We start from the raw sequence: 57,671 nt of genomic DNA, 5'->3' as shown, positions 1-57,671 counted from the left end.
GACAGCCGTCAGCGCCCCACCGTCCGCACCAGTCGCCTCCGCTGCGCATGGCTCAACAGTTTCGAGACACCCTTCGACAGCCTCGATCCGATCCTCAAGCGTTTCGAGTTGTGTCAGTACGTCCGCAAGCATCGGCTCAAGGGCCGTCGCTGTGGGTGACGCGGACTGATCGTCGGAGTCGCCCTCTGTGACGTCTGTCTCGAGAACAGTTTCAGTAAATGCCACGCGATCGCTCCATTCGAACCCCTTAATATCGTTAACACGGTTGTTGACCGTTGCGCTCGATACGCCGAGCTCGTCACCAATTTCACGCTGTGTCGCAGTCGGCTTGTCGGCGATAACCCTGAGCACGTCAATCTCTTTCGCCGAGAGGTCGTCCCGGCTTGGTTTGTCGTCTCCATTGCCGTCCGCTGACTCCTCCGTAGTGGTCGCTTCACTTTCGGGAGCGTCGGTTGTGGCTGCCTCAGTCTCTGTACTCGTTTCAGACTGTGAGGCTGTGGCTGTCGAGCCATCAGTCATCGCTGTGCCGGTGACAGCTGTCTCAGCCGTTGTGCGCTCGTCTGGTGTGTCGGCTGGCGAAGACTCGTCAGCGCCTGTCTCGTCGGCAGTCGCTTGGTCGTTTTCGGCCGCTGGGTCGCCGTACTCGTCGAGAGTCCGTTCAACGAGTTCGGTCGTCGCACTCGGCACCATCGAAGCAAGTTCGTCCATGGAGGCGTCTGGATTCTCTGCGGCGACATCGAGGACCTGTTTGTGGCGCATCGACCGTGGATGTTGGTCGTCTTCCCCCGAACTCATTATACTACTATGTTGATATAGCCTACAACTTCACCATTACGATATAATTTTAGTCAATATAATATTGTTATGATGTATGATAATATGCTTGTTCAAAATCACTCTGAGAAGGCAACTGGATGTCAATTGGTCGAAGAGGCGATCAAATCGGCCCGGAACTGTTCAATTGTTTGATAGCGTTGTGCGGGCGCTCTGGTGATCGCTTTCTCTACTACACGGTCAAGCTCTGCTGAGACTCCCGAAATTGTCTCTGGGGACTGAATGTCGCCCTCCCGAAGTGCTTGCTCGGGTGCAGTTGCATCGACTGGGGGCTGTTCACAGAGCAGCCAGTACGCGACGGCGCCGAGTTGGTAGACACAGGTCGTAGCGGTTAGTGTTCCGCGAAGCTGCTCAGGCGCAGTAAACGGCGACGTGTATCCTTGGCCAACTGCGGTGGTGGTCCTCCATTTAATCCCCCAGTTTGCCATCAACGCCCGCCATCCTCCATCCTGTGTCTGGAGACCGATATTTGCAGGCAGAATCCCACACACTTGGTCGTGTTCGGCTGTCACTGTCATTGCCCCGCGCAACAATTGATCAAGAAGTTCGAATCTGGTATCAAGAGGCAAATCTAGCCCGACATCTGCGAGTGTCTGTTTCCCGGATCGATAAGCGACCCACGGTGTTGGCTCACTTCCCGAGTCGTATATCGGAGCGACATATGCTGACTGGTCGCTCTGTTCCCACGCATTGACAGCGGTGTTGAACCTGTTCTGAACCGCTCCATTGGAAGCATGTTTCTGTGAGATCAGCAGTACCTCTGCGTGTGTCCCGTCACCCCATGGTGTTCGATAGCGGAGAACTACGTCACTTGTGTTGATGAGTTCAACTTTCGTGATGTCTGGTATCGAAAGATCAAGTTGCGTTAGACTTGCTGGCTCAGTGTATGAGAGGCTCGGTTCGGTGCCAGTGTCTGTGTCTGCAGTGGCAGCGTTCGTTGAGTCGGACGATTTTGTCGCTGCTCTATCGAACCGGACGCCGGATTGTGTAATATCGTATCGCAGAAAGCGATGGTCGCGTGTCTCCTTGCTCGTTCCTTCACGGGTAAACGCGCACAGTTCTTTGAAATTGTAGTCGCGCTGGATCCGTTTGGCTTGCTTGTATGCCTCTTTTTTTGATTGATTGACTGCGATCGCACACGGTGTCTTCGCGGGCACAATCGCCCATGTATCAGCAAGTTCATCATATTTAACATGTAGACACTCAAACAGTGGGTTCCAGAACACATTTCGGACACTGTTTGGTGTCCCCCAATGGAGAAGGCAGGGATGATTCTCTTCGTCCATCTTCGATTTCGCTGCGCGGACGGCCTCCATCTGGCTATCGTGTGTTGAATACGTGTTGCCGGTACGTCGATATTCTTCTATCACCCAAAGTTGGCCCTGATTAACGACTTCTATTGGAGGACGTTTAGGCACCGCTGGGAGCATTGAAACTTTGCGTATAAATTATTAGCTTCTCTCAACTATTTAATTGTTCGCTCATCCAGACATTTTGACATCCTCCACACGGCTTCAGCCCTGTCTCTTACCCACAAGTCCTAATCGAAGAGCTGATGAACCAAGACAGGTAGATGGGACGCCGCTTACGGAGTTGGAAGCCAGAACTCGATGAGGATGGACAGCTGTGTGACATGGATGTTTCCGGGTGGATTCGAACGGAGTTTCGGTCAGCTGAGTTTGGCGACAAGCGCCTGACTGACCGATTGGTTCAACTTGGGGATGAACTCGGCAGTTCAAGGTCGCAAAACAATCGAGATTCAACAGGGAGGTGGGCGCGAAGCGAGAACAGCGGAGTTGTCGATAGCCACTGGAACGTGTGAGTTGCGCGCGCCAAGGAATAATCCTGATCAAGACGGTTCAATTGAGGTGAATGTCGTGAGAGTCGACGAGGTCTATGAAAATGACGACCCGATTCAGTGGGTGTTGCTCACCACTGAATCGGTCGAAGAGTTGGAGGAGACGCTGACACTCATTGACTATTACGGCCTCTGCTAGCGAATTGAAGACTGGGATAAAGCACTCAAGAGTGGCTGTAACATCGAAGAACGGCAACTGCAGACTTGGGAGTGGATGGAAGTTTTGTTGAGCATGTATTCAGTGATCGCGTGGAAAGTTCTGGAGCTACGAGAACTTGCTCGTGGTGATAGTTCAGTATCTCCGGCGGTCCTGCTGAGTGAGGCAGAGCGCACAATTCTGGAAACGAAATTTCCAGAATTGAGCGACCAAGATGGGAAATCATACGCAGTGAGCGTCGCTAAACTCGGCGGTTATCTTGATCGTGGTTCAGATCCGCCACCAGGTTGGGAGACGATGTGGAAAGGGCTCCAAAAGCTACGCATGTGGGCTGAAGGATACGAACTCGGTGCTGAATGAGCGCGCTTCGCGGCTCATTCAGCAGAACCGGCCGAAATAACGAGTTCAACGGAGCTTTTCAAGCGACTTCATCGAGACTTCTCTAATCTTGGGCAGATACTGATGGAGATTTGATTGGTTCTTCTTCTCATACCTGATTTGGTTGAATTTACAGCGGTAGCGAGGCGAAAGCCCATCGGCTTTAGCCGTGGGATGAAGCCGACAACTGGGAATCTCTCCACGCTCGTAGCCACGGCTGGGGTTGGATGCTTACGTAACATCTTTAGGTGAGTAATATCTATATACTGACGATGCCTCGTGGGTTTGACAGGGAACGTACCAGCGTCCACAAACTCCAGTACCACTTCATCTGGTGTCCGAAATACCGTAAATCGGTACTTGAGGGCGAGGTACGCACCCGTCTCGAAGAACTCATCGAGGTGAAAGCCGACGAACTTGACCTCGAAATCTTGGAGTTGGCGATTCGCCCCGACCACGTACACCTGTTCATCACGGGCGACCCGACGCTCGCCCCGAACAAGATAATGCAACAGGTCAAAGGCTACTCCTCGCGCCACCTCCGCGACGAGTTTGACTTCGGTTTGCCGTCGCTGTGGACGCGCTCGTACTTCGTCTCAAGTGCGGGCGACGTATCCAGCGGAGTAATCGAGGAGTACATCGACGCCCAAGCAGGTGAGTAGTCATGCAACGGAACGTCTCAACCACGGTGCGGGTCAAACTCCACTCGCTGACCAACAGGAAAGCCGACCTGCTCGCCCGTGAGTACGAGGCGTTCCAGACTGAGGTACACGGTGGAGACGCTGACCTGTACTCTGCAACCGACCAGCAGGCGTCGAAAGTACAACGGCAGAAAGACCCAAATCCCGGTACGGAACAACCTGTCGTCCTTCGCAACGACGTGTTCGACGTGGCCTACGACGAAGACACCGTTCTCTCGTCGTGGTGGGTGAAAGTCCCCGTCTATGACCCTGACAAAGGACAAGGCAACTCCATCTGGTGTCCCGCCCACGTCCCACGAAAGGACGAACAGCTCGTCCATGAGGGGAATCTTCGAGACAGCGAACTGGTGCGCCGTGACGGTGACTGGTACGTGCATCTCGTCGTCAAGCGGTCTGTGACCGTCCAAGACGAGTACGACGACGTGCTGGCTATCGACATGGGCGCACGCTGGGTCGCTACCTGCGCGTTCCTCTCTGACCGCAAAACCACGTTCTACGGCGAGGAAGTGCGTCATATCCGCGAACACTACAAGCAACTCCGCAAGTCCATCGGGAAAGCGAAACCCCGACAAGGACAGCAGGTGGTCGAGCGTATCGGTGACGCGGAAGCGCGGAAGGTGGACGACCGCCTCCACAAAATTGCTCGGCAAATCGTGGAGGATGCCGAAGAACGGAACGCAATCATCGTCGTGGGCGACCTCGGCGGGATTCGCAAGGACAACGATAAAGGGCGGTACGTCAACGACAAGACCCACAAGATGCCGTTCGCTCGCCTGCTCAACTACATCGAGTACAAAGCCCACGACGCGGGTATCGACGTGCAACTGGTCGAAGAATACGACACGTCGCAGACGTGCAACCGCTGTGCCTGCGAAGGTGTCCGAGCAACGCAGGGACGTTTCGAGTGTCCCGAATGTGGGCTTGATGACAACGCAGACAAGAACGGTGCGCTGAATATCGGCAAACGAGCCTTGGGCAAGTTCTCGAAACCGCTGTCCGAGGCGGGGGCTGTACTGGCACAGCCCGAAACGCAGGTCATCGTCCAACGCGACGACGAACCTGCGAACCTCCCGCTACTCGTGGATTCAACCCCCAGTGGGGGAACCCCACGGCTTTAGCCGTGTGGAGGATGTCAGACCCGCACACCGGGCGGTGAACGACGGATTCCACATCGGGAACTCCGCCGACTCGCTGGCGATACTCGGCCAACAGACCGTGTTGTACTCTACGCTCGCGTCTCAAGCCACGGCCAGAAAGACAACGGCGACCTCGACCGCCAACTTGACCGACTCACAGAGTACGCCCACGACCACGGCTGGAGCGTCGAAAATACGCACACCGACGTTGGTAGTGGTCTCAACGAAGACCGTCGTGGACTCGACTCGCTCCTTGATGACGTACAAGAAGCCGACTATGGACGCATTCTCGTGACCTACGAAGATCGACTCACTCGCTTTGGCTTCTCATATCTTGAACGGTATTTCGACTGCTACGGTGTCACCATTACCGTCATCGAAGACGAGACGGACAAATCAGCACAGGAAGAACTCGTTGATGACCTCATCAAACTCGTCGCCAGCTTCAGCGGCAAACTCTACGGTATGCGCTCCTCGAAAAAACAACAGGTCGTCAACACCGTTGAATCAGAGGTGAAACCCGATGAGTGACCACCTTTCGCTCCCAATTTGTCTCCCAGATGAAGACGACCAACGATTCGAGCGACTGGCAACACTCTCCCGTCGTGTCGCCAACCATGTCCTCAAAGACTATTGGACGCCAGTCCATCTAGACGGCGTTGACGACACATCCCATCAGGCGTGGAAATACTTCGATGAACACGACCCGTTCGAAGAACTCGACCTGTACCTTCCCTCGCGGTTTCGACGGTGCATCTTGCAGAAAGTCGGTGAAACGCTTCGGAGTCACGCCGACCGCCGAGACGCCTTCCAGTCTATCCAGAGCGTGTTGCCCGACCACAAAATCCGACGCATCCACCGCCGACAAATCAAAGAACAGCTCTGGGACGACGGCGACTACCTCTCGTCAGGCTACGTTGACATCCTCATCGACCAACTCAACAGCTACTACGACCGTCACGGGGCGTATCCAGCCACGTATTTCGAAATGCAGGACTGTCCAGAGTACGATAGCGGCGTCTTGCCGTTCTCTGCAGACGACGGCCCAACCAGCGGCCAAGCCGTCAAATACCAGTACGACGCCGACAGTGGGATGTTGATCATCCGGCTCAAGACGCCAGACACGCCGTCGCCGGAGACACGGGGAGACTGGTCGTGGACGGAGTACGAGCGCGGCGGCTACGAAGCGTTTCACGACCTACTGTCCTACGGTGATCTCTCGGCTCCTGAGTTCCAACCTTCCCGGCGAAAGACCGGTGACGCCTATTACGAACTGTCCTTTCCCGTCGAAGTCGATCAGACAGAGATGAACGACGATGTTGATTGCGTGCTGGCCCTCGATGCTGGGATGCGGAAAGATATGACTGCCGTGGTGGTCACTGACGACGGCGAACAACTGTCTACGCCACATTTCATCCAGTTCACTGACCGTGACGGGATGCGACGACTCCACCGGGAACGAACTCGACTGAACGACCGCCTTGCCGCGTTGTGCCGTGATGGTCGCTCGCATACTGACGAGTTCGCGCACATCCAGAGCGAATACGAGCGGGTAAACAGCAAGATTCGGCACAAGCGCGAGCAACTGACACACGACGTAGCCAACCAGGTTCTCGCACTTGCGCTCACCTACGACGTGGACGCGATTGTCCACGAAGATTTGCGGTCGCTCTCCCCACCGAGTGACGAAGGCACGTTGTCGTGGGAATTGTCGTCGTGGGCGCGGCGTGAGATCATCGAGAACATCGAATACCGAGCAGACTGCGCTGGAGTAGCTGTTGAACGAGTCTATCCACAGGGGACGAGCCGGTCGTGTCCCCGGTGTGGCTCAACCGGCCACACCTGCAAATCGCCCGACCACCAGCAAGAACACTGGTGGGGCGGGCATTTCCGGTGTGACAACGCCCGGTGTGGGTTCGAGAGCGACCGGGATTACATCGGGGCGCTGAACGTCGCCCGTGTGTTCTTCAGCGGCACGGACGAGCTAGACCACGGTTTTACCTCCTCCTACACGGGGGACTGTGAAACCGTGCTAGCTGGCCGTTCCGCTGGCACGCGGCTCACATTCGGGTCTGGCATCGTCGCCTACGAACCCGGCCAAGCAGCGGCGACCGCTGGTGGTGGGTCGGCTGTCATAGCACCCGCTGTCGCCGTGCCCGAGTCGAATGCGGATGGTAGTGATGGACGTGGCCCAGTCGTCCAACAGTGTACCCGTTTTATACGGTGTACAACTGAAAGGTACTGAAAATTGGAACGGTAGCTGACGGATACTTTCCAAGTCTTCGAGCTTGATGACTTGGATTGGTGAATTGACTGGCGTACTCGACAAGTCGTTTTGAGAGGGTATGATGGAGATATGAGTGCATACCCTCGCCCTCTCGATCGGCCCGCGGTCCAGACGACAAGTGTCAGAACACTCGCCTTCGCGGAAGGGCGAGGACACTCACAAGTGCGCAAGCTATTTGATGTTGATTAGATAAGTCCGCATATGGGTGCTGCCGCCGACAGGTCAGAACGGTCTCTCGTCACGTGCGACGATATCACAAGAATGTATCAACAGAATGAATCTCGGTTTTCGCGTGGTGGCGGAAACACGGTTACAGCCATTGAAGATATTTCACTTTCTATTGATACAGCAGAGGTGGTTGGAATTGCGGGTCCGAGTGGCAGTGGAAAATCAACGCTCATGCACATATTGGCAGCTCTGGATACGCCGACATCTGGAACAATCGAGTTTGGCGGGACTGATATCGCAGCACTGTCTGATCGAGAGCGGACTAAATTTCGAATGGAGACTGTCGGATTAGTGTTTCAGCGGTTTTATCTGCTTCAGTCCCTCTCAGCACGAGGAAACGTCGCCCTGCCGCTCGTTGAACGTGGTGTTAGCCGGCGTGAGCGGCGCCAACGCGCTGAGACAATGCTTGAACGAGTGGGTCTCGATGACCGTGTGGATCACCGACCGCGTTCACTCAGCGGTGGAGAACAACAGCGTGTTGCGGTTGCAAGAGCACTGGTTACAGATCCAGCACTCATCGTTGCAGACGAACCGACTGGTGAATTAGATACCGAGACAGGCAAGCGAGTTCTCGATGCGCTCATCGAGACAACTGAGGATCGGGCTGTTGTGATCGCATCACATGACCGTCGTGCTCTTGACCGAACTGATCGCGTTATCGAACTGCTTGATGGTGGCCGAAGAGAATGACTCGCCGCTCAGTTGCTGGGCTTATCGGGCTTGGCATCAGACGCGTATTCGCTCGGTTACGAGGCCCCGCACCCGGTCGAATGGTCGTCTCACTTTGTGGGATTGCGGCTGCTATCGCCGTCCTGGTTGTTGTAACAGCGCTTGCACTCGGTTTGTCAAGCACAGCGACTGTTGAGGGAGATAACGTCGATTACTGGATTGTCCCTGAGACTGGTGATGTTGCGTCGACACCGCTGCCCTCAGAAGGGCCGCGTCTTGGCTCGACCCACGATATCGCGTTCGAACTACAGCGTAACGACCGTATCGCGTATATAACGCCCGTTGCAATCGAGCCAATCCAACTCACATCGGCGACTAGTGGGAATGAAACGTATGTGCTGGCTCTTGGTGTGCTTCCAGCCGACCAACAGCAATCTGTTGTCGGTGCTGATGTCAGCCAGCTCAACGCGACATATCCACATTATGCAAACGGAAGCTACAATGGCGTATGGACGGGGGAGTTACTCGCCTCACCGGCCGCAGCAGCCCAGCTTGATGTCGATGCTGGCGAGACCCTCAGGACTGGCCAGGCGAATCAGTCATTCACCGTGCAAGACGTTACTGATAGCGAGGTTACAGTCGGTGTGAGTCAGGTACCAGTTGTGATTACACATCTTGCGGAGTTACAAACACTGGCTGGGCTCGCTGATGGCGATTTAGCCGACCAGATTCTGGTTGCAACCAATGATGACACGGTGCGGGAGACACTGACAGGCGTTTATCCGAACACTGAGGTTGTCACACGGGCTGGACTCGGTCAGATTGATCCGACGCCGACGAGTCTCCCATTTGCGATGGCCTTAACGGCTGGCATAACGTCACTTGGCATCGGTGCGCTGTTCGTTGCGACGATGATGGGGCTGGAACTGAACGCGTCGCGACAGCGCCTTGCAGTCCTTTCAGCAATCGGATTTAGCCGTTTGTCGATCAGTCTCGTCCTTGTCGCCGAGACCGTGACAGTAGCAGTGCTTGGTGGTGTAATTGGAACTGGGCTCGGATTGGGCTGTGTGGTCGGACTCAATGCTGGGCTCGCTGAGATGATTGGCCTCCCGGCAGTCGCTGTGCTTGATTCGGTACTGGTGGTGTATGGAATTGTAACCGCAGCTGTGGTTGGCCTGCTTGCAACAGGCTATCCGCTCTATATCGCTCGTCGAACCACTGTCTTGGAGGAACTAACACAATGAGCAGACGTGCGCGCGTTACCGGTCTCGTCGGTGTCGGTGTGCGACAGCTGGTTGGAGACCCTGCGCGGCTGGCATTTGCCGTGACTGGCGTCGCTGCTGCCGTCCTCGCAATCACGCTTCTGTTTGGGGTTGGTGCTGGCGTTGTCGAGACTGGCGCCGATCTGACAGAGCAAAGTGAGTTTGATCTCTGGATGACCGGTGGACCAGTTGAGCTCAGTCCGACGTCGATCGGTGGATTCCGAAACCCGGTCACTGACGCCCATGAGATGGCGGCAGCAATTGAATCACAACAGGGGGTTGATGTCGCGGTGCCAATGGCGTTTCAGGCAATCTACGTCAGCACTGACGGTCAGGATTTCGAGACGGTAATGGGGACTGGCGTAGGGGGGAGCGGCCCGCTTATTGAATTACAGGCAGGGACCGGCTTTACTGCTGCTGACACACATTATGCTGACGGGGAGTACGATGGTGAACTGACTAGCGAGGCTATCATCGACCCGGGGACAGCAGCGAAGTATAACCTATCAGTTGGCGATACGCTGCATGTTGGCGGGACGATCAGCCTTGCACGAGAGACGACATTCCAGGTGATTGGTATCTCACCGACATTTCGGCGCTTTCATGGGACAAACACAGTTGCCCTTCTATTAAGCGAGTTACAGACGCTCACCGGCTCGGCAGCCAATGACCGCGCGACACTGATCTCCGTTCGTCTTGCTGATGATGCTGACCAGAGCGCCGTCAAACAGCGTCTCACGACCACGTTTCCTGAGTTCGACGTCCGGACAAATCAGGAACAAATTACAGCGATTCTTGAACGGCAAGCACTGGTTATCGCTGGCGGCCTCGGGCTTGTCGCCTTTGCTGTCCTTGCTGGTATGGCTCTGTCGTTGAATCTCTTTCTGTCTCTTATTTATCAACAGCGCTTGGAGATGGCGACATACCGGGCAATTGGTGGGTCTCGGGAGTCCGTATTGGTCCTGGCACTTGTCCAAGCACTAACGATCGCCACAGTGGGATGTCTTCTCGGGTTGGTCATTACCCCGCCACTTGCTTGGGCTTTAGACCGGGCCGCGACAGCGGTTACTGGTTTCGAGGGGCTCGTACAGGTACCACCGTTTGCGTACGCGATTGGCGCCGGCATTGCACTGGTGTTCGGGGTCGTCGGTACCGTCCTTGCTACGTGGCAGGTCACACGTCACAGTTCGGTGACGGCTCTTACAAATTGACCACTCTGTAGCCCTGTCAACGGCCTCGGGGTCAAGCCCCGAGGTATCCGCCTTGATCTTGGTAGACAACGCTCCACGAGTCAAATTCTGGCTAACTCGTTTTCTCGCCCTTCTTCAATTTCTCTTGGGTGGCGGTACGTCCGTCGTGGCCTACAGTCGTCACGGCAGACGGACGACAGTCAACTCGCCCTGAAGTCAGGAACAGTGACGCCGAATTGGGGATTCGTCCCATCCGACCGATTGACTGACAAGCCCCGCGCCACCGTGCGCGGGGTGGTTGACAACCGTTCAGCAGTTTCGAGGCGGAGCCCCCGGCCTCAAGTCGTGCGGGACCGAAGGTCCCGCTGACCATCCGAACGGGCCCGCGGCCCGTGAGGAGAGAGCGAGGGCTTCCGACTGGTCGGAAGCACGACGCGAGTAGGCCGGGGAGGAAGCCGACACAGAGTGACGCATACCACAAGACAGTAGCCGACCGACTCCCAATAATTAAGTACCGTCGAAAACACACCTGGAACATAGAGGTCAGACGTACCGCGCCGGTCAAACTCGTCGTTCCCGACGAGTATCACGACGACCTCCACGAAACCGCCGACCAATTCTTGTACTGTGCGAACGAGGCCAGTGACTACTGCTGGGACAACACTGACTACGAAGGCTGCGTCACCTCGAACGTGAAAGCTAGAGATGCGCTGTACGATCGTCTCCGCGAGGAAACTGACCTCACGGCAAACCTCGTCCAAGAATCCATCCGGCGTGCCGTCCACGCCGTCGATAGCGGTGTTGACCGCTGGAAGAAAGGCAAACGGACGAACAAACCAGAGTTCACCTCCTGGAGCATGGTCTACGACAAGCGGAGCGCGACGTTCTACCGGAACAAAATCTCACTTTCGACGGTGAACGGACGAATCGAGTGTGAATTCGAGTTGCCAGCAGATAGTCCAACACCATACGAGGAATACGTTCTCTCGGAAGAGTACGAGTTTCGGACGAGTACACTCCAGTACGACCAAGCGACTGACGAGTTCTACTTCCACGTCAAAACGCGGAAAGTGGACGACGAAGGCGAGGCTGTTGAAGTTGAGGGTTCGGACGATACCGGGCACCAGACCGTCCTCGGAATCGACCTCGGCGTGAACAGTCTTGCCGTCGCGTCAACCGGCACGTTCTGGAGTGGTGACGAGTACGACCACTGGATACAGGAGTTTGAAAAACGCCGAGCAGAGATGCAACAGCGTGGGACACAAGCCGCTCACAACGCCTTGTTGCGGCTTGGAAAGCGAGAGCGAGCATGGCGCAAACAGTATATCCACACAGTCGCCAACGAGATTGTTGCGGAAGCGGTTGACCACGAGTGCGACGTGATCGTGTTCGAGGACTTGACTGATATCCGTGAGCGACTGCCTCACGCTGACTGGCATCACATCTGGGCGTTCCGTCGTCTTGTCGAGTACGTTGAGTACAAAGCGCCAGACTGCGGTGTCGCGGTTGAACAGGTCGAGCCAGATCACACGAGCCAGCGGTGTTCACACACTGACTGTGGCTTCACTCACGAGGATAACCGCGACGGCGAGCAGTTCCAGTGTCTCAAATGCGGGTACGAGATCAACGCTGACTACAACGGCGCGAAAAACGTCGGCCTGCGGTATATGCGGGAGCGACAACACAGACTGCGTTCCTCGCCCACGTCGGGGAGCGCAGACGCACCAGTAGACGTGCGTCTGAATGGTGGGATGTTGAACGGCGACGGCTATCGGCCAACCGCCGACAGTTGATCGCCGGGAGTCCACATCAAAGCTCCACCCTCAACGAGCGAACCGCCTATGCGGTGAGCGAAGTAGGGTGGGGTAGTTTACCGGTAACGGCGAGCATACGCGAGAGATAATACAATACCAAGCACCGAACCAGAAAGTAGCGAACTGACACCAAAGCCCGGACCATTGCCATCCGAATTTACCCCTGTCCGTGTCCTAGTACCATTTGGCTCAATCACCGAGTCATCAGGTGTGGTACCGTCTCTATTGCTCTCTGTCTGCGTCCTACGTTGCGGTGTTCCCGTTCCATCTCCGCTTTCGGTTGGTGTTCTATTATCAGTCGGTGTCTCAGTAGCGCTGTTGTTTTGGTTACCAGCTCCCTCTGTCACGGTGACTGCGGTATCGCTGTCGATAGCAAGCGCATTGGGAAATCCTTCAACCTGCTCGTCACTGATCGCTGCGACGTATACTTGGAAATTACCTGGACTGGCGTCACGAAGGCTGAAATCCGCCCTGTAGGTCGTCGCGGCTGTCTGCTCTGCTGTTGCATTGAATACTGTGTCACCGTTCCAGACAGCAATCTCTACGGCTTCTGGCGGTGATGTACGGTTTCGATAATCAAGTTCTGTTGTAACAACGAACTGCTCATCAGTCGCAACTGTGCTTGGTGCCGTTACATTGAGGTCGTATCCAGAGACGACAACTGGGACAGCCTCCTCATACGCACCATTAATCTCAAGCGCGACTGCATATGTCCCCGGCTCGAGATACTCTGTAGAGAACGTTACATGCCGTGTCCCATCGTTTGACAACCGGACCACATCCTCAAGCTGCCGATCCTTGTTCCGTAACTGCACAAGTGCATCCTCAGGCCCGCTTACAGTGACACTGATTGTCTCTCCACGGTTATAACGGCTAATTGCGTCAATCGTCACCTTATCCCCACCAATCGTAACGGTCCGTTCAGGTACGTCGTGTGAATTCTCAACCTGAAGACTCGGTGAGTCGAGCGCAATCACACCACTTCCTAACAACACCGGCACACAACCCAGCAGTACTATCCACCGTATGGGTACGTTCATATACTGAAGCAATTATATGTACTGCCGTCTGGCACCGTATAGTTAGTTTCGATACGTAAGGTAATTTCTCGACTCGTCCAAATCAGCAACTACTGTAAAGCCGATGGGCTTTCGCCTCGCTACCGCTGTAACCAGGAACAGACCACTTCAGCCCCCTGGGAGGAGCTGTCTGCGGCTCGTCGTCTTTAGCTTCGACGACGAGCTATCAGAGCAACACCAATCACAGCGAGCAGAGCGATAACGGGACTGAAGCCTGGCGCAAACCCATCATCGCTGTCGCCGTCATCGGGCGTGTCCGTGGCTGTCGGTGTCGGTTCAGACGTGGCCGTCGGCTCAGGCGTCGCCGTCGGTGTCTGAGCACTGATTTCCACGTCTGTTACGCCAGTTGCACTATCTTCGCCAACACTGACGGTGTGCTCATAAGAACCGCCTTCTTCTGGTGCTGTTGCGGTGAACGTAAGTGTCGTTGAGTCGGACCCGTCCAACTGGACAGTCTGTTCGTCTTCGACAGCATCACCGAACTCGTAGGTTACAGTCGTCTCACCAGCACCACCGGTGTTCGATATTTCAACGGTAACCTCAAGTGTGTCGCCGCTCATCGCCTCGGCCGGAACATCAAGGTTGGAAACCTCAAATGCCGCCGGGCGCTCAGTGATCGTGACCGTTTCGGTCACGCTGCGCGTGTTGCCACCTTCGTTTTCGACGGTCAGGGTGACATCAATGCTGCCGGCTGTGTCAAACGAGGTCGTGATGACTTCACCGGTTTGTGTTTCACCATCAATTGACCACTCGTAGGAGACAATCTCTCCAACGCTGGCTTCGGAGCTACTTGCGTCAAGTGTGACGTCCTCTCCAACAGTTGGCTCACTAGGCATAACCTCGAATGTGGGGTCATCAAGCGCACTCACTGCGAAGAACGAGAACCCGGGCGTTTCTGCGACTAAGCGAACGCCGTTCTCGATTTCTTCGGCCTCCGTTGGCAAACTCTGCCATTCGCCCTCTGCAAAGCGGAAGACCTGCAGGTCCTCAGCAGTGGCGTCCATCTCGCTAAGCCGCTGGTCTGAGACCCGTTTTGTTATAGTTCCTGCCGAATCCACAGCATTATCAGGAACCTCTATTTGTGTCACAGAGACGACTTGTCCGGGCGTGTCGCCCGTTTCGGCTGGCTCATTCTCATACTCCACAACAGTGACGGACCCCTCAGTTTGGGATTCTATCTCGACTTGTTCAACGGTCGACTCTTCGGTGAACGTTGCACGACTCGTTCCTGACTCCTCATCAACTTGTGTCTGTGTTCGCTCAGCGCGCGTAGGGGTCGAACCTTCCGGGATCTGAATGTCACCGTCAAGTTCTTCAGCAATTTCGTCTCCTTCGAATATCTCAACGTTGGGCGAGTCCTCATCTTGTTGATTATCGTCGTCGCCATCATCGCCATCATCGCCATCATCGCCGTCATCGCCGTCACCATCACCGCCGCCGCCGACGCCGCCACCACTACTATCGTCACCATCGTCGCTCGCTTCAATCGTCAAATCGAACGTGTCGGTCTTGGTGACGCCATTTTCTGTGTACGTTGCCTCAATAGTCACTGTTCCTTCACTCTGAGCAGTGATTGTTGATCCACTCACGGTTGCGACACTGGAATCACGACTTGTGATTATCGCTTCGTTTGTGACTTCCTCACTTGATAGCTGATTGAAATTTGCATTGACTGTTGCGGTTGTTGTATCTCCACTGTTAATTGTCGAATCAGACAGTGTGACCTCAACTGAGTTGAGAGTACGTAGCGTCAGATCAACTCGTTCTGAGGATGTCTTAGTAAGGTCACCATCGGCCATTGCCATATGGACTGCGACATAGTCACCTGCGTCGAAATTACCAGTGGTGTCGACTGACACGGTCGTTGTACTACCGTCTGAGACTTGCAGTGACGTAGCAGAGGCGTAGACTGTGGTACTGCCTGTCTTTTGTGTGGTTGGTTCCTCGAAATTGCCATTGTTGGCGAGGAACGAGACAATATTCGCAAGTTCGAATACTCCTGACGCCTTGTTTTCGGTGAGCGTTCTGCCGAATGCCGTAACGCCGTCTTCCATGTCTGCAACACCCTCAACAGTCTGAATCGAGTGCTCGATTGTGAAATCACTGAGGGTCGTATCCCTGTCAATCTCGTCAGAATTTGGAGCCAGAATCTCCATCGTTTCCTGACTTACCGCAGATTCGTTCCACAGTGCGACGACGTGTTCAACCTGGCTACTGGACGTTGATACGCCGGGGTTAACATCGAATTCAATTGTGTCGCCAGGTTTGTGTGTACCGTCAACCGACACGCTAGAATCGGACTGTTGGACGTGTGCGGCGTCTGTTCCAAGAATCTCGATATGTCCGTCTATTCGGGTGAGGTTATCGTTGTTAATCACAGGGCCCTGCCCACTTGTCGTGTTAACGGCAATGAACGTGTAGGCGCCTGGTCCTCGATCGCTGTCAGACGTATCAAAGCTAAATGACACTGTTTGCCCGGAAACCTGTTTCGTGTCCACAGATTCAAATATAAGGTTTGGACTGTCGTTCTCTTCTTCAAAGAATGTTCGTAATTCGTCAATATCTAGCGTTCGAGGTACTTCCGGCCCATCAGAAGATATCGCTTTGACTGCGAGTAACTCTAAGTTAGTCCCGTCAAACTCCAGCCCTGCTCTTGTTCTGTCCGTGTCGAATGTCAGATCAATTGTTTCGCCATTTTGATATGTGACGAGGTCATTAATTCCGAGGTCAGTCGTTCCTTGGTTGGGCGTGCCTGCTAGTGTAATCAGATTTTTTACGGACGTCGCAACGCCACTTGACCGATCCACCCGGAGGGGCAAAGCGGCCTCATCCCAAACATCAACGTTATCATTTACACTAAGGAATGTACCAGGAACGCTGCTTTGTGCGGCGGTTATAGTTGTTGTGTTGCTCTGTAACTGATCGGCTACATCCTGTGGAGTGCCGGCTGTTGCTGCACCTGCCAGCGGTGCAAACACCATCAGGCTAGTTAGCAGGACGGCCAACGTTCTTTGATTAAACATCTATACTCTCCGTTTTCATACCGAATCATCTTATTTTTTATTACTAAGGCTGGCAGCCTGTCATAGAAGTCTTCACACGATACAGTCACCCTCATCATCTTTTTAGTGCTCTGTTGAATAGCGGTGTTTTCGGGATCAGTCAGAATTTGAGTCGGCTTGTTGGGAGTTGACTCCCGTAGTCTCAGAACCGAGGTGACTTCACCTTGGCTCAGAGACCGCTATTCAACACAGCACTTTTTAGAAATACAGGAGAAAACCAATCCCTTGGGTTAGATGAATCCGTACGCTATTGAGTCAATCTACCGGCAAACGCTCACCCTATTCTCCAACACTTCTGAACCCACACCGTTACAGAGTGTGTCATACAAAGCGTCCCATGGTTTAGTCACTCTCTCTAGCATTTCAAGACGTAACGCGTCAAAACTCTGTGCACTCGGTGCACGATTGTTAGAGCCAGCCAGAGAGAAGCATTTCAGTAAATCGAGTTGGTATTTTACCACCGAACTCAACCGGGCACGCTGTCAGACCAGCCACCTGCAGGCTGCTACAGACCACTACGAGACTGCGAGGTGGCGAGAGACAAAAACCGCTCGGAAGCCGAGAGTGCCTGGGAGGATGCAGAAGACGAACTCGGCCAGGCAGAGGAGTGCTGAGGGCTCTGGGAGTTCTCTCCTGTGGGGCGGTCAGGATTCGGTCACGTTTATCCAGAGATGGACGCTCCGATGGGCATTCTCCCGGGTCGGCTCGGCCGGTGGCGGTTCGGTGTAGAGGAGATACTGGACGCGCAGGCGTTCGCCCGTCCGCGTCGGCACGATATTGTGGGTCGTCTGCCAGGTTTCGTTGTCGACGATTGGAGGTGAGCTGAGCCGGTCGAGCTCCGTTCGCTCCCGAACAATGGTTTCGTTACCGCTCGTCTCGACGGACTGCAACTGGACCACCACAGTGTAGCTGAGCTGCTCGTTCTCGTGATTTCCAACCCCGACGACGACGGGCTGTGCCTCACCGCGGACGAATTCGGTCGGATACTCGGCAGCGACCAGCTCGTTTTCGTCGTCCTCGGTGAGCAGATAGAGCTCTGTAAACTGCTCGCCCGCCGGTGGTACGACCACGGCGTACCCGACGGCACCGACGGCGAGCAGGATGCTAGCCACGAGCAACACGTTGAGCGCGCCGTCGAGCCGTGTCTCGGGGTCGAACAACTCCTCCTGTCCCGCCGCCAACCACTGTCTGTACGGAACCCGAAACCGCTCGTCGGCGGGCAGTGATCGACGGCGCAGCGTCGCGATAGCTGTCGCGATGAGGGTAAAACCGGCCACACTCAGCAAGACCGGAATGAGCCGAATCCCCCACGGTGTGAAGTTCAATATGAGCCCGATAAGTGGGACGATAGCGATGCTCAAGCCAAACGAGAGTGCAACTCGTTCGATCCCGTCGATACCCCGGTCGTCCCCAGTCGTGGACCCTGTCATCTCCTCGGCTGTGTCTCTCTCATCGTCGTCACCTGACTCCGTTGCAGTTGGGGGCATTCCGGACTCGGGAAAGAGTGCGGCGATAAACGCGTACCCCGGCAAGAACAGCACGAACGCCAGTCCCAGCGGCGCCCGGAGTGGTGTCTCGTTGAGCACTGGAACCAGCACGCTCAGGCAGGTCGCGACGACCAGAATAAGCACCGCCGCGAGGTCAGCAGGCAACTGCCGTAGTTGCGCTGGCACAAGCAGCCACAGCTCACTCGACTGTCGCCCGTCGGACACGTCCGGGCATTTCATTGCTGCAGTGTTAACTTTTTTCTTCGCCGCGTTGTCCAGAGCTGTGCTGGATTCTCTCTTTGCCAGCGCCTAATTATATATAATTAGATTTTATACGGGCGCGGGCACACAGCGTAGATATGAGCGAGTATACGACGATTTCGTTACGCAAGGAGTTCGTGGCGGACGTCGAGGCCTATCTCGAGGACGAGCCCTTCGATTCCGTCAAAGAGTTCATGAAACATCTGGTCATCCGGGAGATAGAGTCAGACGAGGAGATCTCGACGGCCGAGGCACGCCAGATTGCACAGAAACTCCGAGATCTGGGGTATATGGAGTAAGCCAATGAGTACCGACAATTCACTGGGTGTGCTGTCTTCGCTCTCGCGGGCAGATTACATTCTCCTCTCGCTGCCGGTGTTGTTTTTCGGGATCTACGGGACGATTCGGGCCTTCGTCGAGACGGGTACACACGCGCTGGCGGTCGCAGCAGTGATCTGTTGTCTCATCGTTGCCGATGGGCTGTTCGTCCATCCACCCGCCGAGTGAGGTCGACCGTTTCCGACTCGTAAGCTAGTTAACGTCGGGCCACAGACCGTCAGTTCGAATGAACTGGGTGGACCTGGTAATCGCGATTCTCGCTGGCGTCGTCCAGGGTGTCGTCGAGTGGCTCCCCATCTCGAGCCAGGGTAACCTCGCGCTCTTTCTGACTACCGTCGGCACTGACCCCGATATCGCGTTACAGCTGGCGCTGTTCCTCCAGGTCGGGACCACGCTCTCTGCGGCCACCTACTTCCGGTCGGACATCGCCGACGTGGTCCAGACGCTTCGGGGGTGGCGGGACGACTCGGACGAGACGGCGCAGTCTGCACTCATTATTTACCTTGTCACCGCGTGCGCGATGACAGGCATCGTCGGAATCCCGTTGTACATCTTCGCCGTGGACGTAGCGAGCGAACTCGCCGGCGGCGCGTTCGTCGCCGTCATCGGCGTGTTGCTCGTCGCCACCGGAGTCTTTCAACTACGCGCGGAGTCGACAGACGGGGTATCCCGGGAAGAACCGACAGTGCGGGATTCGGTGCTGGTCGGTGCAGCCCAGGGGCTGGCTATCCTGCCGGGCATTTCACGGTCCGGGATGACCAGTAGCGTGTTACTGTTCCGGCACTACGACCCGCCCGAGGCGTTCCGGCTCTCCTTTCTGCTGTCGATTCCCGCGGCGTTGGGTGCCGCTGTCCTGACCGTTGCCGGTGCCGGCGGGCTCCCCGGTATCAGTCCGACCGCCGCAGCGGCCGCGCTGGTCGTGAGCGGCTTCGTCGGCTATCTGGCTATCGACGCCATCATGCGCGTCGTTGACCGGGTCCCGTTCTGGACGGTCTGTTTCGGGCTCGGCGGAGTCGCTATCCTCGGTGGCGTGCTCGCACTTGCCGCGTGAACCGCCTCGGGGTCAGCCCCGAGGCACTCGGCCTGTTCCGCCTGTAGATTGCTGGTGCGCGCGAGCCGACCCGCCTCTGTTGCACCACAAAGCTTATTATATAGTGTCAACCTCCCGGAAGTCACGCGTCAGACAATTGATGCGAGTCTCTATTTCTCTCCGTAGCGGACGTGAGGATGCCGAATTTGGCCATGTGTATGTATATCATCCTGCGTACCGGACCACAAAACATTTATAACAGCCGATGTTGCATTCCGTTGTACCCCTGCCCATGGTGAGTGCAGCGAGTAACCCGGCGTTGGAACCTGGCACGCAGGTCGGTGACGACGATTCCCGGTCGAAAACTGGACTCGCCGGATGCAAACAACACAACAAAACATGACAGACACAACAGAGAAATTACGCGCAGTATTCCTCGCTGCGATCATGGTGCTGTCCGTAGTCGCCATGACCGCTTCCTTTAGCGGGGCAGTCGCTGCGCAGAATTCGAGTATCGATCAAGGTGTCAGTGACATCTCGATCGACGACGGGGATCGTACGATAATTGATGAGAACGTCGATGGCGTTCTCCAGAGCGACAACATCGCACCTGTTACCCAGACGGTGGATGTAGAGCTTACTGCCGAGAACGGCGTCTTCGACGAGAGTAATGACTTCACCATCAACATTCAGGACTCGCTCGAAAGCGGTGTGAGCGTCAGTTACGTTTCCGGAAGTGACTCAGGTACTGGGTTCGCGTCCGGCGTTAACAGCGTCTCCGTCACCGAATCGGACGGCGATGCTGTCCTGAACGTTGACTGGGCTGGCTCCGTCAGCGACGCTGACAACGGCACCACGGCGACCGTCACGTTCGACGTGACGCTCGACACGGGCGTTACCGCGTCTAACTGGGCCACCATCGACGAGGATGTCGACTTCGACGGAACGTCGAGCATCGACCACGTTGCCTCCGACGAGTTCGACAACTCTGAGTCAACCAGCTACCGCGCTGTCGAGGTTGGCACGTCGGCTGCCTCTCAGTCGTCCACCACTGCCGACCGAGACACGTCAACCATTGTCGATAGCTTCAACCCAAGCTCGGGTGACGAGTACCTCCGCGTCTACGAAGGCGAGACGCTGACGGTTGACGCAAACAACGACCGCGAGGTCATCAAACTTCGCGAATTCACTCAGGGCGAAGCGAGCAGTGACCCGATTAGTCTCGGCGACACTGTCTCGAGTACTGGTACCACGCCCGGTCAGGCTGCGAACCTCGACACCAGCGGTGTCGACTCCGGTCTGCACGTCATCCAGTACGGTGACGACAGCAGTTCGCTCACCGTCGTGGACATTCAGCCACTCGGTCTCAGCACCGAGTTCGCCGACAGCGAAATCAACCTCAACCAGGACGCCACCGTGAACGTCGACACTGACGACCTCACGGGTAGCAGCGTCACGGCGTTCCTCTTCGAGGACGCTGTCGACTTCACGAACGACAGTCCGATTGCGACTGCGACCGCGAACCTGAACGGTTCCGGCCAGGCTGCAATCGACTTCGCGTCGGGCGATGGCGAAGCCATCCCCGACGACGGTGACTACCAGGTCGCCATCAGACACGACCCGTCCGCAGTGTTCGCCGTGACCGGCACGCTGCAGGTCGGTGACGCACTCGACACGGGCGCGACGATCAACACGCCGACGACGGCTGACGAGTACGTCCGTGGCGACATTGTCCCGATCGAAATCGACCTTACGGGCGGCGCTGACACGGCGACGCTGACCTTCGGTGACAGCGGCACCGGTCAGAACGTCGAAGTCAACGCCACCGTTGTCGACGAAGACGGTGACGGAACCGCAACGGTCTACCTGAACACGTTCCAGATTGGAACGCCGGAGCGCGATCACGGGATCGTTACCGGTGAGAACACTGGACTACAGGGTGCCGTCACGAACACCACCGACGCAGCGCTCGGCGGTGCCACTGACGCAAGCGACAGCAGCACCTCGGGTGGTGCTGTCATCGCAGCCGGTAGCTACGACCTGACGGTCGTTACCGGTGACCAGACGTACGAACAGGCAAACAGACTGGACGCACGTACGAAGGTGCGTCTCAACGAACGGAACACGGAGTCCTTCCAGCAGTGGACGGCTCCCGGCTCTGTCGCAGATGATCTCGAAACCGTCGACGACATTTCCGAAGCAGTCGAGGACAACCTTGTCACGCCTGCTGACGGCACTGTCGCCGACGGCGACCTCTTCGTTCTCGAGATGGAATCGTCCGGTCTTGAAGGTCTGCTCCACGAGGCTCTCGTTACGGATGGCGAGGGCTCCTTCGGCAATGCCGACCAGGGCGACTTCTTCAGCGCAGCCGAGACGCTCCTGTTCGACCGGGAAGATGACCACGATGTCTCGACTGCATTCGATGCGGCATCTCAGGTCGCTGCCCGCCAGAACGCACCGGAGCACCCATCGCTCGTTAACACCGGCATCACGCCGCTTCTCGTCCAGCTCTTCGTGGCTGGCGACTCGGATGTGAACACTGCCGGGTCCGGAGCCGTCCTCGAGACGAGTCCGGACACCGTCCTCGCCGGTACTGATGAGGACGGCAACCTCGATACGTTCTACCTCGTAATGGACGACACTGGCAGCAACTTCGAAACTGAGACCGAGTACACCGCTCTCTACCAGGTCCAGACGATGACCGAAGAGACGTCGCTCGGTACGAACACCGACTTCATCGCCGGTGAGTACGAGTACATCGTCGATGACAACGGTGACAACACGCAAGTGTTCGATCCTACTGAGGGAACAACCTCTGGATTCACCTTCCAGGAAGCAGCAGCAACTATCGACTTCGAGGGTGACGAAGTGTCTGTTCCGCAGGAGAACAACGTCGAAATCAGCGGGACGACGACGCTCGCTGCTGGAACGGAACTGGGCCTCGACCTCGTCACGGCCTCCGGTGAAGACGACGCCTTCGTCAAGACTCCGACCACGACCGTCGAGTACGTCGAAGGTGGCGACAACACTTGGTCCGTGACACTCGACTTCAGTAACGAGACGGCTGGAACTGAATTCGACATCAGCGTTACGCGGACAGACAGCAGCACCATCCTGACGGCTAACGAGGAGACGGTGCCTGGTGTCGTCACCGCACCGCCTGCTGTCGATGAGTTCACCTTCGAAGATCAGGACTCGCCCGGCGCTTCCGTGGTCGTTGACACGTTCAACACCACGCAGGGTGGCTTCATCGCCATCGAGAACGCTGACGGCGAGCGCCTCGGTACCAGCAGCATGCTCGGTACCGGCGAACAGACCCGCATCGCAGTCTCCCTCGACGAAGACCTCGAGGAGAACCAGGAACTGACCGCAGTTGCCTACCGCGCTGAAGGCGCGCCGTACACCGACGATAACGGCGATGCCATCACGCGCACCGCGATGGTGACGGTCGAGGATACCGAGCCCGCTGACTTCGTTGTCAGCGACCTCGCGCCCCAGAACGCTGAACTCGATGAGCCCGGTGCAGTCATCGAGGTTAGCGCGACCATCACCAACGAGGGTGGCGAAGAGGCAACTCAGGACGTCGAACTCCGCATCGACGGTCAGACGCTCGACACGCAGTCCGTCACCCTGGCGGGCGGCGATTCGACGACGGTGACCTTCGAGGCCGACACCAGCGCACTCGAGTTCGGCACGACGTACATCCACAGCATCGCGAGCGAGGATGGCGACGCTGCCAGCAAGCTGACGATCGGTCCGGAGCCGACGCCTGAGCCGACGCCGACGGCCACGCCTGAGCCGACGCCGACGGCCACGCCTGAGCCGACGCCGACGGAAACGGCCACGGACACGCCCGACGAGACGGCGACGTCCACGCCTGAAGACAGCGACGGTGACGGTGCTGGCTTCGGTGTCGTCGTGGCACTGCTGGCGTTCCTCGGTGCTGCGCTTCTGGCAGTCCGCCGCCAGACGCGCGAATAACTAACTAACCACCGGATTTCATCCGGTCTGTCGACACACTCCTTTTTTTGATGCTGCCTGGCGAGTGACAACGCTCTCGCTGATGCTCGCCGTGGGCACAAACTGACAAAGCCTATAGGTCCCGGTCGGATACACTGGGATATGCTTGGCCAGGTCGAAGCCATATTCACCGCCCTTGGTGGCGTTGCCCGTCCCATTGGTTGGGTTGCGCTCGCCGTGTTCCTGGTCGCAGTTGCGCTTGACACGCGCGACCGCGAGACCGCCAGGCCGGTGTTTGCCGTCGCGTGGGTGTGTTTCGGAGCGTTCTGGTTCGCGCTCATCTACCCGTTTTTCGTCACAGACCAGAGCATCATCCGCGGTGTCGGGGCAGTCGTCGCCACACCGTTGTCGGTCGCCGTCGCCAGAGTCATCTATTCGGGCCAGGACCGGCTGTTCACGCTTTCGCGGGCGATTCCGCTGATGGGGCTGTTCTACGTGCCGTTCCTCGCCTCGGAAACGCTCACAGAGGAGCTTGTAATTCTCGTGACCAACCACACGGAGTGGGCGATGAATCTTATCGGCTACCATCCGCCGGTCGTAACAGAGCTTCCCGAAGCCGCGTCAGCCGCACCATCGTGGTTCGATACGGCACGGCTCAACCGGGAAATCGGTGGGAAGGAACTCGCCTTCGAGAACACGTTCGTCTTCTTCACCGACGCAGGCGGCACAGTCACCTACACGATTATCCTCGCGTGTACGGGCATCGGCAGCATGGCCGTTATCGGCGGGCTCGTGTTGGCGGTCCGTGCCCCTGCCCGGCGGAAACTCCGCGCCCTCGGACTCGCGTTGCCGATTATCTACGTTCTGAATATCGTTCGGAACGTCTTCATCGGCATCAGCTTCGGTCACCAGTACGCGCACTTTTTCCCCGATGTGACGGTGACACTGTTCGCACTGGAAACGCCGCTCCGGGTGTCGTACATCTGGGCAGACCGCATCATGGCACAGTCTGCGTCGGTCATCGCGATGGTCGCCATCTTCTGGCTGGTCGTCCGCGTGGTACCAGAGGTGTTAGAACCCGTCGAAGAGGTGCTTTACCTGCTGCTCGGCGAGGAACTCGACCTTGCAGAAGCGCTCAACGTCGACCGCGAACCGCCAGGGTAACTCACTTGAAGGCTGTGGCGGGTGCATCGCCGAGTGTCTTGAGACTCTCCTCTTCTAGCGGATGGCACGTCGCTGGCATCACGAGCAAGTGCAGTGGCGACCCAAATGACTCCTCGGCAAGTACAGAGAGCCTGTCCGCCCGAACCGCTGGGTCGTCGCTGCCGGCCTGTGTCACGACGACGCCCAGTGGGTCATCGAGCTCCTCGGCGAGCAGCGACGCTGCGGTGTCGCCGGTCATGAACCGCTCGTTCGCGGCGTCGATGTCCAGGTAGACCAGCGTGTGCAGGTCTCGCTCGCGGTTGGCGCGAATCGTCTCGATAACGCTGTCGGGGACACCGCCGTGGGTCTCCTCGAAGGGGAGTGTCGTCGCCTTGCCAAAGCGGTAGTTCTGGAGGCCAGTGAGCGAACTGGCGGCTGTCTGTGCGGTCGTCCCGTGGATTACCTGCGTCTCGATGCCTCGGTCCCGAGCGCGATTTCTGAGGTCGACGTGTGTCGTCGAAATCATCGTATCGCCGGCTGTGAGCATCGCTGCGTGGCCTCCGTTGGCGGCCGTCAGAATCGGCTCGGGGTCTCGCTCGATACCCGCACGGTCTCGGACCTCGATATCGATTCCGTGGGTCGATTCAACCTGGTCGACGGTCGTGCCGACGAGCTGGCTGGTATAAAACTCAGCGAACGCCGTGTCTGCATCCGCGAGCACGTCGCGTCCACGGAGCGTTATCGAGCGTTCGTCATAGAGGCCAAGGCCAATAAACGAGAGCATATCTGCCGTTCGGGCCGGCCGGTGTAAATGCTACCCGAATTTGCCGGTGATGTAGTCCTCGACGCGCTGGTGTTCGGGGTTCTCGAAAATCTTCTCCGTATCACCGAACTCGACCAACTTGCCGCCGGTGAGAAATACCGCCGTCTTGTCAGAGATGCGGGCGGCCTGTTGCATGTTGTGGGTGACAATCGCGACCGTGTATTCCGATGCCAGGTCCTCGATGAGGTCTTCGATTTTCGAGGTTGCCACCGGGTCGAGCGCCGAGGCCGGCTCGTCCATCAAAATCACGTCTGGGTCGGGCGCGATTGCCCGCGCGATACAGAGCCGCTGTTGTTGCCCGCCAGAGAGGTCGAGACCAGAGGAGTCGAGCTGGTCGTTAACCTCTTCCCACAGCGCGGCGCGCCGGAGGGCGTCCTCGACTTTCTCGTCGAGGTTGTCGTCTTTCCCCTGAACGCGCAGTCCGTAGGCTACGTTGTCGTAGATGGTCTTGGGGAAGGGATTGGGTTCCTGAAACACCATCCCGACTGACCGCCGGAGTGCGACAGGGTCGACGTCGTCGTCGTAGACGTTCTTGCCGCGCAGGCGAATCTCGCCCTCGATGCGGGCACTCTCGATGAGGTCGTTCATCCGGTTGATACAGCGCAGAAATGTCGACTTCCCACAGCCCGAGGGGCCGATAAGCGCTGTCACTTGCTGCTCGGGAATCTCCATCGTGATGTCGTCGAGCGCCTGGGTGTCGCTGTACCAGACATCAACGTTCTCGGTCTCGATGACGCTCTCACCGGTTCCTCCGGTGCTCTCGCTCGTCACGCTGGCGGTGTCGATTGTCGATTCCATCTCGCTCGCCTGTGTGTCTTCGAGGCTCATGGTATTCAGTTGTGACCGTTCCCCCGTCACGTCGCCTGCAGTACTCACCACGCTTCCCGGTGGGGAGCAGACTCGTCTGTCATTTCCCTGTTTTGTGCTCCCCTATAAATACTATACTATTGATGCTATGTACCCCAATCGAGTCAACTATAGGGATATATAGATGCTGTCCAGTCAGCCACGCGTTCGGGGAGACCCGGTGCTCCTTCCCGTTGCCAGACCCACACGGCGAGTGCAAACAGGACAAACTCGCTCACGAAGTAAGGCTCAGCCGCTGCCGAGCTTAACAGCTCGAAGAGACCTGGCGGCGCCCCCTCGTAGGGGTCGACCGAGGTGACCGGCCACAGCAGAAACGACGCGGGGCCAGACTGCCACAGGCTCGGAAGGGCATCGACAAGGGGATGAGAGACGGCCCCGGCCGCGACGGTAATCCCGAGTTCGCCACGGCCACGCCGCCGTGCAATCAGATAGGCCAGCAGACAACACGGCCCGAGGACGAGCAGCGAATGAGCGAGCGACCGCCCGGTCGGGAGGACGCCGGCCTGCCACGAGAGGGGCTTGTCGATTAGGTCCGGAACTAGGCCGGCAACACAGGCCGCAACGACGACTCCCACCTGTGGGGGCTGTGCCGAGCGAATTCGACGTGTCCCGGCGGAGACCAGATACGCGACAGCGACGTGTCCTATCGGCCACATTACCCGCCTGTTGTTCGCGGGGGTACAATCAGTTTTCGTCCCGCGGCCGACAGCTTAAGTCCGATAGCTCCCAACTGTTGTCTAATGAAACGCGAGGGTGCAGTGGTGGTCGACGCGCGAACCTTCCTTGTGGTTATCGGCTTGGCCGTGTTACTCGTGACTGCGGGGTGTTCCAGCCTCGGCGGCGATGGCGAGACGGACTCTCCAACAGCCGGGGCGGCGACGCCGACCACCACAGGAGAGCAGACACCGGACACGCCCCAAGCGGTGCGCACGGTGACCGACGACCTTGATGCCGAGACCGCCGCGACCTTCGAGCGACTCGTCACCGACGAAGACGGCGAACTCACCGACGAGGGAGAACGTCTGCTCGACAGGCTCGACGCTACCGCCGAACTGGGGGCCACACAGCGCGATGCCGTTGTCAAGTCTGTTGTCGACAGAGAAGATATCGGCAGCGTCGTCGAGACACTCGATACGCTCCTTGCCACACCGGACGCGTTCGCGGCCGAAGCACTCGCCGCTGGTCTGGACGACAGCAACGGCGACGGCATTCTCGACGGCGAGGCGACAGCGCTCGGGCTGGACTCGGCCGACGTTGACAACCGCACGGTCGACATCGCGCGCCGGGCACGCGAGGACGGGTACGGGGAGCGCGAGATTACTGCAATCCAGCGCCTCGCAGACTTCGACGCGTTTGCCTGGAGACAGGCCGAGGCGTTTGGCCTCGTCAACAACGTCGCTGATGGCGACGTGACCGCAAACGACCTCGACCTGCTCAACGACACGTCCGGCGACGGGTTGCTAGACGGGACCGTCGCCGAACTCGGCCTCGACCCGGCACCGAGCCGAGAGCGCCTTGCAACGGCCACCGAGACACTCGGACAGGAGGCGTTCTCGCTGCTTGGGATTCGGTACCTCGAACAGTACGCGACCGTTCTCGACGACGACGCGGCCCGCCAGCAGGCAGCAGCCCTCGACCGTCTCGAACCAGTCGAGCCGGCGACACTCTCACAGGACGACGTGGCCGCGCTCGCTGACGACGACGGCGACGGCCTGATTAACGCGATGGAGGCCGAACTCGGTCTCGACGCCGCGAAAGCAGACCCTGCCATCGCTCGGGTCGTCACTCGTCTCGTCGACGGCGACTACGGCGAGACAGAGCGCCAGTACGTCGAACGCGTCGTCGACCTCCGCGAATACCGGGGCAACGACTACGAACGGTGGTCGCAGGCGACGGCGCTCGGTCTGCTCGGCGAGGAACTCGCCAACGGTACCGTTACCGACAGCCAGCTCCAGGCGCTTGGCAACAACGACACCGACAAGCTGTTGAACGGGATAGAAACCGAGTTCGGCACTGACCCAAACGTCGCTGATACCAGCGGCGACGGATTCCTTGACCACCTCCTCTGGGGCCCGATGCAGGACCTCGGGCTCGACGTGTCGCCGGACTCGCCGAACGTCTTCGTCGAGGTCGACACCGCCGAGGGCGTCGCTGCGCCGAGTGAAGAGCAAAAGCAGGCCGTACAGAGTCTCTTCGAGAGCGCTCCTGACAACATCGGGGAGATAAACGTCCAGTTCCGCGTCTGTCACACGGAGCAGGCAGACATTGCAGAGCCTGAGGACATGATTGGGGACACACTCGAAGACCGCAACATCACGGGCCTTGGATTCCATTATCTCCTGCTGGCCGACGGCCTCGTCGCGGGAGCGACTCAGGGCGCGACCCTCACTCTGCCAGTCGACGACGCGCAGTACGACGACCTCACGAGCTGGATGGTCGTCGACGGGACGCTCTGGCGGACCAACAGCGAGGTGTATCAGGCGGGCACGATTGCTCACGAACTCGGACACTCACTCGGTATCGGCGGCGACGCGTATCTGGGGGTCGACTCCTTCGAAGTCTCGGCCGAGCGATACCAGAGCATCATGAACTACAACTACCCGCTCGAAGACCTCACGTTCTCGACCGGTGAGCCGTTTAACGACTACGAACAGATGGCAAACCAGACCTTCGGCAGTCGCTTCCAGGACCGGAGCACACTCGAAACGATGTGGGACGACGGCGACGCAGACGAGGAGGCTCTCTGTTGACGCTCGCCCCCACGTTTTGGCTCTCAGGTGGCCGAGTGTCGTGACGGCTCCAGTCCGTTTCTCTCGTGTGTGAGGCCACCGGTCGTGTGCTTCGGGACAGACACATGTGGCTCCCAGCCATAGTGTCGATTGATGCTGTCGAAGCTGTTGAACTACCTCCGTGGTCGCTGGCGAACCCACAAGAGTAACGCCGAGATGAACCCAACGGAGGTACCGCAGTACGGCGAATCAGTGAACTTCATGCCCTGCCCCGAGTGTGGCGAGGGAACGATGCAGTACGACGACGAAGCGGGTGCTCCGAAATGCAGCGCCTGCGGTACGGTCGACGAACGCCGAGCGTAAGCTGGCCGGTTGCTGTCTCGAAAAAAGAGCCGGTGGAGGGATTTGAACCCTCGGCCTATTCCTTACGAAGGAATCGCTCTAGCCAGTCTGAGCTACACCGGCACGCACCTCAATGTAGTGTCGATGCATCCAATAAGCGTTGCGAATCCGCCCGAGGACTGACACTCACTCTCGCAGGAGCCGCACGTCGAGTACCACGTTGTCCTCGTGTGGCGCGTACGACCTGACGACGTGTTCGGTCTCGACCTCGACGGCGTATTCGGGCTCCATCGCCTCTTGTATCGCTCGAATCCCCGGCCCGAAGGGGTCGTCCTCGTGCTGGATGTCGTAGTAGTGAAGCACACACTCGTCGCTCGCGAGTCGCCGTGCGGTGTCGAGAAACTCGTCGGCCGAGTGAGGGAGATTCATCACGAGCCGGTCGGCCCAACCCTCGTACTGGTCCGCAGCGACCGCGCGCACGTCGCCGTGGATTGCAGTCACGCGGTCGGCGACGCCGTTGCGCTGGGCGTTCGCTCGAAGGTACTCGATTGCGGTCTCGTTGATATCTGTTCCGACGACAGTTGCGCCCCGTTTCGCGAAGGGGACGGCGAAGGGCCCGACACCGGCGAACATGTCGACGGCCTGCTCGTCGGCGGCCACCCGCCCGGTGACGCGGTGACGCTCGGTCGCCAGGCGCGGCGAGAAATACACTGCCGCGAGGTCGAGCGCGAACGCACAGCCGTACTCGCGGTGGACGGCCTCGGTGTCCTCGCCCGCCAGTACCTCCCAGTCGCGGACTCGCTGTTCGCCGCGAATCTTCGAGGCGCGGTTCAGTACTGTCTTCGTCGGAATATCCGACTCGACGATAGCGTCGGCCAACGCCCGCGCCCGGTCGGGGTCGTCCTCGTCGATTAAGACGACTTCGCCGAGCCGCTCGTAGGAGGCGTCGAACGCGACTAGGTCGTCGGGCATCGTCTGGGTCTCGCGTTCCGGGACCGAGCGCTCGACGACGGTGTCCTCGTCGGAGACGGCCGTCGGGTCGGTCACTGGGATGTAGAGCCAGCCGTTTTCGCCGACGATTTCGCGTCCCTGGTCCACGAGGTCTGACTCGGCGAGGCGTTGTCTCGTCTCCTCGCCGGACTCGCGGTCGACACGCACGCACGGCACTGTCATATCTCCCGTTCGGTGGGTAGCGAGGGTAAGTCTGACGACCCGCTACAGCTCGAAGGTTTCCTCGCACTCCAGACAACAGACCGTCGTGTCGTCGAGCCGTTCGTACCGGCCGGCAGTGGCGCCCGTCACCGTCCGTGCCTCCCACAGCGCGTCGCAGTGGGCTCCCGGACAGCGGTCGGGAACTGTCTCCTCGTTCTCGGCTTCCTCGACGACCGTTTCGAGCGTTCGTAGTTCTGTCTCCTCGCCGTCGAGTTCCGCCCTGAGGTGGTCGAGGTGGTCGCTCAACTCGGCCGCTGGCGGTTTGGTTTCGATGTCGAACGAGCGGTCTCTGGCACCACCCTGGCCGCCTAGCACTCGCTCCGAGGGGTCTGTCGAATCGCGCTCTGTGCCGTCTCGTTTCTCCCCCCAGTGGTTGCCAGCCGGTTGTCGCCGTGGCTGGCTGTCACCGTCGTCGGCCGAACGAATTCGCAGCCAGCCAACGAGGAGCCCGACTGTCGCGAGCGGGAGCCAGAACACCAGTCCCGACTCGCCCGAGAGCACGGCCGCCGCGCCCGGCATCGCAACGAGCGGCCGGAGCAGTACCGCACCGAGAAAGCAGACGAAGAGGAGGCCGACGACGGCGTTTCGGGACGTTCGCATTACTCGTATATCGGTCGGCAGGATAAAAGGAGCCACGGTCACTCCCGCTGTGGCGGCGTCAGTGTGTCAACAGCAACACGGTCTCGTCGGTGCGTGCGATACAGAACGGCGACCCCGGGTTACCGAACGTGTTGGTCGGCTTTTCGGTGACAAACAGCCGCTCGAAAGGCTCGTCACAGGCCGGGCAGGTAAACTCCTCCCGGTTTTCGAGGTGCATCGTTTGACGGTCCTCGCTCAGCAGCTTCAGGCCATGGCGGTACTCGTGAACGTCGAACCCGTCGGCGATGTCCAGTTGCTCCATAGCTAGCTCTCGGTCTGTCTCGGTTTTACCTTGGCGGCCAGTCCCGGCCGCTTTTGAGAGTTGCCGTCCTCGATGGAGACGTATGACGCATCCGTTCCACATCGTCGACGTCTTCGCACGGGAGAAATACGCCGGCAACCAGCTCGCTGTCGTCACCGATGCCGGAGACCTCTCTGGTGAGGAGATGCAGGCAATCGCCGCCGAGATGGATTACTCCGAGACGACGTTTGTCACCGGCGAACCGACCGAACGCGGGTGGCCTGTCCGCATCTTCACACCCGAGGAAGAGGTCCCTTTCGCCGGCCATCCCACGCTCGGCACCGCATCGGTCATCCGACAGAAACTCGCCGACGACACGCCCGAGTCGGTCACCCTCGACCTGAAGGTGGGGTCGGTTCCGGTCACGGTGGGACGCGACGGCGACGAGTCCTTCCTCTGGATGAGCCAGCAGCCCCCGGAGTTCGGCGACGAACTCGACCACGGGGAGCTGGCGGCGGTCCTCGGCCTCGAGGCCACACAGGTCGACGACGCCTGGCCGGTCCGGGTCGTCTCGACCGGGCTCCCGACTATCGTTGTCCCACTGGAAGACCGGGCGGCACTGGAGGACATCGACCTCGACCGGCAGGCATACGACGAACTAGTCGCTGACCGCGACGCGAAGCTCGTCCACGCCGTCTGTCCGGAGCCGCGAGACGACGACAACGACCTCGCGGTCCGAATGTTCTCGCCGTACTACGGCGTCCCCGAGGACCCGGCCACGGGGTCGGCAAACGGCTGTCTCGCCGCCTACCTCTCGGACGTGGAGTACTTCGGTTCGCCGTCGGTCGACGCCCGCGTCGAGCAGGGGTACGAGATGGGGCGGCCGTCGCTGCTGTTGCTACACAGCGAGCCCGACGGCGAGGAAATCGCGGTCCGGGTCGGCGGCCGTGTCGTTCCCGTCGCCCGCGGAGACCTGCTCTAGCTCAGCGAGAAATCTCGGGCCTGTTCCCACCGCGTCTCGAAGGTGGACTCGACGTCGGCGGCGAACTCGGCGTCTTTGAGGTTGATGAGTGCGAAGGCCTCTTTCCGGTTCAGCGGATGTGGCACCTCGATACAGATTTCCACGTGGTCGATGATAGCGAAGGTACTCCCGATATCCTCGACCACTCGGACCTCGAAGTGGTCGTAGTCCTGGAGGTGTTCGCGGTATCGCTCGCCTACCTCCGTCGGGAGCGTCTCGACGACTGCGGGATGTTCGAGCAGCGAGACGGGGATACCACGCTCCAGTACACGCTCGAGTTCGTCGGTGATGCGTTCGCCGACGGCGTCTACGTCGAACCGTGAGGTGGGGGTGGCTGCGACGAAGATGATGCGCTCGTCGGCGGCGGCGAGGCGTTCAACGAGCAGGTCAATCGTCTCTTCTGCGCCCAGCGCCGCCGTCCAGAACTGCTCGTCAACCGGGTCACTCGCTTCGAGCTGTGTCTCTAGCTCGCTCGCGATGCTCTCGAACTGTGAGAGTTGCTCTTCGAGTTCCTGTTCTTTGTCTTCGAGCAGTCGGTCGAGCGCCGCTTCGGGCTCGACGGCGACGTACTTTTTCGGCCGGCTTGCGGCCTGGCTCCGGGCCAGATTCTGTGTCTCCAGGCTGTTCAACACGTCGTATATCCGTCCCATCGGCACGTCGCTGGTGCGCGACAACTCTTTTGCCGTTGTCGGCCCCGTGTCGAGTAACGACCGGTAGGCTCGGGATTCGTACTCCGATAACCCGAGGTCCCTGAGGCTTGCCATTACATCTGTCTTCGTGCCGACAGACATAAACTCACTGTCTGTTTCCAGTTGTTGCCCATACCGAGAGACTTGTCCGCGCGGGCGGTCAGTCGAAGGTGCCCTGTAACTGGAGTACAAGCAGGGTAATCGACCCGAGGACGATAGGCGTCCAGAAGACGAGGCCACGGCTGAGGATGACCGCAGGGATGACGGCCTCTCTGGAGACGCCCACGGTGGCAATCAACATGAGCACTTGAACGCCTTCGACGCCGCCGCTTCCACCCGGCAAGGGAAGCCCGGAAGCAAGCAGCGAGGCCTGAACGGTGAAAATGGCGAAGACGACAGAGACTTCGACACCCACCGCAGCGAGCGTCAGCCACAGAAGTGTTCCCTGTGCGACAAACGACGACGTTGCAAAGAGGCTTGCGAGCGCGAGGGTCCGTCTGTTGCCGGCGATCTGTGCGATAGAGTCGAGGAAGTTCGTGATGCGGCTGTCGACCTCCTCGGGCGAGAGACTCGGCACGAACGGGAGTCGGCTGGCGAGTCGGTTAGTACCCGCGACAAGTCGGCGAATGACTGCACGCATATACTCCGGGTACCGGTAGACCGCGAGCGCCACGGCACAGAGGAGAAAGACGAACCCGGCGAAGGCGGCCACGAGTGGCCGAATCCGGTCTGGAATTGACTGCTCGTAGAGCGCGAGATAGCCACCGCCAAAGATGAACACGACGATCGCGGGAGCGAAGCTGACGATGTCTTTCATCGACAGCGCGGCGAGTGACTCCTCGTAGTTGCCCTCGAATCGCTTCGAGAGGATTGCCGCGCCGATTGGGACGCCACTTGCCTGCCCGAAGGGGGTGAGGTTGTGTGCGAGACTCACACTCGTGTTGAGAAAGATGGTCTCGATGAGCGAGCCACCGAGGCCGAGATTGCGGGCGATAACGTAGAGACACGACCCCATCGCGACGACACCGACGGTGACTGCCACGAGCATGACCGCGAACTCGGGCGCTGTAATCCCGCTGAGGCGGTCGACGAAGTCGCCGACGCCAGCGAGTGTCGCAAAGGCGACGGCCACCAGCGCCCAGAGGATAATTCCGGTCAGCGCCTGCTTTTTGTCTAGCATAGATTTATTACTCGCAGTTCTCGTCGGCCGTTCGAGCACCGGCGGTTTGAGGGTATCGAAATCCGCCGACCGACGGAGACAAATCCTTGCCGTGGTCTATCATCTTACGATGGCCGGTCCACCCCAGCGAGTCGAACGCATCGTCGAGAGGGCGCTGTCGTGTTCTGTCCGGGACTGTGAGCAACCGACCGGCGGTCGAGTCGCGGAGACGTATCTGCTCGACCTCGACGGTGACCCCGGCCGGGCAGTCTGCAAGCTCGGCGGTCCGAGCGTCCGGACCGGCGACGTTATCGAACCGCTGGTACTCGAGTTAGTGACCGAGACAACCACGGTCCCCGCGCCCTCTGTCCTGGCGTCCGGTCACATCCAGACCGAGCCGACCACCCGGTGGGCGCTGTACGAGTTCCGGGACGGCTCGCTGCCGACGCCGTTTCCGGCCTTCGGGGAGGGTCGCTTCACAATTGTTCGCCAGATTGGCGCGATGCTCGGCGAAGTTCACGCGACCCACCAGTTCGACCAGACAGGCGGCCTCGTCCGTGACGGCGACGAGCTGGCCGTCGAGCGGCCGGACGGCCTCTGGATTCCAGAACAGGGCCGACGACTCGCCGACCGCACCGGCTGTGACCCCGGCGACTGGCAGCCGGTTCTCACACACGGGGACCTCTTTCCGGGGAATCTACTCGCCACGGACGGCGACGTGACGGCGTTTCTGGACTGGGGGAACGCCCACGTCACCACGGCAGGGTACGCGCTCGCTCGCGCCGAGATGCGCTTTGTCGACTGGTTCTGGCGGGCGTTCTCGGGAGCGACACGAGAGCAACTCCGCCGGGAACTCCACGAGGGCTACCGACAGTATCGGTCTCTCCCACCGGATTACGAGACGCTCGCGACGGCCTACAAGCTCCTCTGGCTCGGGCAGTCAGTCGAGCGCCTGGGCCGGCACACGCTGTCGAGTCGTGGACGGGCACAGCTTCGTCGCCACCTCCGAGGTCTTCTGTGACAGTCACTCTGTGGGCTGCCCGGTGACATTCGGCACCCGGACGAACCTGATACAGCCAGCCAGAAGACACAGGAAGCCAACGAGTGGAATCGAGACGTAGGTCAAGACGGCTCGTGACCCGGCGACGGCGGCGTCACCGACGACCCCCAGCGGGAGGGCGTCGACAATCAGCTCGATGTGCTGAGGATACAGCGGTAGATTGACCAACACCAGCCCGGCGAGAAACAGCCGCTTTGCGGTTGGGTCCTCGGTCATGTACACCAGCCCGAGCAGCGGGAAATAGAGGTAGACGACGTAGTTGAGCGTCGAGGGGACGATGGTGATGAGCATCGCGACCATCGTCGCGAAAAACGCGACGGTCCGGTCGAGTTCCGAGTCGGCGTCCCGGTAGACGAGATAGACGAAGGGGGCGACGAGCGTCGTCGTGACGGCAAACAGCTGATTGCCCGACAGGGAGACAAACTGTGAGAACGGTCGCCGGAGCGTAATCCACTGAATTTCCGGGTCGAGGCCGCCCTGGAAGTAGCCTTCTCGGCTTCGCTCGTTGACGATGAACTCGACGAAATCGATGTGCGCGTCGACACCAAAGAGGGCAACCCCGAGCACAATGAGGCCCAGTCCGGTGACGATAGCCGCCCCGATGGCCCGGTAAGCGCGACGGTAGAGGAGCCAGACGCCGAGGAAGGCCGGAAAGAGTTTGAAGTGTGCGGTCGCCGCCCAGAGGGTGCCGCCTTTCCACTCCTCGCCGCGCTCGATTGCGAGCAGGCCAACGCCGAGTGCCAGAAGCACAATCGGGTCGACGTTTCCCCGGTAGATGCCGAGGATGCTGTGGCCCGAGAACAGACAAAAGCCGAGAATCAGGAGTCGGTCGACGCGTTCGAGTTCGACCCCGTGGCGGTCGAGAAACTGCAACACGAGTTTGCCGATGAGATAGAAGACACCCAACAAGAGCAAGACGTTGAGCACGTACCCGAACTGCCATTTCGGGAACGCCCCGTAGACCGAGAAGACAGGCGCCGTCACCGGCGTATAGACGTAGGCTTTCTCGGTGAGAAAGGAGCCGTCAGTGATAGCCCAGCCGACGAAAGGCTCGCCTTCGATGACCGCCCGCCCGGCAAAATAGTAGGCCTGATAGTCGATTTCTTGACCCTCGATGAACTCGATTGCGGCGAGGACAACACCGAGGGCACCAGTGAACAACCCAAAGACGAGCGTGACTCGCTCGGGCCGCTGGGCCGACAGCAACGAGCGGACTCTCTCGACGCTCCCCATCTTGTCCGTGCCTTCCGCGGGTCGGCAATCAACGTTTCGACTGCCGATTTTGTGCTGTGTGGCCTGCCTCGCGTACCAACCAACAGCATTATACAAGCTCCACGAAAACCACGGAATACGATGGAAGACCAGCAGTTTCTGGAGTCTGAGTGGGATTACTGTCTGGTTCTCGACGCGTGTCGCTACGACGTGTTCAGTGATGTCTACGACGAGTATCTCGACGGGACGCTGGAAAAGCGCCGGAGCCTGGGCTCTTCGACCCCGGAATGGGCCTACCGGACGCTCACGGAGGACCACGATATCGCCTACTTCTCGGGCAATCCGTTCATCAACAGCCTCGGTATCCCGCTGAACGAACTCAAGTGGGGCGCCAGCTGTGACTACGAGTGGACGGCGACCGAACACCTCGCCGAGGTTATCGACGTTTGGAAACACGGCTGGGACGACGACCTAGCGACGGTTCCCCCCGAGAACCTCGCCGAGTCGCTGTGGGACCACCAAGACGCCGTCGAGCAGGCCGACCGGACAGTCCTGCACTACATGCAGCCCCACGCGCCGTATCTCTCGCGTGGCAAAGGCCGCAAGCTCAAGCAGATTCAGAAGGGCATCCGGAGCCAGGAAGACGCCGAAGAGGTCGCCGACGGCGGCGCACTTTCCTCGCTGAGTGACGCTATCCGTCCCAAAGTCGAGGACAAACTCGACGGGAGCGCACTCGCTCAGAAAGCCGGCCTCTGGCTCGAACTCGACCCGACAGACGTGGTCAAAAACGGCACCCGTGGCGCGGCGATGGCGCTATACGAGGAGAACCTGCGCATCGCGCTCGAAGCGATTGCCGAGCTGATACCGAAACTCGACGGCGATGTCGTCGTCACCGCCGACCACGGTGAGGCCTTCGGCGAGGAAGGCGTCTGGGAGCACCACATCGAGACGTACATTCCCCCGCTGATGGAGGTACCGTGGCTCGAAATCGAGTAACGATACCGGACACGACGGAGATGATACGATGAAAATCGGTTTTTTCACCGATAGCTACTTCCCCGAAATTGACGGCGTCACCTACACGATAAAGCTCTGGCGCGAAGAGCTCGAACGCCGCGGCCACGAGGTGTACGTGGTCTACCCGGACGGCGACTACGACCCGCGGGACCGCGAACTTCCGGTATCCTCACTTCCGAACCCCTTCTATCAGGGGTACCGGATTCCGCTGTTCAGGCGGCCGTCGACGCTTCCGGCGCTCGATGTGGTCCACTGTCACGGCCCCGGGCCGGTCGGCCTACTCGGCCGCTACTACGCCCGGAGAGACGACCTGCCAACGGTGTACACTCATCACACGCCAGTCGAGGAGTACTTCGACCAGGGCGTGAAATTCGAGTCCGTCGCCGACGCACTCGCCCGGCTGTATCTCCCGATGGAGGAGACGTATCTGGGGAGTTTCGACGCCGTGACGGCCTCGACCGAGCGCATCGACCGCAACGTCGACCACGTCCAGCTCCCGGTCGGTATCGACCTGGAGTTCTTCGAGCCGACACAGGAGCGGTGGTACGAGAACCGCACCGTCATCGGATACAGCGGCCGGCTCAGCAAGGAGAAAAACGTCGACGAGATTCTCCGGGTCGCCCGCCACCTCCCCGAATACGACTTCGTTATCGTCGGCGAAGGGCCCCACGCCGACGTTCTCAAGCGCGACCCGCCCGCGAACGTCCAGTTCAGTGAGTTCCTCCCCCGTGAAGAACTCCCTATCTTCTACTCGTCTATCGATACGTTCGTCACGGCCTCGACAGCCGATACGCTCGGACTCTCGACGCTCGAAGCAAACGCCTGCGGGACGCCAGTCGCGGCGACTGACGCTGCTCCCTTCGACGAGACGATCCAGCCCGAAAACGGCGAGCGGTTCGCCTACGGCGATATCGAGGCGATGGTCACAGCAATCGAGCACTGTCTCGACGGCAACCGCGACACCAGAGGTGCCGTCGCGCAGTACGACATCGACAACGCCATCGACGAACTTCTCTCACTGTACAGCGACGCCGGTGTGGCCAGCGAGTCACCGCTGGCTGACGAACTGACACAGGCGCCGACGAACTGACCGGCTACGTCGTCAGCAGGTCTTCGAGTGCCTCGGGCGTGGCCGCTGTCCCCTGTTTTTCGCCGTCGACGACGAGCCGTGCCTCGTTTTCCGGCAGCGTCCGGCTCCCCGTGGCTGTCGGGGCCACGACCGCCTCGTGGTCGGCCAGGCGCAACGCGGCCCGGTGGAGGTCGCTCCCCGCGTCTGTCCCGACCGCGATGACCTGCAGGTCGCCCAGCCGCGAGGCGACTGTCGCGTAGTGTGCGACTTCGACGCCCATCCGTTCACCCGCTCCGGCGAATGCCGCGACGGCGTCGTGTGCCGCCTCACTGTACCGCCTGTCGCCGGTGAGGCCTGCGAGGTCGAGCAACGAGTCGGCGAGTTCGACCGTCGTATCCAGCGGATACAGCGGCTCCGAGAGCAGTCCGGCACCGCCGGTCGGGGCGTCCCGGAACGAGCCGTCGTCGTCTCTGAGATGCGACAGCGTCCACTCCGCAACGTCGACGGCCGGGCCTGGCTCGCCGAGCACCGACCACGAGGTCGTGAGTCCGCGCAGCGTCCGTGCCTGGTCGACGAGCAGTCCTCGCGGGGCATCTGCGTCGGCGTATCGCTGGACGCGGCCGTCGTCGACGAGGGTTTCAGTCAGCGTCTCTCGGGCCTGCCGGGCGTACTGGCTCGCCGTCTCGTCGTCTGTGTAGGCGTGATACCGGAGCAAGGCGTCGATGGCGAGGCCGTTGTGACCGGCAAAGACCGTCTCGTCGACGGCAGGTGCCTCGGCGTCTGCGCGCTCGCTCGGTTCGAGTCGGAAGTACTCCTCGTCGCCGCCCTGACTGGCACCGAAGGCGTCGCCGGTCCACAGCGTCGTCGTCAGGAACTCGACGCCGCGTTCTGCTGACTCGCGGTAGCTCTGTTCGCCCGTGTAGCGGTAGCCGTGTGCGAGCGCTCGCACGACGGCGGCGTTCTCGTCGGTGAGCTTCTCACAGCGGGCCGCCCCCCAGTTTCGATTGCGGCTAAAGCGATAGAAGCCGCCGTCGTAAGTGTCGAGCAGGTGTGTCTGAATCGCATCGAGGGTGCGCGTCGCCTGGTCGCGCGCCCGGACGAGGGCGAACTCGACGGTCCGGGGGAGTGGGAACTTCACGTCGGTCCCCCAGCCGCCGAACTCGTCGTCGAACGTCGCCAGCAGTTGCTCGACCATGTGTTCCTCGATTCGCGCGGTCACCTCGCCGGCCGGCGGGTCCTCCTGGAGCGCCCGGGGCAACGAGCCCGCGTCCTCGCCGCGCTGGTCCCAGGTGTGTCTGACGCTGTCGAGAATCTCGCGAAAGCCGTCGATACCCAGCACGGTCGCGCCGGTGAGAATCGTCCCCTCGGGCGTACAGAAGACAGTCGAGGGGAATCCGCCCATGTTGTACCGCTCGCGGATGTGTGGGTTGCGGTCGGCGTCGACCCGAATCGGGACGAACCCGTCGTTGATGTTTGCCGCGATGCGCGGCTCGGCGTAGGTCGCCCGGTCCATGTTGTGACATTCCTCCGACCACTCGGTCACGAGCGCGAGCAACACGGGCTTGCCCGCGTCCCCGGCTGCCTCGAAGGCGTCTTCGCCCCACTCGCGCCACTCGACGTGTGTCTCGTCCGCGCTGTCGTCCATACCGAACCTTGGCCTCACTGGCTTTAAGAAGACCGTTCGAACTGTTCGCGCTGCTCGACGAAGCTATGAGCCGTTCGCGCACATCTCACCCGCACATGCCGGTTGCCCTCCGTCGGCTGTCCGCGGCCTGGCGGTTCGCCGTCGTCGGCGCACTCGTGTCTGTGCCCGTCGGTATCGTCCTCGAACTGTTACCGTATTCGGCAACAACACTCGCCGGGAGTGTCATGATATTCGGCGCGGCCGTCGCCGGTGCGCTCGCCGCCCGGTACTCGACAGACCCGGACGCCGCCGGCGCGCGGGCCGGCGCTCTCGGCGGCGTGGTTGGCGTCATCACTTCGCTCGTGACGGCAGTCACCGCGCCGACAGGCACACAGTCAAGCGTCGTCTCACTGTTGTTTGCGGGCGTGGTCGTCGTCTGTCTCGCCCCGCTGTTCGGACTGGCGTGTGGTCGTCTCGGCGCGTGGGTCGACGACGCCGTTACCGGTAGAGGTCGAGCCGGCTGAAGACCGAGCTCAGGAGGACCGCCACCGGGATGATTTCCAGTCGCCCGACCCACATGTTGAGAATCAACATCGCCTTCGAGAGGGCCGGCATCGTCGGGCCGGTGATGCCCGAGTCGAGGCCGACGTTGCTCTGTGCGCTCATCACCTCGAAGACGACGTATTCGAGCGGGTGCTCCGGCGAGAGCACCTGCAGGAGGACCGCTACGCCGACCGCGAGAAACGCGAGCCACAGCACCAACACGACCGTCGCCTCGGTGTACTCGCGCTGGAACTGGTCTTCGCTGAGGCGGCGCTCGCCAATCCGGAGATAGCGCACCGCCGAGTCGGGGACGAAGACGCCGCGTATCTGCCAGACGGTTCCCTTGACGAGCGTGATGACACGGATGAGCTTGAGGCCGCTGACGGTCGACCCCGCCGCGGCTCCCGTGAGCATCCCGAGACAGGCCAGTAACACCGGACTCGCGTTCCAGACCTGTTCGGTCCCGTCGCCGATTGTCGCCGTCCCGAAGCCGGCGTTCGAGGTGGCCGAGACGAACTGGAAGAGGCCGATTCTGAAGTTCTCTTCGAGGGTCTCGTACTGGCCCGCACGCACCAACAGCCCGGTCAACAGCAGGGAGCCAGCGCCAAACCAGATGAACACCCAGCGTGTCTGCAGGTCGCGGTAGACGTTCTCCAGTTCGCCTTTGACGATGAGATAATGAACCGGGAAGGCGATACTGCCCGCGAGCATCACCGGGACGACGGCGTACTCGATAATTGGCTCGCCGTAGTGGCCGATGGAGTCGGCGTGAACGGAGAATCCGCCGGTCGCGATGCCAGTCATCGCGTGGTTGATGGCGTCCCACAGCGGCATCCCGACGACAAGAAAGAGGCAAATCGACGCGCCCGTGAGGCCGGCGTATATCTTCCAGATTTCCTGGACCGTCGAGACGACGCTCGGGTGAATCTTCTCCGAGCGGGCTTCGCTCTCGTAGAGGGTGAGCGAGCCACTGCCGGGCCTGGCGAGAATCGCGACTGTCAGGACGATGACACCGACGCCGCCGACCCACTCGATGAACGACCGCCACCAGTGCAGCGAGCGGGGCAGGTCTTCCTCGATCGTGGCCATCGTCAGCCCCGTCCCAGTGAACCCACTCATGCTCTCGAAGACTGAATCGAGCGGCCGCTTGAAGACCGCGACCGTCTCGGTCATCGCCGGTGTGTTGGTCCAGCCCGGATACGGGTCGACGTGAATCGTCCACGCGATGAGGAGAAAGGGGAGCGCGCCGAGCAGGCCGGTGGCCGCCCACGACAGGGCCGCGGTGACCATCGCTTCGAGCTTGCCCGGCGGGTCGGCGTCGCGGTACCAGCGGGCGAGTGCGGTCCCGACGCCGGCAATCACCAGCGCCGTAACGGCAAATGCGGGAATCGCGAAGAACTCGCCGTTCAGGGCCGCGACCACCATCGACGCTACGGGCATGAGCGCGACCACACGCAGGATTCGGCCAACGTCGCGTCCGACAGTTCGGCTCGTGACTCTCATTGCGGGTCGTCTTCGAAGTGGCCGAACAGGTCCGTTAGCTCGGGGTCGGCGCCGAACCCGGAGTACACCGTCAGCAGGTCGCCGGGCTTGATTTCGACGTTTCCGCGGGGCGTAATCGGCGACTCTTGACTCTTGCGTTCGATTGCGACGACGAGCACGTCTTCGGGGACGATGCTCTGCTCGGCGGCCTCCTGAATCGTCAGCCCAGCAATCGGGGCGCTTTTCGTGACCGTTATCTCGAAGACCTCTGCTTCCTCGCCGATTTGCATGTAGTCGACGATGGCCGGGCGCGCGACCGAGCGATAGAGATACTGGGCGATGAGTTCCTGTGGGTTCTCCATCGTGTGGACGCCAATCTGCTCGTACAGCCCCATGTGTTCGGGGTTGTGGACGACCGCGACCACGGACGGAATCTCGAGCTCCTTGGCGAGGAGGCTAATCATAATATTCGTCGCATCCTGTGCGGTCGTCGAGATAATCGCATCGGCCTGGTCGGCACCGGCGTCCTGCAATGTGTCTTTGGTCGTCGCGTCGGCGTTGAGCACCAGACAGTCGTGTTCGCTGGCGATGCTGTCGGCGCGTGTCTCGTCTCGCTCGATGACGACCACGTCGTTTCCGGCACTGGTGGCAATCTCGATGAGGGGTGTCCCGATATCACCCGCACCGACGATAATGAGATACATCTTGGTCGGAGTTCTCTGCAAACCGGTGAAAATCTATCGATGGCCGCGCAGGGGGACGACTTATATCGGTCCCCTGGCAACGTCGACATATGCCAGACGACAACGCCGAGCCGGAGCCGCCGACGCTTTTGTCTCCGACTGTTATCGAGATGCTCGACGACCTGAGCGAGGCCGAACTACGGGCCGTCATCGATTATGCCCACGACCGACAGGAGTTCCTGCACACGGGCGTCGCGGACAACATCGAGCCCGCGCCGGGGGAAGAAATCGTCAGTATCGACGAACGGGCCGGCTACACGGAGGTCATCAAGCGCGAGCCCTGTGGCGAGTCGTGCGATGACTGCCCCCACGGCCCCTTCCTCTATCACGTTCGCGAGGAGACGCGTCCGGACGGCGACACGAAGCTCCACTGGCACTATCTGGGCCCGGTCGACGAGTGAGCACGCGACTAGCGACCCAGCAGCCGCTGGAGGAGCGACCGCTCGTTTGCCTGTTCGGCCAGAATCACCGAGCAGTCGACCTCGTCGACGACATCCTGGACCGGTGACCCACTGACCAGTCGCACCAGCAGTCCGCGCTCTGAGGCCCCCAGAATCAACAGCGAGGCGTCCTCGGCGGCCCGGACGATTTCCTCGCCGGTATCGCCGTACTCAACGCGGAGTGTCGCGTCCGAGAGCCCCTGCTCTGTGGCCCACTCTTCGAGGAAGTCCGCGTCTTTGGCCTCCGAGTCGGCGACGTGTAAGAGCGTCAATTCAGAGTCGTACTCGTCTTGGATGAGTGACCCTACCTGCGCGGCGTACGCCGACCCTGGGCCGCCGCGGGTCGGTACGACGATGTTGTCCGGTTCGAGGTCGCGGTCGCGCACGACGAGGAAATCCGCAGAGAGACTCGACGTGAGGTCGTCGAGGGCGCTCTCGGCCCGGCCCGGCGACCCGTGGGAGTCGGGCCCCCACCCCATCACGACGGTGTCGGCGTCGTGTGTCTGTGCCGCGTCGAATATCTCCTCGAACCCGCGGTGGGAGAAAATCGTATGCGTCTCGATATCGACGCCGAAGGTCTCGGCGTGGTCTTTTGCGTCGTCGAGGACCGCGTGGTGGTCTGGCGCGTACTCCTCGGCGTTGTCGGCCGCGTATTCGAGCGAGGTCTGGTCGGGGACGGTCACGATGTGGACGGCGTCGACGACGCCGTCGTGCTGGTTGGCGACACCGCTTGCGAGTGTCACGAGGTGCTTCTCGTGTTTCGGGTTCGCGAGCGCGACCATGACGCGGTGTTCGCCGCCATCTGGCTTGACCGTCTCTGCGGCCGAGACGGCTGCGCTTGGCATCGACTCGGACCTATCGAGAATGTACTCCGAGAGAATGCCCTGTTTGGTCGTCCGCGTCCGGGCATAGAGGACATACCACAGCGCCGACGCCGCGATAATTGCCGTGCCGAACAGCCGGACGCCAGGCTCGATATACGCGATGAGCGCAAAGGAGGCGACAGAGCCCACAATCGGCGTTATCGGGTACAGCGGCACGCGAAAGTCTGGCTGGTAGTCCTCGGGGTCGGCGGTCCGCATCACGACGAGCGCGACGTTGAGCAGCCCGTAGATGACCAGATGGAGGAAACTCGCAGCGCCCGAAAGCGTCAGAATGGCGTTCCCACCGACGAGGTCGCCGGCGAGAATAAAGGCCAGAATCATCCCGCCGGTGATGGCGATTGACTTGTACGGGGTCGCAAACCGTGGATGAATCTCGTTGAGGCTTTGACTGACAATTTCGTCGCGGCCCATCGCGAAGTTGATGCGCGAGGACGCGAGAATCGAGGCGTTCGCCGAGGAGGCCGTTGCCAGCAGCCCGCCGAACAGCATCGCGACTGCCCCGACCGGGCCCAGCAACACATCTGCGACCTCCACGACGGCAATCTCGTTGTCACCAACACCTGCGATGAATCCGGGTTCCAGCGAGGCGCTCATCACGAACAACACGAGCGCGTAAATGGCGGTTACAAGCACGACACTCCCGATGACTGCCCGCGGCAGGTTTTTACCCGGTTCCTTGATTTCCTCGGCGACGCTCGTAATCTGGACAAACCCGAGATACGAGACGAAAATGAACCCGGTTGCGGTAAACATCGGGCCGAATCCCTCGTTGGCCGGCAGATTCGAGATATCGGCCTGCAGCCCGCCGACGAACGTGAACACCGCTAGAATTGCCACGAGGATGATGACGATGACGTTCTGGAGTACGCCCGTTTCCTTCGCGCCGATGTAATTAACGCCGACGAAGAACGCTCCCCCGACCAGCGCGATGAGCGTTGCAACGTTCAGCGAGACCGGGCCGAGACCGACCGTACCGGACACACCGACAATCAACTGGACATACTCACCGAACCCAACCATGTAAAACGCCGAGGCGAAGGCAAGCCCCAGCCAGTTCGCCCAGCCAGCAATCGACCCAAACAGCGGCCCGAGAGCGTGGTTGACATAGAAGTACGCGCCGCCCGACTTCGGCATCGCAGTCCCGAGTTCGCTTGCCGACAGCGCCGTCAACAGGGCGATTGCACCGCCGATGACGAACGCGGCCACCGCTAGTGACCCCGCAGTCGTGACCGCATCGCCCGGCAGGACGAAAATCCCCGCACCAATCATCGTCCCGACGCCGATGGTCAACGCGGCGAGTGGCCCGAGGTCTTTTGCGAGTTCCTCGTCGCTCATCCGATACCGCCTCCACGGTGGACAGGTGTTGTATGACGTATCATTGTCTTATCAGTAGGAGCCGAATGTCAACGCAGGCCAGATGGGAGCGCTTGCGCTGACGGTGTCTGCATATTCGTCTGTGACTGCCAGAATGGTGTTAATACCTTCGACCCATTCCCACAAAGTCAACGCATACTTCTCGCCGGCGACCGACCTCCGACCATGTCAAAACAGGACCTGCGCGAGCGCGTCTGGGATACCCTCGAAGAGCGCGGGGAAGCACGGTTTCCGTACCCGCCACACGACCGCATTCCGAACTTCGCAGGCGCGGAGGCGGCCGCTGACCGCCTCGCTGAGTTGCCGGCCTGGCAGGACGCAACCGCAATCAAGGCGAATCCCGACGCGCCGCAGTTACCAGTCCGCAGACGCGCACTCAAGGCAGGCAAGACGGTCTACATGGCTGTCCCGCGACTGCGCGATGCGGACTGCTTTCTCCGGCTCGACCCCACAGAGATAGACGACCTCGACGACGCGGCGACGATCGGCGGCTCCGCGGCGGCCGGCGTACAGGTCGTGCCGTCCGAGGTCGAGAACATCGACCTCGTCGTTTCGGGGAGCGTCGCGGTCAACACCGAGGGTGCGCGGGTCGGCAAAGGCGAGGGGTACAGCGACCTCGAGTTCGCTATCCTCCGGGCGTTCGACCGCGTCGACGAGGCGACGACAACCGTTTCGACGGTCCACGAGATACAGCTCCGCGACGAGCCAATCGAGACGAGGGCCCACGACGTGCCGATGGACGTGCTGGTGACGCCTGACCGACGTATCCGGACGGCCGCCGGCCAGAAGCCCGCCGGCATCGACTGGGCGGCCCTTCCCGAGGAAAAAGTCGACGCCATCCCCATCCTGCAGCGACTGCGGGAGTGACCGCACGGTCGGGGTCGCGTTTTTATGTTTGGTTGTCTTACATTCGGGCCATGACAGACGGGCAACGCCGGTCGCGAGTCACCCGCCGACAGCTCCTCGGCAGCGTCGTCACAGGAGCCACAGGAGCCGCCATTCCCGGTATCGCTACAGGACAGAGCGCCGCCACGCCGACGGTGATGACACAGAACGTCTACGTCGGCGTCGACCTCTTCGAACTGGCCGGAGCCGACTCGCTTGGCGAGTTGCTGCTACTGATTAGCGAGGCCCTGGGAACGCTCGACCCGGACCGCTACGCGGCACGCGCCCGGGGCATCGCCGACGCCATCGCCGCCGCCGAGCCGGATGTCCTCGCCTTACAGGAGGTCGGGCTGGTCGAGCGCGTCGGCGAGGACGAGCCCATTATCGACGTGCTCGCGACCCTCGAAGCCACACTCGACGCCGCGGAACTCTCCTACGAGGCCGTCGCAAAGACGACAACGGCAGACATCGAACTGCCGGGTGCCGGCGACGAGTCCGGGCTCCGGGTCGCGAACAGAGACGTGTTGCTCGTCCACGCCGACCACGAGACCACGAACACGGTGACCGACCGCTACGACGCGGCCGAGACTGTCACGGTCCCCGGCGGCGACGAGGAGCTGGCAATCCGCCGGGGGTACTGTCTGGCCGACGTGACTGTCAGGGGCGTCGAGTTCACTGCCGTCGGAACACACCTCGAATCCTCGTCGCAATCGACCCGCCGCGAGCAGGCCGAGGAGTTGCTCGAGGTGGTTCCGGCAGAGGGTCCGGCGGTGCTGGCGGGCGATTTCAACAGCGGCCCCGGCACGTCGACCGACGCCTACGACCTGCTCACCGACGAGTTCACCGACGCCTACGCGACACAGCACCCCGATTCGGATGGTTTCACCTGCTGTCAGGCGGCCGACCTCACCAACGAGGAGTCACAGCTCGAAAAGCGCGTCGACGCAGTCCTCGGCCGGGGACTAACCCCGACAGCGGCCAGCCGCGTCGGCCACGAGCCCGACGACCGCATCAGCTTCGATGCCGACAGCGGCCCGGTCGAGCTGTGGCCCTCGGACCACGCCGGCGTCGTCGCTACCTTCCAGACGGACGGAACACCCACGCCGACAGCAACGACAACACCGACACGGACGGTGACACCGACACAGACGCCCGCGACGCCCGACACGCCGACTGCTACGCCCCGACGGTCACCACAGCCGACCGGGACGACGACCGAAACCGCAGACGGCGACGGTCCCGGGTTCGGGGTCACCGGTTCACTCGCCGCACTCGGCGGGCTGGGGTACGCGTTACGGCGACGGCTCACCCGACGGAAGTAGATACCCGAAAAGAGGGCTGTTATTTACTTGTCACGATCCGCAACACGTCTTCGTCGGCGAGTTCGTGGTCGGTCCCCACCTGTTGTTCGTCGTGTTTCGCGCTCGGACCGGAGACACGGGCAAACCGGAAGCGCTCGTCGAAACTCCCGCCGAGTTTCGTACAGGCATCTTCGACGGTGTCGCCCTCGAACAACATGAGCGGTTCGTCGTAGTCGATACCACGGCCCGGCTTGTCCATGTAGATGCGGATGAGACCGAGTTCCTCCCAGATGCGCTCTTTGAGCGCGTCGAGGCCCTTCTCCTTCTCGGCGCTGATGAAGATAGCCTCCTCCGGGTCGATGTCGTGTTCGCGAAGCTGGTCGTCGACGGTCTCCTTGTAGTCGGGCTCGATGAGGTCGGCCTTGTTGACGCTCACGAGCGAGGGGAGGTAGACACGGTTATCGCGGATACCGTCGATGAGTTCGTCGATGTCGACCTGTTCGCCGATGGTCACGTCGGCGTTCGCGTAGCCGTGTTCGCGGATGATTTCGGTAATCGTCCCCTCGTCGAGGTCGAGGTCGACACTCGCGTTAATCGAGATACCGTCCTTGCCTTTGGGGCGAACGGAGATGCGTGGGGGTCCGGTGTCGAGGCGGATGCCGTTTTTGTAGAGTTCGGTGTGCAAACGTTCGTACTGGTCGATTTCGAACACCGAGAGGACGAAGACGACGAGGTCGGCGGTGCGGACGACCGAGAGCACTTCTTGGCCGTCGCCACGGCCACCAGCGGCTCCCTCGATGAGACCGGGTACGTCGAGCATCTGGATGTTCGCGCCACGGAACTGCAACATACCGGGGTTCACGTCGAGCGTCGTGAACTCGTAGGACCCCGTCTTGCTGTCGGCGTTTGTCATCGCATTGAGCATCGTCGACTTGCCGACGCTGGGAAACCCGACGAGTGCGACCGTTGCGTCGCCGTGTTTCTCGACGGCGTATCCCGGACCGCCGCTCGAAGAGGACTGGCGTCTGGCGAGCTCCTCCTTTTTTTCGGCGAGCTTGGATTTGAGCCGTCCGATGTGGGCCTCCGTCGACTTGTTGTACGGGGTTTCCTGAATCTCCTGCTCGATTTCGGCTATCTCCTCTTCGAGCCCCATTACCAGAAGGTCAGACTGTCGACGGCTAAAAGGGCTTTCGTCCGGACTCACGGTGTGCATACCACCCCGTTTCGAGGAGTACGTATCCCCATCCTGTCACGCGTCCGTGACTTCCAGCCAGGTCAACTATTCCCAAGCGTTTTTATACCCGTTTCGCCAAGTCTAGGGTACCGCTTCACAGCCCTTTGTAATGCCCCCTCTACTGGTGTCTACCGGCATCAGTTACCGATGAATGGTGGCTGTTACCGGTAACTCGCTCATGCGACAATAACTTTTAAATGACCGCAATACTAGTTAACAAGTGCCATGATAGACAGGCTTGAGAAAGAAGTCGATATGCTGGAGCGTCACTTGCAGGTCTTGCGAATGGTCATCGAGAACGAACCCATCGGAATCGTGAAGATGTCCAACGAGACCGGTTACCCACACCACAAGGTTCGATACTCGCTTCGGGTTCTCGAAGAAGAAAACCTCATCGAGCCGTCGAGCCAGGGGGCAATCACGACTGAGGACACCCACGACTTCGTCGAGGAACTCGACGGCAAAATCGACCACATCGTCGAGAAGCTCGACGGGATGAAAATCGAGAGCGCTCCGGAAGCCGAGAACTGACTGCCGAGTGTTGTCTCGTTTTTGACCCGCCGGTCCGATAGCTACAGCTCGGGCACGAGCATCGTGAAGTTCTCGTTGCGCGCTTCCACCAGACAGAGGTGATAGCCACGCTTCCGGGAGAGGTTGACGAAGCTTTTGCGCTTGCTCCGGCTGAGGAGGCCGCTTTTCGTCGCGTCGTCGGCCGTTTCGAGGGCAGGTGGCTCGAAGAAGCTCCGTGTGACGAGGAAGGCCCCGGCGAAGGCGTCGCTGGTCTGGCCGACGCGCTCGGCGGCCCGCACGAGGTTTTCCATCATCGACTGGGTCGCCCCCTCTCGGGAGTCGTTGACGTTTGCGACGAGTAACGGCTCGCCCATCCGGTTCCGGAGAACGATGTCGAACGACTCCTCGGAGCGGGTCTCTTGGCCGTCTTCCTTGTAGACCACGTCGACGGTCCCTTTCAGGTCCGCCCAGTCGATAACCGGCAACGCGTCGTAGAGGTCTTTGAGCGCCTTCTCGTGGCCGGTTTCGCGCACCTCGAACAGGAGATTCCCGACGACCCAGTTGACAAAGCGATATTCGAGTGTCGCTTCGAGGAATTCGCCGTACTCCTGTCCGCCGACCGCAACTGTATCGGCGTCGAACTGTGTGTTCTGTTCGAGCCGGAGGTTGTCGAGAACGTCTTCCCGGCGGTGGCTTCCGCCGTGTGCCTTTTCTAAAGTCGCGTCGCCTTTGGATTTGTACCGCGGGAAGATGTCAGTCCCCGCCAGCGCCTCCGCTGGGGTTATCCGACGCTCGGCGTCTGTGGCCGCCCCCAGTTCGGTCTCCAATTGTTCGAGTTCTTGCCGGAGTTCCTCGGCCTCCGTCGCGAGTTCGTCGCGTTCCTCGCGGACGGTTTCGAGCTGTGATTTCGCGTCTTCGTACTCTGTCGTCTTTCGGTCGAGTTCGGACTCCAGACGCTCGATTTCGTCGTCCCGGTCTGCTATCTCCGATTCGAGTTCGTCGATTCGGTCCGGGTCGACTGTCTGTGTTGGCTCTGTAGCCTGGTCGTCCTCGGCCGACTTCTCGTTTTCCGTGGCGGATGGGTCCCTGTCAGGCTGACTCTGTGTCTCGGGCTCTGTCTTGGACTGTACCGGCTCTGGGGCGGTCTGCTCGGGTGTGGTGTTCGTTTCGACCGGTTCGGTGGACCCCTGTGAGCGGCCCTGCTCGGCGTCTGCGGTGTGCTCGAACGTGTCCGCACGGGCGCTGTTGCCGTTCTCGTCCGGCTCGGCGGTCTTTTTCGGGTCGAGTGACGGAATCGCCCTCGTTTCGAGGGCGAGATTCGGCTGTTCGTTCGTCGACCGCGAGCGCTGACGGCTCCGTGACTGCTCGGATTGCTGGTCGGTCCCACGTTGTTTCGTCTCTGCTGTCTGCGCGGCGCTCTGTGTGGCTGAGGTCCTGCTCGCCGCTGTAGCGGCCTGCTGTCCGGCGGTCCGAGTCGCTGTGTTGTCCTGCGTGGCCGACGGCTGTGGCGTCTCTGCCGACTCGTCACCGCCGAGTGGGTCGTCGCTCTCACCGGAGTCACTCTCGGGTTCCTCGTCGGCCTCGTCTTCCTCGACTGTCTCGTCGGGCTTGTGGTCGTCGGCCTCGCGCTCGTCGGTCGAGGTGGTCTGACTGTCGTCCTCGCCGGCCTCTTTGGCGTCGTCTTCCTCGATGGTCTCGTCGGTCTCTCCGGGGACCGACGCATCTGTGGAGTCGTCTTCGGGCTCGTCGACTTCGGGGAGCTCGATAACGTCGATGTCTGCCGGACGGACCTGATAGATGCCGACTTCGTCGTTTGCGGTCTCGAAGGCCTCATCGCCGTCGACCAGCCGCGAGGATTCGCCGATGAAGCCGACGCTCATCGACTGGCCGGCGTGATACACCTGGTAGTAGTCGCCGCTCAGGACGTTGTCAGCGAGTTCGACGTAGCCGGTGAAGCCGCCGTCGCTGAGCGTGCTGTCGACCTCGGCGATAGCCGTCTTCTCGCTGTAGTACTCCGCGCGCACCTCGTCGTTGGCCTCCTGCATGACCGCGAGCAACGGGAGTGCGGGGGAGGGGGCTTCGTACGCCGTCCCGCTGCCATCGAAGTCGTCGATATCACCGTGGTGGATGCCAACGACGGCTCCTTTGGTCATGTAGAGTTCCGCTCCGCCGGCCCGGACGGCTCCCGAGAACCCCTCGTCTGCCAACTCGTGTAACGAGCGGTAGCCGTCTGAAAACGGCCGCTCGCGCCACTCGTCGACGCGGTCGACCACGCGTGTGCTCATTGTGTGTGACAAGCCCCAAGCGAACTATATACTTTGCGGCCCCGATTCGCTGTCGGAGAGTATTTGCCCCCGCGACTCCACCCCCGTGACATGGACGCCGACCAACTCATCGCCGAGGCGCGCGACGCGCTCGCGGCGGCGTATGCACCCTACTCAGAGTATCAGGTCGGTGCGGCCCTCCTGACCGCCGACGGGACGGTCTACACCGGCTGTAACATCGAGAACGCCAACTACTCGAACAGTCTCCACGCCGAGGAGGTCGCAGTCGGGACGGCGGTCCGAGAGGGTCACCGCGAGTTCACCGCGCTTGCGGTCACCTCGGCGGCCCGTGACGGCGTCACACCTTGCGGGATGTGTCGCCAGACGCTCGCGGAGTTCTGTGACGCTGACTTCGACGTTCACTGTGACACCGAGGACGGCGTCCGAACGTACAGTCTTGGCACCCTGCTCCCGGATACGATTTCCGCCGACACACTCGATACGGAGGATTCAGCATGACAACAGACAACAGCGACGATGCGAGTACAGTACACGGCAGCGAGGACCCACAGACCGACGAACAGTACCACCTCGAAGTCACAGAAGGCGACGTAGCCGAGGGTGTCCTCCTACCAGGCAACCCCGAGCGAGTCGCGAAAATCACCGACTGCTGGGACGACCACGACGTCGTCGCCGACCACCGCGAGTACCGGACGGCGACCGGGACCTACGACGAGACGCCCATCTCTGTCACGTCGACGGGTATCGGCGCACCCTCCAGCGCAATCGCGGTCGAGGAACTCGCACGCGTCGGCGCAGATACGCTCATCCGGGTGGGCTCCTGTGGCGCGATTCAGGAGGAGACCGACGTGGGTGACCTCATTATCACGAGCGGCGCGGTCCGACAGGAGGGCACGAGCAAGGAGTACGTCCGCGAGGAGTACCCCGCCGTCGCCGACCACGCCGTCGTTGCGGCGCTCGCCGCGGCCGCCGACGAACTGGGATACGACTACCACGTCGGCCTGACCGCGAGTACCGACAGCTTCTATGCCGGCCAGAGCCGCGAGGGGTTCCAGGGCTTTCTCGCTCGTGACGCAGACGACAAAATCGAGGAACTCCGCGAGGCCGGCGTGCTCAACTTCGAAATGGAAGCGAGCGCGATTCTCACGCTGGCACAGATTTACGGCCTCCGAGCGGGTGCGGTCTGTACGGTTTATGCCGACCGGACGACCGGCGAGTTCCAGGTCACCGGCGAGAGCAAGGCCGCAAAGACCGCGAGCAAGGCTGTCTCGCTGCTCGCCGAGATGGACGACCGCGTCGACGAGGCGGGCGCAGACGCCTGGCACGCGATGCTTGGACTCTAACCGGACCGAGTTCGGGTGGAGGGCCGTGTCAGGGGCTGGTGTCGCTACTCGTCGCTCTCGTCGTCGACAATCTCGACATCGTCGCTGTCGATTCCGACGGATTCGGTGGCGTCGAGCGTCTGCACAGGAACGACTCGGGTGACTTCCTCGTCGTCGAGGTCGACGAAGGCCTTGACGGCGTCCTCGGTCCCGTCGTAGCTGAGTTCGACGGCGACGGCGTCCTCGCCGTCGACGAAGATGCTGTCGTCGACCTCGCTGACCGTCGCAGTCCACTCCGCGACGCCGCTCTCGTTCTCGCGGTCGAGCAGGTCAGTGACGTGGTCGTTCACCGCCGCGTTACTCGCGAGCAGGCCCGTGAGCCGACTTTCGTCGCCTGTGAGGACGTCGTTCTCGTCGACGACCTCGACTGAGGCGTCTGCCAGCGGCAGCACGAGGACCTCGACCTCGGTCTCGTTGCCGTCGACTCCAATCGCTATCGACTTGCTCTCGTCTGCGGTCCCGATTTGCTCGGTCGGGAGGACCGACTTCACCGTCTCGCTGTCGAGGTCGAGGTCAGCACTCGCGGCCTCGCCAGCGTCGCCCTTGATGACGACGGTCACGTCCTCGCCGGTCGCCTGGACGGTCACGTCGCAGGACTCGCTCTCGTCGAACTCCTCTTGTATGTCGTCGTGACTCCAGGCGAGTTCGAGAGCCATCTCGGCTTGGCCGTCGGTCAGGCGGTCGTCGGGGTCGATGACTGTCAGGTCGTACTCCTCGGGTAGTTCGTCGGCGGAGTCCGCCGAGTGACTGTACACGTGGTCGGCCGCAGCGACGCCGCCCGCACTGAGCGCCAGCGCAAGGACGGCGGCGGCAACAACTGTGTGTAACTTCGTATTCATCGGTATCACCGGAGTACGGTCACGGGGGACCGTGGCTCCAGGCTACTCTTGAATGAAAGCCCCCTTGAGGACCCGTTGGAAACGCCGACACAACCCGTTTCGAAACGGTTTCACTGCAACAAAATCACGTTACCCATCCCCCGGCGCTTGCGTTCGACGAGGTTTTTCACTTCGAGGCTGTCGAGCGCGCGGCTGACCGACGCCTTCGAGAGGTCCGTCCGCTCGACGATGTCACTCTGTGGGAGGACGCCGTCGGCATCGAGCAGCGCCTCGTAGACCTCGCGTTCCTTGTTGGCGAGGCGGTCGGCGGTTTCCTCCCATTCCTCTTTGCGCGCTTCGAGTAACTCGGTGCTCGGTTCGAGCGAGGGCGACTCGTCGACGCCGCCGTCCGAGCTCGCTGGTCTGGGCGGCGTTGGCTCGCTGTCGACTCGCGTCGCGCTGTCTGATGCCGACCGGACGGGACCGGCAGCGAGGAGGTAGGTTCCGCTCGCGCCGAGCGTACACGCCGCGGTTGCGATAACTGCCACATCGCGATACTGGAAATAATCGCCGAGTTCTGCGACCTCTGTGCCAGTCTCGCCGGCGGTCACCACGACCGGCGAGGGCGTTATCAGTTGGATTGCGAGTACGACCACAGAGCTAACGAAGACCACGGCCGCGACGAGTCGTTTGCGACGAGGGGAGGGCATCTGACAGGAGTCCATGCGTGAGCCTCCGTCATAAATGACCGACTTTTGTTCCGACGAAAACCAGCCTGAAACGGGCCTGAAACGCGTTTCAACCGCGTTTCAGCGCAACACTCTTTGGCTCTTTCACCCAACGATGTGACGATGCAAGTACAGGCCAGCCAGCAGGACGACCAGACCGCGAGCGCTCGCACTCGTCTGGCCGTTCTCGGTGCCTTACTCGCGCTTGGTCTCGTCCTCGCGCTCGCGGGACACGCCGTTGGCCTCCCCGCGGGACTGACTGACCCCGACCCTGGTGCGTCGTTTCGCGTCTCGGAGGATAACGTCACGGTCAGTGCCGACGGCACGGAGGTCACCGCGGTCGACCGGATGACAAACGTCTCCGGGGTCGAAATATCGGAAACAGACGGCGCGTTCGTTATCAAAACCGACCGGGACAACCCACTGACCGACCGCCAGCGCAACACCAGTCTCGCCGTGGCACGGGCTAACGACACCGTGGCCGGTGTCCTCGACGACCTCGACGGGTATATGCTCACGGTGGAGCCGATTCGCAAACTCGAGGCAACGAACACCGTGAATATCACGATGACAAACATCACAGCAAATACCGCACAGGCAAGCGAGGGGTTGGCTACCGCAATCAACGCTACCGACGAAAACGAGACGTTCGATGTCACGCTCTACGGGTCGACATCGAACGGGTCCGACGCCGTCCGAGTCGACCGCGACCCGTCGTACGTTGACGGGAGGGCAGTCGTCTACGTTCGGAACACGACCACCGACGAACGTATTCTGTCCGTGGTGGTCGACGTAGAGAACGAGGCCGTCGCTTCGTTGACTGACCGACGTGAGAGGCGGTAAACCGGGCTGTGTTACATGTCGGGCCAGGCCTTCATCGCCGTGCCGACGCCCGTCACCGAGGCAATCCAGCGGGCAGCGATGGCCTTTTTCAGCGTCTTCGCCGGGAAGCCGCCGAAGGTATCGAGGAACGGGAACAGCGACACGTCGTGGGCAACGGCGGATTCGCCGACCGAGACGACCGTCCCCTTGTCGTCGTAGGTCCACTCTTTGAGCGGACGGTTGTGGATAGTGCGGGCGATGTTCTCGCCGACGACCTCGGCGGCCTGCCAGGCGGCCTGTGCGGTCGGCGGCGCGGGGTCGTCGTGTTGCTCGATGAGTGCACAGTCGCCGAGTGCGAACACGCGCTCGTCTGAGGTCTGGAAGGTCATGCCGGTGTTGAGCCGGTGGTTGCGGTCGTCTTTCTCGACGTCGGTATCTGAAACGGTATCCTGACCCGTGATACCGCCCGTCCAGACGAGTACGTCGTAGTCGAGTTCGTCGTCTTCGCCGAGGTAGGCACGCTCCTCGTCGACTTCGCTGATGAAGTCGCCGGTCAGGATGTTCACGTCGCGTGCTTCTAGGCGGGTCCGAAGTGCCTGCTGGATGCTCTCGTCGTTGCCGGGGAAAATCTCGTCGAGCCCTTCGACGAGATGGATGTCGAGCGGGGCGTTGTGCTCGTCGCGGAACTCGGCGACCTCGCCAGCGGTCTGGATACCAGAGAGACCCGCCCCGCCGATGACAATCTGTGCGGGGTCGGACTTGGTTGCCTCGTGAGCCGTTTCTTTGATATCCTCGTGAATGGCGAGTGCGTCGTCGAGGCTCTTGAGCGTGTGTGCGTGTTCTTCGAGGCCGTCGATGCCGAAGAAGGCTGTCTGTGAGCCGACTGCGACGAGGAGGTAATCGTAGTCGTGTTCGCTCCCGTCTTCGAGGTGAACCGTCCGGTCCTCCACGTCGATGTCTTCGGCCCTGCCCTGGACGAACTCCGTCCGTGGGGACTTGATGTCCTCGACAGGAATCGTAATCTTGTCTGCGACGTTGGGGTCGCTGATACAGCGGTGTGACTCGTGCAAGACGAGGTGGTAATCCGTATCGGAAATCCAGCGGATGTCCGCCTCGCCGTCGAGTTCATCTTCGAGACTCCGTACTGCGCCAGCGCCCGCGTACCCGGACCCGAGTACGACGACCTGCTCCGTCATACAGTCGGTTCGGGTATCCGAGGATACAAAGGCTTTGAATTAATGACGGTCCTGGTGTCTGTTATCATAGCTCTTTCGAACCGGTCGACAGCTACTGCACGCGATAGCTGTAGTCCTCAATCCACGCGCCGAAGTCGCTGTCGAGCAGCGTCTCGGACTGTCGCCGGAAGTATCGCCGCTGCATCGCGGTGATAGCGTCCCCGAAAGACGCGCCGTCCTCGAGTCCTCTCTGAACCTGCTGGAGCTTCCAGCGGGCCGGTGTCAGCTCATGCCGGACGCGCCGTCGGAGCGGTCCGACGTATCGCCCGATGGTCTCTTCGGAGATACCACAACTCCGCAGCCCTTCGGCGGCGTGTTCGAACAGGTCGGCGAACATCGTCTCCGTGTCCGTCGTTCGTTCGCCGTCGCCGGTAATCCAGGTCAGCGTGGCACAGAGGCCGTCGTCGGCGGCACGATAGAAGTTGT

Annotated in this window: 50 protein-coding genes, 1 tRNA gene and 3 pseudogenes (2 of these 54 only partly in view); 29 read left to right on the top strand and 25 right to left on the bottom strand. The window is 60.5% G+C overall.

Annotated features, from left to right (window positions below; all coding sequences use genetic code 11):
• Nucleotides 1-795, bottom strand: partial view of a MarR family transcriptional regulator gene (locus BLR34_RS12790; protein ID WP_092703648.1) — the 5' portion only. It extends 102 nt beyond the left edge of the window; only the first 795 of its 897 coding nucleotides appear in the window; it begins with the start codon at nt 793-795; its stop codon lies off the left edge, out of view.
• A 122-nt stretch (nt 796-917) separates the two neighbouring features.
• Nucleotides 918-2,120, bottom strand: coding sequence for a serine/threonine-protein kinase (locus BLR34_RS12785; protein WP_143414164.1), 1,203 nt, complete (start codon nt 2,118-2,120; stop codon nt 918-920).
• A 287-nt stretch (nt 2,121-2,407) separates the two neighbouring features.
• On the opposite strand from BLR34_RS12785, the pseudogene BLR34_RS12780 reads away from it, so the two are divergent.
• From BLR34_RS12780 to BLR34_RS12740, 10 genes and pseudogenes are all read left to right on the top strand, one after another.
• Nucleotides 2,408-3,209, top strand: a pseudogene (locus tag BLR34_RS12780) (IS4 family transposase).
• Between the two features lie 290 nt (nt 3,210-3,499).
• The gene (gene tnpA, locus BLR34_RS12775) at nt 3,500-3,889 is read left to right on the top strand and encodes an IS200/IS605 family transposase (RefSeq protein WP_092703644.1); all 390 of its coding nucleotides are present in this window, start codon (nt 3,500-3,502) and stop codon (nt 3,887-3,889) included.
• A gap of 2 nt (nt 3,890-3,891) precedes the next feature.
• Entirely contained in the window at nt 3,892-5,046 is a 1,155-nt protein-coding gene (locus BLR34_RS12770) for an RNA-guided endonuclease InsQ/TnpB family protein (protein WP_092703643.1), read from the top strand.
• 18 nt (nt 5,047-5,064) lie between these two features.
• A pseudogene (locus tag BLR34_RS12765) lies at nt 5,065-5,595 on the top strand (IS607 family transposase); the annotation flags it as partial.
• On the top strand, nt 5,588-7,309 hold the full coding sequence (locus BLR34_RS12760) for a zinc ribbon domain-containing protein (RefSeq protein ID WP_092703641.1): 1,722 nt from the start codon (nt 5,588-5,590) through the stop codon (nt 7,307-7,309). The pseudogene BLR34_RS12765 and the gene BLR34_RS12760, both read left to right, overlap by 8 nt.
• A gap of 243 nt (nt 7,310-7,552) precedes the next feature.
• Complete coding sequence (locus BLR34_RS12755) at nt 7,553-8,269, top strand: ABC transporter ATP-binding protein (protein ID WP_092703639.1); 717 nt, start codon at nt 7,553-7,555, stop codon at nt 8,267-8,269.
• An 80-nt stretch (nt 8,270-8,349) separates the two neighbouring features.
• Entirely contained in the window at nt 8,350-9,492 is a 1,143-nt protein-coding gene (locus BLR34_RS12750; RefSeq protein ID WP_176765318.1) for an ABC transporter permease, read from the top strand.
• The gene (locus BLR34_RS12745) at nt 9,489-10,721 is read left to right on the top strand and encodes an ABC transporter permease (RefSeq protein WP_092703635.1); all 1,233 of its coding nucleotides are present in this window, start codon (nt 9,489-9,491) and stop codon (nt 10,719-10,721) included. Before BLR34_RS12750 ends, BLR34_RS12745 begins: the two co-directional genes overlap by 4 nt.
• 120 nt (nt 10,722-10,841) lie before the next feature.
• Nucleotides 10,842-11,069, top strand: a pseudogene (locus tag BLR34_RS17615) (hypothetical protein); the annotation flags it as partial.
• Between the two features lie 167 nt (nt 11,070-11,236).
• On the top strand, nt 11,237-12,493 hold the full coding sequence (locus BLR34_RS12740; RefSeq protein WP_092703668.1) for an RNA-guided endonuclease InsQ/TnpB family protein: 1,257 nt from the start codon (nt 11,237-11,239) through the stop codon (nt 12,491-12,493).
• Nucleotides 12,494-12,570: 77 nt separating this feature from the next.
• On the opposite strand, the gene BLR34_RS16670 is transcribed toward BLR34_RS12740, so the two are convergent.
• From BLR34_RS16670 to BLR34_RS12730, 3 genes are all read right to left on the bottom strand, one after another.
• Nucleotides 12,571-13,491, bottom strand: a complete 921-nt coding sequence (locus BLR34_RS16670) for a hypothetical protein (RefSeq protein ID WP_143414163.1) — start codon at nt 13,489-13,491, stop codon at nt 12,571-12,573.
• Nucleotides 13,492-13,739: 248 nt separating this feature from the next.
• Entirely contained in the window at nt 13,740-16,574 is a 2,835-nt protein-coding gene (locus BLR34_RS12735; protein ID WP_176765317.1) for a PGF-pre-PGF domain-containing protein, read from the bottom strand.
• Nucleotides 16,575-17,299: 725 nt separating this feature from the next.
• Nucleotides 17,300-18,382 (bottom strand): DUF1616 domain-containing protein, encoded by a 1,083-nt coding sequence (locus tag BLR34_RS12730; RefSeq protein WP_092703630.1) that lies wholly within the window; start codon nt 18,380-18,382, stop codon nt 17,300-17,302.
• Between the two features lie 119 nt (nt 18,383-18,501).
• On the opposite strand from BLR34_RS12730, the gene BLR34_RS12725 reads away from it, so the two are divergent.
• The 5 genes from BLR34_RS12725 to artA all read left to right on the top strand — a co-directional run bounded on the left by BLR34_RS12725 (nt 18,502) and on the right by artA (nt 24,896).
• Nucleotides 18,502-18,702 (top strand): hypothetical protein, encoded by a 201-nt coding sequence (locus BLR34_RS12725; protein WP_092703628.1) that lies wholly within the window; start codon nt 18,502-18,504, stop codon nt 18,700-18,702.
• Between the two features lie 4 nt (nt 18,703-18,706).
• Nucleotides 18,707-18,910, top strand: coding sequence for a DUF8015 family protein (locus tag BLR34_RS12720; protein ID WP_092703626.1), 204 nt, complete (start codon nt 18,707-18,709; stop codon nt 18,908-18,910).
• Nucleotides 18,911-18,968: 58 nt separating this feature from the next.
• Nucleotides 18,969-19,793: an undecaprenyl-diphosphate phosphatase gene (locus BLR34_RS12715; RefSeq protein WP_092703624.1), complete on the top strand. Its 825-nt coding sequence runs from the start codon at nt 18,969-18,971 to the stop codon at nt 19,791-19,793.
• 378 nt (nt 19,794-20,171) lie between these two features.
• Complete coding sequence (locus BLR34_RS12710; protein WP_176765320.1) at nt 20,172-23,753, top strand: DUF7282 domain-containing protein; 3,582 nt, start codon at nt 20,172-20,174, stop codon at nt 23,751-23,753.
• Nucleotides 23,754-23,894: 141 nt separating this feature from the next.
• Nucleotides 23,895-24,896 (top strand): archaeosortase A, encoded by a 1,002-nt coding sequence (gene artA / locus BLR34_RS12705; protein ID WP_092703621.1) that lies wholly within the window; start codon nt 23,895-23,897, stop codon nt 24,894-24,896.
• Between the two features lies 1 nt (nt 24,897).
• On the opposite strand, the gene dph5 is transcribed toward artA, so the two are convergent.
• The 3 genes from dph5 to BLR34_RS12690 form a co-directional block, all read right to left on the bottom strand.
• The gene (gene dph5, locus BLR34_RS12700; RefSeq protein WP_092703619.1) at nt 24,898-25,659 is read right to left on the bottom strand and encodes a diphthine synthase; all 762 of its coding nucleotides are present in this window, start codon (nt 25,657-25,659) and stop codon (nt 24,898-24,900) included.
• A 30-nt stretch (nt 25,660-25,689) separates the two neighbouring features.
• On the bottom strand, nt 25,690-26,526 hold the full coding sequence (gene pstB / locus BLR34_RS12695; protein ID WP_092703616.1) for a phosphate ABC transporter ATP-binding protein PstB: 837 nt from the start codon (nt 26,524-26,526) through the stop codon (nt 25,690-25,692).
• 143 nt (nt 26,527-26,669) lie between these two features.
• On the bottom strand, nt 26,670-27,221 hold the full coding sequence (locus tag BLR34_RS12690) for a metal-dependent hydrolase (protein WP_092703614.1): 552 nt from the start codon (nt 27,219-27,221) through the stop codon (nt 26,670-26,672).
• An 84-nt stretch (nt 27,222-27,305) separates the two neighbouring features.
• Here BLR34_RS12690 and BLR34_RS12685 point away from each other — a divergent pair, with 84 nt between their 5' ends.
• Together BLR34_RS12685 and BLR34_RS12680 are read left to right on the top strand one after the other, a co-directional pair.
• Nucleotides 27,306-29,315 (top strand): zinc metalloprotease, encoded by a 2,010-nt coding sequence (locus BLR34_RS12685; RefSeq protein ID WP_092703612.1) that lies wholly within the window; start codon nt 27,306-27,308, stop codon nt 29,313-29,315.
• Between the two features lie 132 nt (nt 29,316-29,447).
• The gene (locus tag BLR34_RS12680) at nt 29,448-29,657 is read left to right on the top strand and encodes a hypothetical protein (protein WP_092703610.1); all 210 of its coding nucleotides are present in this window, start codon (nt 29,448-29,450) and stop codon (nt 29,655-29,657) included.
• A gap of 27 nt (nt 29,658-29,684) precedes the next feature.
• On the opposite strand, the gene BLR34_RS12675 is transcribed toward BLR34_RS12680, so the two are convergent.
• From BLR34_RS12675 to BLR34_RS12660, 4 genes are all read right to left on the bottom strand, one after another.
• Nucleotides 29,685-29,759, bottom strand: a tRNA-Thr gene (locus BLR34_RS12675).
• A 63-nt stretch (nt 29,760-29,822) separates the two neighbouring features.
• Nucleotides 29,823-30,809: a class I SAM-dependent methyltransferase gene (locus BLR34_RS12670; protein WP_092703608.1), complete on the bottom strand. Its 987-nt coding sequence runs from the start codon at nt 30,807-30,809 to the stop codon at nt 29,823-29,825.
• 42 nt (nt 30,810-30,851) lie between these two features.
• On the bottom strand, nt 30,852-31,448 hold the full coding sequence (locus BLR34_RS12665) for a hypothetical protein (protein WP_092703606.1): 597 nt from the start codon (nt 31,446-31,448) through the stop codon (nt 30,852-30,854).
• 58 nt (nt 31,449-31,506) lie between these two features.
• On the bottom strand, nt 31,507-31,749 hold the full coding sequence (locus BLR34_RS12660; protein ID WP_092703604.1) for a DUF7385 family protein: 243 nt from the start codon (nt 31,747-31,749) through the stop codon (nt 31,507-31,509).
• Between the two features lie 82 nt (nt 31,750-31,831).
• Here BLR34_RS12660 and BLR34_RS12655 point away from each other — a divergent pair, with 82 nt between their 5' ends.
• Complete coding sequence (locus BLR34_RS12655) at nt 31,832-32,710, top strand: PhzF family phenazine biosynthesis protein (protein ID WP_092703601.1); 879 nt, start codon at nt 31,832-31,834, stop codon at nt 32,708-32,710.
• Here BLR34_RS12655 and BLR34_RS12650 read toward each other — a convergent pair.
• Both BLR34_RS12650 and BLR34_RS12645 read right to left on the bottom strand, forming a co-directional pair.
• Nucleotides 32,707-33,513, bottom strand: a complete 807-nt coding sequence (locus tag BLR34_RS12650; RefSeq protein ID WP_092703599.1) for a TrmB family transcriptional regulator — start codon at nt 33,511-33,513, stop codon at nt 32,707-32,709. The genes BLR34_RS12655 and BLR34_RS12650 overlap by 4 nt on opposite strands.
• A gap of 85 nt (nt 33,514-33,598) precedes the next feature.
• Nucleotides 33,599-34,618 (bottom strand): flippase-like domain-containing protein, encoded by a 1,020-nt coding sequence (locus tag BLR34_RS12645; RefSeq protein ID WP_092703597.1) that lies wholly within the window; start codon nt 34,616-34,618, stop codon nt 33,599-33,601.
• A 109-nt stretch (nt 34,619-34,727) separates the two neighbouring features.
• Between BLR34_RS12645 and BLR34_RS12640 the strand changes: the two genes are divergently transcribed.
• Nucleotides 34,728-35,618: a phosphotransferase family protein gene (locus tag BLR34_RS12640; RefSeq protein WP_092703595.1), complete on the top strand. Its 891-nt coding sequence runs from the start codon at nt 34,728-34,730 to the stop codon at nt 35,616-35,618.
• Between the two features lie 3 nt (nt 35,619-35,621).
• On the opposite strand, the gene BLR34_RS12635 is transcribed toward BLR34_RS12640, so the two are convergent.
• Nucleotides 35,622-36,890: a glycosyltransferase family 87 protein gene (locus BLR34_RS12635; protein WP_092703593.1), complete on the bottom strand. Its 1,269-nt coding sequence runs from the start codon at nt 36,888-36,890 to the stop codon at nt 35,622-35,624.
• A gap of 120 nt (nt 36,891-37,010) precedes the next feature.
• On the opposite strand from BLR34_RS12635, the gene BLR34_RS12630 reads away from it, so the two are divergent.
• Complete coding sequence (locus BLR34_RS12630; RefSeq protein WP_092703591.1) at nt 37,011-37,865, top strand: hypothetical protein; 855 nt, start codon at nt 37,011-37,013, stop codon at nt 37,863-37,865.
• Between the two features lie 28 nt (nt 37,866-37,893).
• On the top strand, nt 37,894-38,976 hold the full coding sequence (locus BLR34_RS12625; RefSeq protein ID WP_092703588.1) for a glycosyltransferase: 1,083 nt from the start codon (nt 37,894-37,896) through the stop codon (nt 38,974-38,976).
• Between the two features lie 4 nt (nt 38,977-38,980).
• On the opposite strand, the gene BLR34_RS12620 is transcribed toward BLR34_RS12625, so the two are convergent.
• Nucleotides 38,981-40,600 (bottom strand): DUF255 domain-containing protein, encoded by a 1,620-nt coding sequence (locus BLR34_RS12620; RefSeq protein WP_092703586.1) that lies wholly within the window; start codon nt 40,598-40,600, stop codon nt 38,981-38,983.
• A 95-nt stretch (nt 40,601-40,695) separates the two neighbouring features.
• Here BLR34_RS12620 and BLR34_RS12615 point away from each other — a divergent pair, with 95 nt between their 5' ends.
• Nucleotides 40,696-41,103 (top strand): DUF5518 domain-containing protein, encoded by a 408-nt coding sequence (locus BLR34_RS12615; RefSeq protein ID WP_092703584.1) that lies wholly within the window; start codon nt 40,696-40,698, stop codon nt 41,101-41,103.
• On the opposite strand, the gene BLR34_RS12610 is transcribed toward BLR34_RS12615, so the two are convergent.
• Nucleotides 41,078-42,625, bottom strand: coding sequence for a TrkH family potassium uptake protein (locus BLR34_RS12610; RefSeq protein WP_092703582.1), 1,548 nt, complete (start codon nt 42,623-42,625; stop codon nt 41,078-41,080). The two genes, BLR34_RS12615 and BLR34_RS12610, sit on opposite strands and share 26 nt — an antisense overlap.
• Nucleotides 42,622-43,308 (bottom strand): potassium channel family protein, encoded by a 687-nt coding sequence (locus tag BLR34_RS12605; protein WP_092703579.1) that lies wholly within the window; start codon nt 43,306-43,308, stop codon nt 42,622-42,624. The genes BLR34_RS12610 and BLR34_RS12605 overlap by 4 nt, the downstream gene beginning before the upstream one ends.
• Nucleotides 43,309-43,397: 89 nt before the next feature.
• Here BLR34_RS12605 and BLR34_RS12600 point away from each other — a divergent pair, with 89 nt between their 5' ends.
• Complete coding sequence (locus BLR34_RS12600; RefSeq protein ID WP_218120886.1) at nt 43,398-43,748, top strand: hypothetical protein; 351 nt, start codon at nt 43,398-43,400, stop codon at nt 43,746-43,748.
• Between the two features lie 8 nt (nt 43,749-43,756).
• Here BLR34_RS12600 and BLR34_RS12595 read toward each other — a convergent pair whose 3' ends face one another.
• The gene (locus BLR34_RS12595; protein ID WP_092703577.1) at nt 43,757-46,006 is read right to left on the bottom strand and encodes an amino acid permease; all 2,250 of its coding nucleotides are present in this window, start codon (nt 46,004-46,006) and stop codon (nt 43,757-43,759) included.
• Nucleotides 46,007-46,210: 204 nt separating this feature from the next.
• Here BLR34_RS12595 and BLR34_RS12590 point away from each other — a divergent pair, with 204 nt between their 5' ends.
• Nucleotides 46,211-46,912: a 5-formyltetrahydrofolate cyclo-ligase gene (locus BLR34_RS12590; protein ID WP_092703575.1), complete on the top strand. Its 702-nt coding sequence runs from the start codon at nt 46,211-46,213 to the stop codon at nt 46,910-46,912.
• A 50-nt stretch (nt 46,913-46,962) separates the two neighbouring features.
• Complete coding sequence (locus BLR34_RS17050; protein WP_092703573.1) at nt 46,963-48,252, top strand: endonuclease/exonuclease/phosphatase family protein; 1,290 nt, start codon at nt 46,963-46,965, stop codon at nt 48,250-48,252.
• A gap of 19 nt (nt 48,253-48,271) precedes the next feature.
• Here the strand turns inward: BLR34_RS17050 and BLR34_RS12580 are convergent, their stop codons facing one another.
• Complete coding sequence (locus BLR34_RS12580) at nt 48,272-49,384, bottom strand: OBG GTPase family GTP-binding protein (RefSeq protein ID WP_092703571.1); 1,113 nt, start codon at nt 49,382-49,384, stop codon at nt 48,272-48,274.
• 306 nt (nt 49,385-49,690) lie between these two features.
• Here BLR34_RS12580 and BLR34_RS12575 point away from each other — a divergent pair, with 306 nt between their 5' ends.
• Complete coding sequence (locus BLR34_RS12575) at nt 49,691-49,996, top strand: hypothetical protein (RefSeq protein WP_092703569.1); 306 nt, start codon at nt 49,691-49,693, stop codon at nt 49,994-49,996.
• A gap of 41 nt (nt 49,997-50,037) precedes the next feature.
• Here BLR34_RS12575 and BLR34_RS12570 read toward each other — a convergent pair whose 3' ends face one another.
• On the bottom strand, nt 50,038-52,260 hold the full coding sequence (locus BLR34_RS12570; RefSeq protein WP_092703567.1) for a DUF7527 domain-containing protein: 2,223 nt from the start codon (nt 52,258-52,260) through the stop codon (nt 50,038-50,040).
• Between the two features lie 90 nt (nt 52,261-52,350).
• On the opposite strand from BLR34_RS12570, the gene cdd reads away from it, so the two are divergent.
• Together cdd and udp are read left to right on the top strand one after the other, a co-directional pair.
• Complete coding sequence (cdd, locus tag BLR34_RS12565; RefSeq protein ID WP_092703565.1) at nt 52,351-52,758, top strand: cytidine deaminase; 408 nt, start codon at nt 52,351-52,353, stop codon at nt 52,756-52,758.
• Complete coding sequence (udp, locus tag BLR34_RS12560) at nt 52,755-53,603, top strand: uridine phosphorylase (RefSeq protein ID WP_092703563.1); 849 nt, start codon at nt 52,755-52,757, stop codon at nt 53,601-53,603. Before cdd ends, udp begins: the two co-directional genes overlap by 4 nt.
• 44 nt (nt 53,604-53,647) lie before the next feature.
• Here udp and BLR34_RS12555 read toward each other — a convergent pair whose 3' ends face one another.
• Together BLR34_RS12555 and BLR34_RS12550 are read right to left on the bottom strand one after the other, a co-directional pair.
• Nucleotides 53,648-54,481 (bottom strand): hypothetical protein, encoded by an 834-nt coding sequence (locus tag BLR34_RS12555; RefSeq protein ID WP_092703561.1) that lies wholly within the window; start codon nt 54,479-54,481, stop codon nt 53,648-53,650.
• Between the two features lie 110 nt (nt 54,482-54,591).
• Complete coding sequence (locus BLR34_RS12550; protein WP_092703559.1) at nt 54,592-55,170, bottom strand: helix-turn-helix transcriptional regulator; 579 nt, start codon at nt 55,168-55,170, stop codon at nt 54,592-54,594.
• A gap of 141 nt (nt 55,171-55,311) precedes the next feature.
• On the opposite strand from BLR34_RS12550, the gene BLR34_RS12545 reads away from it, so the two are divergent.
• Entirely contained in the window at nt 55,312-56,031 is a 720-nt protein-coding gene (locus BLR34_RS12545; protein ID WP_092703557.1) for a hypothetical protein, read from the top strand.
• An 11-nt stretch (nt 56,032-56,042) separates the two neighbouring features.
• On the opposite strand, the gene BLR34_RS12540 is transcribed toward BLR34_RS12545, so the two are convergent.
• A complete protein-coding gene (locus tag BLR34_RS12540; protein ID WP_092703555.1) occupies nt 56,043-57,206 on the bottom strand; it encodes an NAD(P)/FAD-dependent oxidoreductase in 1,164 nt (387 codons plus the stop codon).
• Between the two features lie 91 nt (nt 57,207-57,297).
• On the bottom strand, nt 57,298-57,671 hold the final stretch of the coding sequence (locus tag BLR34_RS17045; protein WP_092703553.1) for a glutamate-cysteine ligase family protein. 1,177 nt of this gene lie beyond the right edge of the window; 374 of the gene's 1,551 nt are visible here — the last part of the coding sequence; its start codon lies beyond the right edge, outside the window; the stop codon is at nt 57,298-57,300.

The sequence above is a fragment of the Halovenus aranensis genome (genome assembly GCF_900100385.1).
Classification (GTDB): domain Archaea; phylum Halobacteriota; class Halobacteria; order Halobacteriales; family Haloarculaceae; genus Halovenus; species Halovenus aranensis.
The sequence above is the reverse complement of the archived record's forward strand: the minus strand, read 5'-3'. Positions and strand labels throughout refer to the sequence as shown.

Coding starts and splice junctions, on each gene's coding strand:
- BLR34_RS12555 (WP_092703561.1), bottom strand. CDS start 54,481: ATGAATACGAAGTTACACACAGTTGTTGCCGCCGCCGTCCTTGCGCTG.
- BLR34_RS12605 (WP_092703579.1), bottom strand. CDS start 43,308: ATGTATCTCATTATCGTCGGTGCGGGTGATATCGGGACACCCCTCATC.
- BLR34_RS12615 (WP_092703584.1), top strand. CDS start 40,696: ATGCCGGTTGCCCTCCGTCGGCTGTCCGCGGCCTGGCGGTTCGCCGTC.
- BLR34_RS12680 (WP_092703610.1), top strand. CDS start 29,448: ATGCTGTCGAAGCTGTTGAACTACCTCCGTGGTCGCTGGCGAACCCAC.
- BLR34_RS12570 (WP_092703567.1), bottom strand. CDS start 52,260: ATGAGCACACGCGTGGTCGACCGCGTCGACGAGTGGCGCGAGCGGCCG.
- BLR34_RS12665 (WP_092703606.1), bottom strand. CDS start 31,448: ATGCGAACGTCCCGAAACGCCGTCGTCGGCCTCCTCTTCGTCTGCTTT.
- BLR34_RS12635 (WP_092703593.1), bottom strand. CDS start 36,890: ATGGGGAGCGTCGAGAGAGTCCGCTCGTTGCTGTCGGCCCAGCGGCCC.
- dph5 (WP_092703619.1), bottom strand. CDS start 25,659: ATGCTCTCGTTTATTGGCCTTGGCCTCTATGACGAACGCTCGATAACG.
- BLR34_RS12645 (WP_092703597.1), bottom strand. CDS start 34,618: ATGCTAGACAAAAAGCAGGCGCTGACCGGAATTATCCTCTGGGCGCTG.
- BLR34_RS12590 (WP_092703575.1), top strand. CDS start 46,211: ATGTCAAAACAGGACCTGCGCGAGCGCGTCTGGGATACCCTCGAAGAG.
- BLR34_RS12545 (WP_092703557.1), top strand. CDS start 55,312: ATGCAAGTACAGGCCAGCCAGCAGGACGACCAGACCGCGAGCGCTCGC.
- BLR34_RS17050 (WP_092703573.1), top strand. CDS start 46,963: ATGACAGACGGGCAACGCCGGTCGCGAGTCACCCGCCGACAGCTCCTC.
- pstB (WP_092703616.1), bottom strand. CDS start 26,526: ATGAGCCTCGAAGACACACAGGCGAGCGAGATGGAATCGACAATCGAC.
- BLR34_RS12640 (WP_092703595.1), top strand. CDS start 34,728: ATGGCCGGTCCACCCCAGCGAGTCGAACGCATCGTCGAGAGGGCGCTG.
- artA (WP_092703621.1), top strand. CDS start 23,895: ATGCTTGGCCAGGTCGAAGCCATATTCACCGCCCTTGGTGGCGTTGCC.
- BLR34_RS12670 (WP_092703608.1), bottom strand. CDS start 30,809: ATGACAGTGCCGTGCGTGCGTGTCGACCGCGAGTCCGGCGAGGAGACG.
- BLR34_RS12770 (WP_092703643.1), top strand. CDS start 3,892: ATGCAACGGAACGTCTCAACCACGGTGCGGGTCAAACTCCACTCGCTG.
- BLR34_RS12540 (WP_092703555.1), bottom strand. CDS start 57,206: ATGACGGAGCAGGTCGTCGTACTCGGGTCCGGGTACGCGGGCGCTGGC.
- BLR34_RS12600 (WP_218120886.1), top strand. CDS start 43,398: ATGCCAGACGACAACGCCGAGCCGGAGCCGCCGACGCTTTTGTCTCCG.
- BLR34_RS12575 (WP_092703569.1), top strand. CDS start 49,691: ATGATAGACAGGCTTGAGAAAGAAGTCGATATGCTGGAGCGTCACTTG.
- BLR34_RS12715 (WP_092703624.1), top strand. CDS start 18,969: ATGAACTGGGTGGACCTGGTAATCGCGATTCTCGCTGGCGTCGTCCAG.
- BLR34_RS12660 (WP_092703604.1), bottom strand. CDS start 31,749: ATGGAGCAACTGGACATCGCCGACGGGTTCGACGTTCACGAGTACCGC.
- BLR34_RS12785 (WP_143414164.1), bottom strand. CDS start 2,120: ATGGACGAAGAGAATCATCCCTGCCTTCTCCATTGGGGGACACCAAAC.
- BLR34_RS12710 (WP_176765320.1), top strand. CDS start 20,172: ATGACAGACACAACAGAGAAATTACGCGCAGTATTCCTCGCTGCGATC.
- BLR34_RS12610 (WP_092703582.1), bottom strand. CDS start 42,625: ATGAGAGTCACGAGCCGAACTGTCGGACGCGACGTTGGCCGAATCCTG.
- BLR34_RS12720 (WP_092703626.1), top strand. CDS start 18,707: ATGAGTACCGACAATTCACTGGGTGTGCTGTCTTCGCTCTCGCGGGCA.
- BLR34_RS12750 (WP_176765318.1), top strand. CDS start 8,350: ATGGTCGTCTCACTTTGTGGGATTGCGGCTGCTATCGCCGTCCTGGTT.
- BLR34_RS12685 (WP_092703612.1), top strand. CDS start 27,306: ATGAAACGCGAGGGTGCAGTGGTGGTCGACGCGCGAACCTTCCTTGTG.
- BLR34_RS12735 (WP_176765317.1), bottom strand. CDS start 16,574: ATGGTGTTTGCACCGCTGGCAGGTGCAGCAACAGCCGGCACTCCACAG.
- BLR34_RS12650 (WP_092703599.1), bottom strand. CDS start 33,513: ATGGCAAGCCTCAGGGACCTCGGGTTATCGGAGTACGAATCCCGAGCC.
- BLR34_RS12755 (WP_092703639.1), top strand. CDS start 7,553: ATGGGTGCTGCCGCCGACAGGTCAGAACGGTCTCTCGTCACGTGCGAC.
- BLR34_RS12550 (WP_092703559.1), bottom strand. CDS start 55,170: ATGCCCTCCCCTCGTCGCAAACGACTCGTCGCGGCCGTGGTCTTCGTT.
- BLR34_RS12655 (WP_092703601.1), top strand. CDS start 31,832: ATGACGCATCCGTTCCACATCGTCGACGTCTTCGCACGGGAGAAATAC.
- BLR34_RS12745 (WP_092703635.1), top strand. CDS start 9,489: ATGAGCAGACGTGCGCGCGTTACCGGTCTCGTCGGTGTCGGTGTGCGA.
- cdd (WP_092703565.1), top strand. CDS start 52,351: ATGGACGCCGACCAACTCATCGCCGAGGCGCGCGACGCGCTCGCGGCG.
- BLR34_RS12620 (WP_092703586.1), bottom strand. CDS start 40,600: ATGGACGACAGCGCGGACGAGACACACGTCGAGTGGCGCGAGTGGGGC.
- BLR34_RS12595 (WP_092703577.1), bottom strand. CDS start 46,006: ATGAGCGACGAGGAACTCGCAAAAGACCTCGGGCCACTCGCCGCGTTG.
- BLR34_RS12725 (WP_092703628.1), top strand. CDS start 18,502: ATGAGCGAGTATACGACGATTTCGTTACGCAAGGAGTTCGTGGCGGAC.
- tnpA (WP_092703644.1), top strand. CDS start 3,500: ATGCCTCGTGGGTTTGACAGGGAACGTACCAGCGTCCACAAACTCCAG.
- BLR34_RS12760 (WP_092703641.1), top strand. CDS start 5,588: ATGAGTGACCACCTTTCGCTCCCAATTTGTCTCCCAGATGAAGACGAC.
- BLR34_RS12580 (WP_092703571.1), bottom strand. CDS start 49,384: ATGGGGCTCGAAGAGGAGATAGCCGAAATCGAGCAGGAGATTCAGGAA.
- BLR34_RS12690 (WP_092703614.1), bottom strand. CDS start 27,221: ATGTGGCCGATAGGACACGTCGCTGTCGCGTATCTGGTCTCCGCCGGG.
- BLR34_RS12730 (WP_092703630.1), bottom strand. CDS start 18,382: ATGAAATGCCCGGACGTGTCCGACGGGCGACAGTCGAGTGAGCTGTGG.
- udp (WP_092703563.1), top strand. CDS start 52,755: ATGACAACAGACAACAGCGACGATGCGAGTACAGTACACGGCAGCGAG.
- BLR34_RS12625 (WP_092703588.1), top strand. CDS start 37,894: ATGAAAATCGGTTTTTTCACCGATAGCTACTTCCCCGAAATTGACGGC.
- BLR34_RS12630 (WP_092703591.1), top strand. CDS start 37,011: ATGGAAGACCAGCAGTTTCTGGAGTCTGAGTGGGATTACTGTCTGGTT.